Genomic DNA, 57,671 nt, shown 5'->3' on the forward strand with positions numbered 1-57,671 from the left:
ATCAATATGTCAATGAACTCGTAATTTCTTTTTATCTTTACTTTGCTTCCCGTAGAAAGCGGGTGCAAATATAAAACCCTTTTTTGTTTCTAACAAAACTTTTTTAAGATTTTTTTTGAAGCTCTTTCGCAAACTTCTTGCCTCTTAAATCACAGTCTTTTATTATCAGAACTTAAACTAAATCCGTTACCGTTTTTAGCGGCTGCAAACATACAACCTTTTTTAATATCTAAATAACTTTTTTAAACTATTTTTTAAAAAGTTTTTTTGCCTAAATCTTACTTCAATATCGTATCAGAACTTACCACTAAATCTATCTGTTTTAGCGGGTGCAAATATAAAATTGATTTCTATATCCACAAGCCTTTTTACATCTTTTTTTACCCTTTATTTTTAACACAATCTTAACCAGCTTATCAAGAGTGTTTTACATCCTGAAATTTTTACTTTGACTCACCTCGACTCACTTCGACAAGCTCAGTGACCGGGATTTGGGTGTTGGTTGCTAGTTGCTAGTTGCTGGTTGTCTGAAAACTTACTGAATACTCCTATTATATATAGGTGTTCTATGTTCGGGTTAACGATGGAGCCATTGTTGGAGCTCTTTGCAGCTTTTTTTTTAAGCTGCAAAAGCGACTGGCGAGAGCGTGACCGCTATTTTCTAGCGGGAACCCCCACACTTCTCTTCGACAAGCTCAGTGAACAACTTTGATGAACTCAGTGGGCGTGCTTTGTTTTTTGTGTATTTGTTTTTATGAGAAGAAGTTCCAAACGACTCCGAAACGTATGATGAAATCGCGGTACGGATAGTTTGGTGCAGAGAAAAAGTTGTATCCCGTGAAAGACGAATTGAGGTGTTCTAGTTTGAAGTAGATTCTGGTGCGCCTTACTTTGGCGTTGATGAAGACATCAAAACGTGGAAATCCTCCAATTTTTTGTTGGTTTTGACTGTAGAATTCTCCTAGTAATGGACTGTATCCATTTCCGAAGTATTCCGTGAAGTAATTGAAGGTAACTCCTGTTTGTATGAATAGTGCTTTTTTGAACCATTTATCGGTAAAGTATAGCGTGTTTCGCGTTACAAGCTCAGGTACGTTGAAGATGTCGCCCGATTGCGTTACTTTTTGATACATTACCGTATTGTTGAGTGCAAATTTTCCGTAACGGAATTCTTTTCCAATTTTCACTTTGAGATATGTGATTGCATCTGGTGTTTGCTGCGGCGTTATTTGTGCATCTGGCGTGAGTCCAGAAAAGTATGTATAGTTGTCTAATGACGTAAAACTCACATCTGCGTCAAACCATTTTTTTGATTTTAGACTGAAGTTGATACTTTGCGTACGTTCATTTTTGAAATCGTTGCGCCAGTTGTAGCTTATGTAATCACTTTGATTGACTAATAGGTTAAAGCTTGGCGCTTTGGAATTGATTACGATAGAAGCCGCGACATCTATGTCATCGTTAAGTTTGTATTTTGCACTTCCATTGAAGTAGTTTCCCCCAAGTTCACCAGATACATTTGCCAGTAAGTCTGCTTTTAGTTGGATTCCTTCAATGGTATGTTGCCATTCACCACCAACCGAAATTACATCGCCTTCTAGTTTGTTTGGTATGACTGTTCCATCTGCCTGATAGAGTATTTTATCAAAGAAGTATTCATATTTTGTATGATTTGCTTTGAATTTTACATCGCCAAATGTTTTTGTGCGGTAGCTTAAACTTCCTTCGTTGAATAGTTTTCGTAGTTGCGATCGATCTCGCAAAGCCGTAGCAACATAACTTTCCCCAAATTGAGCGTTTTCTCTGGTTTGATCAAAGATGTAGTATTTGGTTTCGTAGTTAAATGTATGTCCGACACGCAAGTTATTGTCGCGAAGTGAATCTTTTTGTTTTACTATTTTGTAATCGTGCTCTAAGTAATAGCGTTTTCCTACGAGTATGTTTTGTGCGTCTTGATATTGTACTGACAAGCGCGATCGGTCTGTGAATTCGTCTACGCCAGTTTCAAAATCAATGACAGCTAGATCTGTAAGTCCTCCATTTTCATTGTTGAGCACATCTTGCGAATAGAAATGTCCACGAAGCGTATATCGATCATTTTTTGTTCGATAGTTTGCCGTTAGCTTGAAGTTTCCAGTACTACTGAGTATGTTTTGATATTTTCCCAACGAGCGCATTCCTTTGTATCCGATGGAGAAATTCATGCGTTTTGATGTATTCATTGTAATGAATGCATCTAACAATTGCCCTTGTTCCATTGCCGTTTTAAAGAATAGTTCGGTTGTTGGCGTTGGCACATTGAAGTAGTTGACATCTTCAACTTCATCATAGTTAAAGTGTTTTGCGCGCATTCCAATTCCTGGAAATGCAGAAGGTCTGTCAAACGAATATGCAAGACTGTTATAGGTTTGTCCTAAGTTTGAGAATGGTAATAGTTCAAATTCGTCTTTACGTAAGTAGTTGTATTTGTAATCTTTTTTGATTGTCAATGTTGTATCAAAAACCATTGTATCACGTTCGTGCGTTATGATTTTATATAGATTGATATCGTAGTCTTTTCGCTTGCCTGTTTTATCTTTTTCAGAAGAATTATTTGTGTTACTGACGGCTTGCTCACGTTCGCCTTTAGTTTTTCTGTTTTCTTGAACTGGTTGAACTTCTACCTGCGCATTTAGTGCAGGAATAGTTATACCTATAAATATAATGAAAAGGATGTACTTCACTTCTTTGATTTTTTAGCGCATTCTTTACAATTAACCATAACATTTTACGCTTACTAAGGAACAAAAGTATACTTTTTGAACGAAATAAAAAGCCTTGCATTGTTATTGAAATCATAAATTATTGTTTTTCGTGAAAAGTGTTTTGTATTTCCATTTTGATTTGGTCATGAGAAGGAATAGTTTTGTTCTTTAAGATTTTACGCATGTTAGCATTACAATTATTGGATGGATTAGAAGCTGGTACTGACGAAGCAGGTCGCGGATGCCTTGCTGGACCTGTAACCGCGGCCGCTGTTATTTTGCCCGAAGCGTTTTCAAATACGATCTTAAACGACTCTAAACAGTTGAGCGAAAAGAAACGTGAAATTCTTCGTCCTTTGATTGAATTGGAAGCTACAGCGTTTGGTGTTGCACATATTTTCCCTAAAGAAATTGATAAAATTAATATTTTGAATGCTTCTATTTTAGGAATGCACAAAGCTATTGATCTAATGGCGATTGTTCCTGCACATATTATCGTAGACGGAAATAAGTTTAAACCGTATAAAGATATTCCACATCAAACTATTGTAAAAGGTGACGGAAAGTATCTCAATATTGCTGCCGCTTCTGTGTTGGCAAAAACATATAGAGATGCGTATATGGAAAAAATTCATGAAGAGTTTCCTATGTATAATTGGAAACAGAATAAAGGATATCCTACTGTAGAACATCGTGATGCGATTCGGAAATACGGAACTACAAAATACCACCGCATGTCGTTTCGGTTATTGCCTGAACAGTATTCGTTGGATTTGTAGTTTTAATATGAGTTCGATATAAATTCAAGAAAATAAAAATTTAAGCATTTTATTTTTAGTCATTTACTTTAGCTTGTGTCATTTCTATTTTAAATTAAGGTATTCATGAATCTTCGATTTCTTTTACTTTGCTCGCACAAAGAATACTGAATCAAGTTCAGCACTGGCATCAACAAAAGAAAGTGCGCTTTTTAGTTCATGCATTTCTATTTTAAATCAAGGTATTCATGAATCTTCGATTTCCAGAGGTGTTTTTGACTGAAAAAGTCAAAACCGCATTTATTTTTCTAAATTTTAGTTCACCAAGCCCTATTTTATAAATCGGAGTTCATGAATTTACATTTCTCCAAGGCTTCAAAAATTTTTAACGAAAAATAAATACTACACTGCGGAAAAAGAACCCGCTACGCATAGCTTTTAAATTGAACTCAGGCTAGCTTTAAGTATGTAAACGGAAATTATAAATGCATTATATCAATTGATTCGAAGTAATCACTTACTGCACTAAATGACTACTTCGATTGATTTTTCTTTGCACATTTTTAACGACAATCTGCAGATGCTAATGGCTTCACAGGCAACTTACTTTGCACAGGGCATATTAATTGAGAAATAGTAATGAGTATTGTTGGTGTTGCCGATCCAACAACTCCTCCAGTTACTTCTAATTGATTTAATGAACTAATTTTTCTCTTCGTAAGCGTCAGACTTTTGATATTTTTTTTCATGATTTTAATTTTTATGTTTATATCTATATGGGTTTTTACAACAAATTCATTACCCATATTTTTTAAAAAATGTAACTTTAGTTTTTTAAACTCGTTTTTATGTGGGAAGAACAACTTAACTCACTGAAAGCACTACTTCACTCATTCTGTATTTTATAGTTCATTGCATACACCTATATTGTCGCTAATAGTAATGTACTCGCATTTATTACTATTCTTAGGCTAAAAAATGGAGTTTCTGTTTCGTCAAAACTCAACAATGGTTATTTGTTAATAAGAACTGTAATTCTATGTTGCCACAATAATTTACAATCCCGTAAGTTTTATACTTTTGTAGATAGTTATATTATAAAAGGGCAACAACATCGAAAGGTGTTATAAATAGACATTACATGAAAAGAATTCTCATTCTTCTTCTTACCATATTGAGTATTGGCTGTACAACAGAAACTCCTAAAGAATATTCCTTATTAAAGTTTGCGCCACAAGATGCTGCGCTTATTTTACAGATTCCCGATTTTGAAAGTTTTCAGAGCGAACTTAAAAACAATCAATTATTAAAATCGTTTAAGAAACCAAAGTTTAAGAAAGATTTTAATGCGTTTGTTGATTATTTAGAATACATCAAACCAAATTCAAAATCGTTATTGTGTTTTAATGAGTTGGGAAAAGATAGTTTTCAATATACCTTTATTACGAAAACACATCCAGAATTGATCGTACTCGATTCGCTTCAAAAAGCAAGCACAAAAAATATTGTTTATGAAAATGTATCTATTGTTGAAACTACACTCGGCAATCGTGTAAATTATACTTTTTATGCGGATAGTATTTTTGTAAATTCCTCGTCTAAATTGTTGATTGAAAACTGCATTCGTTCGTATAAGAAAGCAACGATTCCGGCTTCGCTCAAAAAAGTATATGCAACTATTGATGAAAGCAAATCCGCAACTTTATTGGCAACTCCGAAGCAACTTTCGCCTTTGTTAGCGTATCTTTTTCCTAATGCCGATTCAAAGTTTGTAGCAACTCTTGGTGAACAACTCGCGCTTGATGTTTCTGTTTTACAGGATGAAATTTCCTTTACAGGAATTATCACGGCAAACGATTCTTTGTCGCACGCTTTGAGTTCTTTAAAGAATACAACTCCGCGCGAACATAAGATTGCAAAAGTGATTCCACCATTTTTTGATACGTTTACCACAATTACATTTGATTCCTACGAGAAGTTTCAACCTGAAACTAAAAATTCATTGTTCGATGCATTGGAAGAAATCAGTTCGTTTTCGTTTAACGGAAGTACTTTTACAGGTTTACGTTTTATTTCATCGAGTAATGAAGCGAGCAATCAATTGCAAAATAATACGAAGTTTAGCACCGTACGAAATATTCAAATTTACGAAAATGAAGATCCTTCACTTTTTCAGAATCACTTTTCGCCATTCATCAACACTTTTGACACTAGTTTTTATGTCATTTTAGATGAATTTATCGTTTTTACCAACGGAGAAGGCTTGAGAAATTTGGCCATGTTAATTGGTTTGTACAAGGACGAACAAACACTTGCGTACCAAAAAAATTACCAAGAAACGATTGGAAATCTCAGCGATGAATCGTCATTATTGGTCTTTGTGAATACGGAAAAGTTCAAGAAAACCATCGCGGAAAGCGTACAAAAATCATATAAAAAAGAAATTACAAGTATTAATGTGGAAGATTATCCGTTTGCCGCTTTGCAGTTTACCAATGAAAAGGGAAGCAATTACGCGCACGTTCACGGAATTTTGAAGCGAAACACTGCAAAACCAACTGAAAATACCGTTTCTCAATTATTGAATGTTGTGTTGGATAATCCAGTAACTTCTGATCCGCAGTTTGTAAAAAATCATATTACCAAACGAAAAGAAATTGTTGTGCAAGATGCGCAAAACATCTTGTATTTGATTTCAACTCAAGGAAAAGTGTTATGGAAAAAACAGCTTGATGGAAAGATTTTAGGCAAAGTTTCACAAATTGATTTGTATAAAAACGGACGTTTGCAATTGGCTTTTACAACGCCGCAATCTTTTTATGTGTTTGATAGAAAAGGAAACCAAGTGAAACCCTATCCAACAAAAGCAAAAGTAGCCTATACGCAAGCAGTTGCCATTTTTGATTATGATAAATCGAAAAATTACCGTTTTGTATTTACGGAAGGAAATAAAGTCATCATGCGCGATTCTAAAGGAAAGCAAGTGACCGGATTTACCTTTTCGGGTTCGGAAAATGATTTTATAAATCCGCCGCAACATTTTAGAATTATTACAAAAGATTATATTACGTTTCAGGAAAGCAACGGGAAATTACACATTTTGTCGCGTACAGGCAAACCAAGAATTACCGTAAAAGAGAACATTCAGTTTTCGAATAATGATATTTATATTCATAATAATTTGTTTACGACTTCTGATCGTGATGGAAATTTGATTCAAATAGACAGTAAAGGGCAAATTGAGAAGACAAAACTTCCTGTAACCGAAAATCATAGTATTACCATGACAAGCAAAACCTTGGTGAGTTTCTTTGAGAATAAGTTACGTATTAAAGATAAAACCGTAGAACTTGATTTTGGTTCGTACAGCAAGCCTGAAATTTTCTTGATTCGAAATAAAATTTATGTGACGTTGACTGATAAGGATGCGCAAAAAGTGTATTTGTATGATAGTAATGCAAAAATGATTCCTGGTTTTCCAGCTTTTGGAAGTTCGGCAATTGACTTGGAGAATTTTGATAAAGATTCAAAGTTAGAGTTTGTGACCAAAGGAGAAGCAAATTCGATTGTGGTGTATAAGATGAATTAGGTTGGTTGTTGATTCCTAGTTTCTGGTTGTTGATTTACAATGAACAAGATAAAAACAGTAGCCAAAGTGCGCTAAGCGGAGTCGAAGCACTAACATACCCAAGAAGTCTAAGATCGTCCAACGAATCAATTTCCTATTTGATCAATTTCATTTTGTACCGCAAATTCTTCACGGTGTTTTGCAATGTGTTTTTTAAGGATGAACATTTCTAGGAAGCTGAGAACTGCATATAAAACAATTAAAAAAGTAAATACTACTGAAAGAAAATATAATGGAGAGTTACTCAGTTCAGGATCCATTTGCAAACCAAGAACAGCAAACAGTCCAAATATTAAAAAGTAAACATTTGATAAAATGGCACAAACCCAGAAAATTACAGAACTGTTTTTAACTCTTTTATTTTGAAGAGATTTTCGGTAATATCGAAACGTTTGTATATGAAACAGGAAAGTTAAAGATCCTAAAACTAACCCTGTCACTGCAAAAATCAACGCTAGTTTACCTTCTAAAGTATCCATACTATTCTGTAAAGTGCCAATAGCTCCAAAGACTAAAGTCAATATTAAAAATAATAAGATACTGATCAAAATTATTTTAAATGCGCGCATGAATGTTGTTGTTTAGATAGATGAATTTCCTATGGATTTTATCTCGTCTGTTCTGTTGGCTTCTATTCGCAATTCCTTGATTCGTTTTCGCAATAAGAAAAATTCTAAAAACCCAATACTTCCAAATATGAAAAATTGTAGTGCATACCAAAGTAAATAAGTAGTGTCAAAATCAAAATAATCATATTCTGTAAATTTCACATACGAATATAAATAAGATATTGTGGAGTAAAATAGAACACCATTAAAACACAGAACACCAAGCCAATATATTTTTGATATTTTCTTCTGAACTTGTATCGGCTTCCGCTCTCTATAATAGCAATAGCTTTTGTAATGATATATTAAATTTAAGGTAGAAAATACAAGTAATAATGCTAAATATCCATAATGATTAATGGTCGTGTTGTATAAATCTTGTTCCATAAAAAGTAGACCTATATAATAAGTCGTCATGATAAAACAAAACACACTAATTAAGATTGAAAGTATTTTCAGAAAACGCATCGTTAATTTTTTAGAGTTCCAATATCGTCAATTTCATCTTTTATAGTACGTTCCGTGTTGAATTGTTTGATACGTTTCTTTAAAAGTGAAGCTTCCAAAAAGCCAATAATTCCGAAAAGTAATAGTACAAATCCCGTAATAAATTGCTTGATATCATACGAAAAACCAAGTCTTGAAAACCGGATAATGTCATATACAGTTAGTCCAAAAAGAAATAGTAGAAAAGCGGAGAAACAAATAGGCCCTATCCATAAAAATTTGGAGAACGTTTTATGTAGTTGTTGTTGCTTTTTTCGTCTGTAAAAATAAAAACTCTTATAGTGATAATATAAATTTAAAATTGTAGCAATACAAGCCAATACAAAAAGAACATACACCAATAAAGGCGCTCCACGGCTGTTATCTTGAGTTAAAATTAAATATGAAAGGTATGAAAGTACTAAGAAAGAGAAAACTCCAAATAGGATTGTACTAATTTTGAGAAAGCGCATACAGTAAAGTTACTTAAAAAATTTCATTGCCAATATCGTTAATTTCGCCTTTTGTATCATGCTCGGTTTTAAGACGTTTGATACGCTTTTTTAAAAGAGAAACTTCTAAAAACCCTAAAAACGCTGGAAAGATTAAAAAACTTAGAAAAAATATATCTTCTCCTGAGTAATTATTTGCCCAATATTTATCAGCATTATTATACAGAGAAACTCCCACAAGAAACAATAGAAAGGCTGAAAAACAAAGTGTTCCAATCACTAACATCTTTGAAACTTTTTTATCTAGATTTCGTTTTTCTTCTCGTCTGTAAAAACGAAAAGTTTTGATATGATAGAAAATATTGATGATAGACAATATAATCATTAGCACAATACAAATTCTTGCAATCATTGGAATTGTCAGTAGTGTTTCCACCGAAAACTCTTCCCAAGCCGCATACGATATTCCCAATAAAACTAAAGAGGGAAAAAATGATTAAAAGTATTTTAAGAAAACGCATACGCTAGAATTATTTATAAAGTTGAACTGTCGCCAATATCTTCAATTCCTTCTTGACGCGCGCGACGTTCTTTGTATGAAACTATAAATTTGTTTAAAAAATACACATCTAATAACGTCCACAAACCTATGATGAATAAGAAAATTGATATGACTAATATGAATAATTCCGAAACACTATTAAGCCAAAGAATAATCATGAGTGTTCCTAAAATCAAAAGAATCAATCCGAAAGCAATGTGTAATGCCCAATATTTCTTGGAGAGTTCATGTAATGGTTCGTCAAACTCAGAAAACGGATAAAGTTCCTCTGTTTTCGCATGAAAATACACACTAAAAATACCTGCACAGCCCAATAAAAATACAGCTACAATTGACTTGTTGTTTTCTGTTGGCATAAAATAAGTGATGGCTCCACCGACTAATAGCACACCTGACAATAGACCAGTAAACATCGTTAAGAGAAGTTTGAGCACTCTCATTTTATACGTGTAATGCTAATTCTGCTTCAAAAAGTAGTTGAAAGTGATGCAATAGTTTTTCTTTTACTTCAGCTTCATCAACGCGCATTTTGCCTAATTCTACGTTTAAAGAAGTCACAGCTTTTCCACGAATTCCACACGGAATGATATTATCAAAATAACCCAAATCAGCATTTACATTCAATGCAAAACCGTGCATGGTTACCCAACGACTCGCACGAACGCCCATGGCGCAAATTTTACGTGCAAATGGAGTGCCAACATCAAGCCAAACGCCTGTTTCACCTTTGCTTCTATCGGCTTTCAAACCGTATTCTGCCAACGTTAAAATGATCATTTCTTCGAGCAATCGTAAATATTTATGAATATCTGTAAAGAAGTTTTCCAAATCTAAAATAGGATACCCTACAATTTGTCCAGGTCCGTGATAGGTAATATCGCCACCACGATTTATCTTATAAAAAGTAGCACCTTTTGCCGCAAGTTGTGTTTCATCTAACAATAAGTTAGAAACATCGCCGCTTTTCCCTAAAGTATATACATGTGGATGTTCTACAAACAAAAAATGATTCGACGTTTCCAAATTTGCATCTTCACGTCTATTCTTAATTTTTGTATCTATGATTTTCTTGAATAATTCTTCCTGAAAATCCCACGTTTCCTTATAATCTTTCGTGCCTAAATCCTGTACTTCTATTGTTTTGTTCAAAGTAGTGTCTTTTACAAGTACAAAAATACGACATTATCAAAAAAGGAGATTCGTTTTGCACAAAGTATTTATTCCTGTGTAAGCTAGCGTGTTTTTCCTGTCATAATTCTAGTGGAATTGCTGTTTCACACTTTTTCATTTATAAAGTTCTTTGTACCGAAACAAAAAATAATAGAATCATGAAGAAAAAATCACTTAAATCGTTATCACTAAAAAAAAGTAATGTTGCTAATATTTCTGGTGGATTGCAAGATGGCGCTGCGAATCAGGCGCAAAATGCATTAAGTGTAGGATGTCCTCTGACGTTTGCTACAGTAACAATTCATACCATTGATCCATGGCGCTGTCCGACAATGTCTTGCAATAGTATTTGTAATTGGTGCGATTTGCTCGACTAATGAAACTAAAAAAGAGGAATTACATCAACGTAATTCCTCTTTTTTTATGCTTATAAAGCAACATTTTAGTTATCCTTTTGGGTTATTCAAAATAATTAAAGCGGCAATTGTTCCCGGAACCCATCCACAAAGCCACAAAATAAATACAATTACGATAGAACCGCAACCTTTATCTAACACAGATAATGGCGGAAAAATAATTGCTAATAATACTCTCCATATACTCATGATATTTTTTAATTTGATGATTGATGATGCATATAGGACTCAAAATCGTTGTAAATGTTACATAAACGCTGTATTCACACAATTATGAACGATTCTTGCAGCTTCAAATATTTCCAAATCAATACATTGGTATACTAATGAAATGTAATTATCTTTGCGAACTTAAATTTACATATAATACTATGCAATTATCAGAACAAGAAATCGTTCGCAGAGAAAAACTTTCAAAGTTGCGCGAACTTGGTATCAATCCGTATCCAGCAAATTTGTATCCCGTAAATCATACTTCGAAACAGATAAAGGAAACTTATGCAGAAGGAAAACAGGTTGTAATTGCAGGTAGATTGATGTCGCGTCGTATTCAAGGTCCAGCTTCATTTGCTGAATTACAAGATTCCGACGGAAAAATTCAAGTATATTTTAATAGAGATGAAATTTGCACAGGAGAAGATAAATCACATTACAATGATGTGTATAAAAAATTACTAGATATTGGTGATTTTATTGGAATTGAAGGCGAATTGTTCACCACGAAAGTAGGTGAAAAAACCGTAATGGTGAAAAACTTCATCCTCTTAAGCAAAGCATTGAAACCATTGCCACAACCACGTGTAGATAGTGAAGGAAAAGTACATGATGCTTTTACCGATCCGGAGCAACGTTACAGACAGCGTTATGCTGATTTAGTAGTAAATCCACAAGTAAAAGAAATATTCGTAAAGCGTACAAAATTATTTAACGCTATGCGAAACTTCTTTAATGAAGCTGGTTATTTTGAAGTGGAAACTCCAATATTACAACCAATTCCTGGTGGTGCAGCGGCACGTCCGTTTAGCACACATCACAATTCATTAAATATTCCATTATACATGCGAATTGCCAATGAATTATATTTAAAAAGATTGATTGTCGGTGGATTTGATGGTGTATACGAATTTTCTAAAAACTTCCGTAACGAAGGAATGGATCGTACGCACAATCCTGAATTTACGGCGATGGAAATATATGTAGCGTATAAAGACTACAATTGGATGATGGAATTCACGGAAACGTTGTTAGAACATTGTGCAATTGCCGTAAACGGAAAAACCACCGCTACGTTTGGTGAACATCAAATAGATTTTAAAGCACCGTACAAGCGTGTGACGATGACACAGTCTATTATTGACTTTACAGGATTTGACATTACTGGAAAATCTGAAGAAGAACTATTTGAAGCTGCCAAAGGCATGGGGATTTCTGTTGATAAAACGATGGGGAAAGGAAAGTTGATTGATGAAATTTTCGGTGAAAAATGTGAAGGAAATTATATTGAACCAACATTCATTACAGATTATCCGAAAGAAATGAGTCCGTTGTGTAAAGAGCATCGCGAAAATCCTGAATTGACGGAGCGTTTTGAATTAATGGTTTGCGGAAAAGAAATCGCGAATGCGTATTCAGAATTAAATGATCCAATTGATCAGCGCGAACGTTTTGAACACCAATTAAAATTAGCTCAAAAAGGCGACGATGAAGCAACCGAATTTATAGATCATGATTTTTTACGTGCATTAGAATACGGAATGCCACCAACGTCTGGTTTAGGAATTGGAATGGATCGTTTGGTTATGTTTTTAACAAACAATCAATCTATACAAGAAGTATTGTTCTTCCCGCAAATGCGCCCAGAACGTAAACAAATAGCATTAACTGACGAAGCAAAAGCGGTGTTAGAAATTTTAAAGAAAGCTGAAAAGTTAACTTTAAACGATTTAAAAACACAAGCTGGATTATCAAATAAAAAGTGGGATAAATCTATTAAAGAATTGACAAAAAACAATTTGGCTAAAGTTGAAAAAACGGATGACGGATTGTTTGTAGAACTCGTATAATACAGAATTCACATATCGTACTATAAAAAAGGAACTACAAATCGTAGTTCCTTTTTTGCACTTATAATTTATAAATCACGACTACAAGTCTTAGTACAAACACTATATTCTATGTAACTTTATTCCTAGTTAGTAAAATTATAGTGATGACGGTGGTGGTAACGATGATCCAATCATTTAAGAAAACAAACCACCCAAACCTATTTTACAAATGTAATAGCCAACCTGAGAAGTCCTTTTCTCAGGTTTTTATTTGCGACATATATAAGTAGCTAAAATTCTATTTTCATATCTTTATAAAAACGCAAAAAAGGAGGAATTAATAGTTTCAATTCCTCCTTTTGTCGTTTATATTCCGTGAATTGCGACTACAACTCTTTTGTTTCACAATATATGTTTGGTACTTTTAATTCATTATTAATCCAAAAATTTATTAATTATGAAAAAAAAGAGTTTAAACAGTTTAACATTGAACAAAAAGTCAATTTCAAGCCTAAGCGAAACAGTAGCACTTATTAAAGGTGCTGGAGATAAAGCATCAGTTATTATACATTGCCCTATTGGTCCAACAACTGATACCTTAGATCGTAATTGTACACAAAATTGGTGTTAATCAGTATCATCTAAATTTATTCAGCCCAAGAAAATATATTCTTGGGCTTTTTTTTTGCGATGTATCTACATTAAATAGAATTCTAAAGAGGCTGTCTGAAAAGAAAGTTTTAACAGGCATCATTCTGAAGTTGATTCAGAATCTCATTACACTGATTTTCAATAATGATGAGAAACCGAATCAAGTTCATTAGTGTCCGATAAAATTTTTGACATTCTTTTCAAAACGTTACTATCAATGAGTTTTTAAGACATTGTTGATGAACCACCATACTTTTAGTAAATCTTGATTAGTAATGAAATTATTTTGGCAAGCATAAAAAATATATAATTATAAGCTTTGTTTTTCAATTAGTTACTACACTAGTCTTTATTCTATAATCTAACAGCGCAGCGGTCTTTAATCTTTTGTCCGACAATAGTGAATCAAGTTCGGTTTGACGAAATTTTGACTTTCTATAAAGTCTCTTTTTTTTTTGTGTGTCTGGAATTTATAAATCACGACTACAACTCTTAGTTTAAACACTTAATTCGGTGTAATTTCATTCCTTATTAACCAAAATTATAGATCATGTTAAAAAAGATTTTAATTATTACTGGAACCAAAACATTAAGTAAAGCTGAACAAACAGAAATTCTTGGAGGAGGATTAAGTTCTGATCCAATTTCTGGCGGTGGTGGTGGATCTGGCGGCGGCGGAACTAATGACCCAATGCCTTGTTTTTGTATTATATTTGGACAAGCCAATCTAGTACCTTGCAATAGCACGTGTCCAGATGGCACACAACCATTTTGTCCATAATTTAAAAAAACATCTAACCTATTTTACAAATTTAATAGCTAACCTGAGAAGTTCTTTTCTCAGGTTTTTATTTGCAATATATATAAAGTAGCTAAAATTCTATTTTCATATCTTTATATAAACGCAAACAAAGCATCTGTGAAACGTTCTCGACATTCTAAATATGATAAGAAACGAACTCGTTCGAAAAAAGATTCGAAACGAACGTCTACGTATAGCAAAAAAGTGTTAGCTAAACCAAAAGATTCTATCGATCGTTTGCAGGATTTTGAGATTACTGAAAATCAAGAGAAAAAGTATAAACGGAGACAAATTCGACCCAAAAAAACTACTTTTTTTTCGCGACTAAAATGGCCAATTATAATTGTTGTTATTTTCTTAGTCGTAAAACTTTTATTGAATGTGAATAGTTGTGAATAATATTCGACAACACAAACTATTTCTGACAGATCTGATCCATTTTTTGAAAATCGCGTGCTCGCAAAACCTAACACGCTAAACATATAAAAAACTATAAACTACAATCCTTTTTATGCTTACAATTCATAAATACCGACAATCATTCTTTTATTTAGTGCATCATTTGTTTTAGTTTGGATGTATTAATTAACAAACTAAAACTATATATCATGAGAAAAAAGAATTTAAAATCATTGATGCTTAACAAGAAATCAATTTCCAACATGGAAGTTAGTGGAGGAAGACCAGTAAGTGGTGCATCTGTGTTTGACCAAAATGGATGTATGTCTGAAGGAGGTTGCACAACTGGACCAGATCAAACAATGACGTGTCCACATTATTCATGTGCATGTGACCAAAAATAATTATTTAGTAAGCGAGCTTCGGCTCGCTTCTTTTTTACAATTTAATATCTTACACGTCTTTAATTAATTCCAATGTGGTTTTATATAAAGGCGTTTTATTCATTTTGGCTTTTAACCAAGCGTAAAAACTCATCACAAAGATATCTTCTTGCACAGATGATTTCCATTCAAAAGATGCTTCTACCGTATTTTTAAATGCTATGGAAGTTACTTCTTCTGGCGCATTGTAATATTGTTTAACGAATTTTAAAAACATAATTACACGCTGTTCGCCTGCTTTTTTTAAAAACGGATAATATTTTCGTTGGAAACTGACAAAACGCGAATCAACATAGGAAATGTTCCCCAATTCAATGTGCAATAACAATTCAATGAGGTTTTTCTTAATCACCCATTCTACGCCCGCTTTTTCTTCGTACCATTTGTCCGTGTGATAGAATTTTGAGAAAACTTGTTGCGCTTTTTTATATTCACTTTGTTGAAAGTAACACACAATTAAGCTTAAATGCACATCTAACATTATTTCCAAATCGTACTTTTTAACATTCGCAACAGCTTCTAACATTGAAATTGCGATTTCAGAATTTCCAGAATAGTTGTGATTTAGCGCCACTAAACATTGATGCGTCAGCAATGAACTTTTGTAATAGCGCTGTTTTTGTTGCTGCATTGCTTCATGCATTAAATCCAAATAGTGTAAGCTTTCCGCGAACTCTTTCTTTCTAAAAAATATATTTGCAATAAGATATAATACTTTGATATGATAGAATAAATGCTTGTCGCTTTGTTTCAATCGGTTGGAAATGTCTTTGTAATTATCCAATACAAATGATGTTACATTAGAATAATCTTTGTTTACCGAAGCAACGGCGTTGATAATTTGCGCCAATTGATAGAGCGATTTGTACGACAATCCGATTTCTTCTGAAATATCAAATCGTTCGTAGGTTTCTTGAATCAACTCTTGAAACGAGATAATTTCACCTTTATATACTACTTTTTGAAGATTTTCTTTGATGACAGCGTACGCCATATTCAACTTTTCTTCTTGTAAAAAATCTTTTTGATTTACAGTAAATTTTTCAATCAACGTTTCTAGCGGCGGCGCAAATGTTGTGGTATGTGCATATTGTATTTGTGTATGATAGACTTCATTTAGCAATGAAAAATGCAATGATTCTTGCGCTTTCTTTTCTGCTTTGTTCAATACTTTAAACGCCGTTTTGAATTGTTTTTGTTGCAATAAGTTTCGAGCAACTAAGATCCGCTTGGTAATATCGAGTTCTACTGAAACTTCATGTGTGAGACTTTGTGTTGCCATAAAATCGAGCAGCGAACTCCACAGACGCTTTCGCAATCCGTGATACGCCGTTTTGTTATCCTTTCCATATAGTTTTTGGGGAATTTCCTTTGCAGAATAATTCGCCATCAACAATTTAAACAATTGAATGTTTTTAGTATCGTGTCTTTTGTTCTTATAGCTAAGATATTTTATGAATTCCTGTTGTTCTTCCGTAGAAAATTGAGAAATTATTGTATCAATTGCAATCATTATATCGTCTGTTTTAAAATATTTAATAAACTAATAATCAATACTATAAATATTTTAATTTACTATAAATATAGTCCTTTTTTATTAAAAATTGAATTTCACAGCCGAAAATGCAATCGCATATTTGTCCTGTAATCAAAAACAAAAATCAAGTAACATTTAAAATTATAGTATTATGGAAAATCAAACAGTTGCAAGTTCAGAAGAAAAAACAAAGAAACCTTTAAAAACAGTTAAAGAAGACAGAAATCCTTTTAAACCAACACCTGCTTTTATTTCAGCATCTTGGGCAGCTTTATTCATTGGAATGGTTGCGTATTGCATCGGATTGTGGAATGCAGGTATGGAATTGAATGAGAAAGGATATTACTTTACAATATTATTATTCGGATTATTCTCTGTGATTTCGGTTCAAAAAGCCGTGAGAGACAAAATGGAAGGAATTCCAGTAACTGATATTTATTATGGAATCAGTTGGTTTACTACAATTGCTGCGATCTTATTATTAGTTGTCGGATTGTGGAATGCAGAATTAGAATTGAGCGAAAAAGGATTTTATGGAATGTCATTTGCCTTAAGTTTATTTGCTTCGGTAGCCGTACAAAAAAACACGAGAGATGTACACGCAATAAAAAATCAAGAAGCATAAATGTTGGTTGATTACCAGAAACCTCGTAACACGTAATTGTAAGTTGTTGCGAGGTTTTATTTTAGTGAAACTCGATTTTGAGAAGCTTGTGCTGAACTTGATTCAGTATCTAAAGTGAACTCAAATTTGCAAGTTGAACTAATCCTGTTGAAAAGCAGGATCCAAGACTTATCATCTTTTTTATTTATGAATAATTAATTAGTACATTTAATAAATTTCCTTAAAACATAGGATTATGAGTTCAAAAATTATAAGTGCACTTCCCGAATTAATTGAGAAAGAAATTATTACGGAAGAAATTGCACAAAAAATCGCCGCGTATTACGGGACTTCGGAAGACACAAATTCAAACAGATTGTTTGTACTTTTTGGAATTTTAGGCGCAACCTTAGTCGGATTGGGATTAATTCTCATCATGGCGCACAATTGGGATAACTTCCCGAAAATTGTCAAACTGATCTTGGCATTTTTTCCAATGATCGTTGGACAAGCCATTTTAGGTTTTAGTATTTTTAAAGATAAAAGTGTCGCTTGGAGAGAATCTGCAACTGTTTTTCTGTTTTTCTCTGTTGGTTTGTGCATCGCTTTGGTGAGTCAAATCTATCATGTTTCAGGCGATTTGGAATCATATTTATTGGCTTGGATCATTTTATGCCTTCCGTTATTGTATGTGACAAAATCAACCTCAGCAATTATTTTACAGCTTATTTTTATTACGTATTATGCGTTTGAAGCTGGTTTTGGATATCGTTTTGAAGGAAACTCAACCATTCCACAAGTCTACTTTTTATTATTATTATTCCCGCTTGGTCGTTATATACAATTGATTAAATCGAATGAAAAAACGCATGTGATTTCAATATTGAATTGGCTTTTTCCTATAAGCTTACTTTTTGCATTGCCTGTATGCATTGACGATAGTGAAGGAATTGGGTATTTAATGTATGCCTTAGTATTTGGCGTTTTCTATAATATTGGACAACTTCCCTATTTTCAAAACAAATCATTAATACAAAACGGATATCGATTTTTAGGTTCCGTTGGAACGATTATCATATTACTTACGCTAAGTTTTCGCATTGTATGGGAATATCAATTTAAAGATGTACGTTTTGACTCGCAGGAATTCTTTTGCGCTGCCGTTTTATTTGTAATCGCAAGTGTATTGCTCTATTTTCATATCAGAAGAAGAGCACAACAAAGCATCAAACTCTTTCAAGTTGTCTTTCTACTATTTACATTGATTTTTGTCATTGGACTTGTAGATTATATTACAGCAACTGTACTTATAAACATCTTATTATTAGCATTGGGAATTATGGCGATTAAAGAAGGCGCAGACACTTTTAACTTCTTAAAATTGAATTACGGCATGTTAATCATTACCGTATTAATTGCGTGTCGATTTTTTGATACAGATATGACTTTCGCTTTACGCGGATTTATATTCATACTGATTGGAGCTGGTTTTTTCACTGCGAATTACCTCATGCTAAAAAAACAAAAATCTAAAAATTAAAAAATCATGAAAAAATCTTATATATACATCCTTTTTGGCTTGATGGTGATTGCACAAATTGCCGCTTCTGCTCAAATTGTATACAAATACGAAAAAACGATTGCTTCCGACAGTGTATTCAAATTTAGAACAGCACCTATAGATCCGAGTGATCCATTTCGTGGAAAATCAATCATACTCAATTTTGATATTGACCGTTATGAAACTTCGGATGATAGTTGGGAAGATTCTAAAACAAGGTATGCCTATTTTTCAAAAGATGAATACGGATACGCAGTTTTAGAAACTGTATCCAAAGAGCTTTTAGCCGATAGTAATTTTGAATATGTCGAAGTAGAAATCTATAATTATTATGGTGATGCGGTTCATTTCAATTTACCATTTGACACGTATTATATGGAAGAATCCAAAGCATACGATGCAGAAGTATTATATCGAGAAAATAACAGAAACGAAAAACAACAAGATGTGTACGCCGTTGTTCACATTAAAGATGGCACTTATGTACTCACAGATGTTATTATAGACGGTGTCTCTATAAAAGATGCTGTGGCGAAGTAATTTTTTAAAATAATAAACCAAAAAAACACCATCTAAACTATTTTCAAGATGGTGTTTTTTTATGCAAAATTTCCAAGTTTTCAAATCAACTTGATTTCTTCATTTCACACGTCAGACTAAAATTTTAACATAATTTTTAGTTAAAATTCAACGCTTACACAAAAAAGTCTGCGCTTATACAATATTTCACAGATTACGTAAAATATTATATACATTGAATAAGAATTAACCACTTACCCACCCAAAATTCAACCCTTTTAATAGTTCAAAATATTAAAACGCATCTCGCATGCAAAAAACTGTAGTGTAACAATTAATTATTATTTTATGAAAGAACAAAATTCACAAACCCTCTTTCGTTTTACCAGTCTAAGAAGTCCAGACTTAAGCGAAGAAAAAAACAAAGAATTACGATTTATTTTCCCATCAGAAGCTGCAAAGTCCGATGATTTTTACGACGCTATGTCTGAACGAGAACCTGGTGTTTCCAAATGGCAAACATTGCAAACCGTTGCCGCAGACTATCGAAGCTTAACAAAGTCAGAAGTAAAAGCGATAGACTCCAAACTATTTGAATTCTCTGAATGGTTAGCTAAAAACAGAACGACAGCTACAATTGAGGAAATTGAAGCAATGACTATTAGTGTAAGTGCCTTAACAGAAGATGGAACGCTTTGGAACAACTTATTTTATCAATTTGTAACAGAAGAAGACTTCTATACAAAAGAAGCCGTGATTCACATGCTCAAAGCAAATCATGTGATTGCTAATTTCCCTACAGGAGAAGAATTAGACGCAGATGAAAAGAAAGGCATTGTAAACAGTATTGTATACGCAAAAGTAATTTTACCAAGCGAATTGTTTGATCATTCTGAAGATGTTTTAGCAGATGAAAACAATTCTGAAAATACAACAAGCACGTATAAAACGGTTCCATTAAGCCAAAACTTATTAGCAAGTATTGCGAATTTAGAATTGCAAAATTTAGAAAAAGTAACAGAAGAAGTTGAAGAATTACATGCTACTTACGAAGAAGAATATCGTACAGCATATGCAACTGCAAAGGCGAATCATGACAAAGATGTAAAAGTATTGTTAGATGCGTATGAAGTAGCTGTGCAAGCCGCTAAGGACACTTGGTGTGACCTAAGAGGTGATATCGTGTATGATGCTTCAAATGTAAATCCTTGCGATCAGCCAGTTCCTGTAAAATATCCAAGTTTGCCTGTATTTTCTTTTTCGTTTGATGATGAAATTGATTCGGCAGAAGCCATCAACTTATTTTCACCACTAGCGTATGAAACTTTATCTTTTTTAAAGCCAATTGACAAGATAAAAACCTTCGCGCAAGCTAAAAAATTATTAGCAAAAGAAACAGCACAGTTTACGGCTACTTTATACGAAAACACTTCTTTTTATAAAAAATCAGTAAGTATAAATGGAACAATTCTTCCGATCTCAAAAACAATTACAGATGATTTAGGAAGTGCTTATCAAGCAGCTTTTTGTTCAAAAGTAATCATTGATCCAAAAACAGGAAATTCGTCTTGGAAATTTTTTGCAGACATCGCTAGCAATGCAGACAGTATTTCTCCAGTGATTAGTACTACTACTAGAGTATTGAGTATGGATGGTGTAGAATTGACCCAATCAGACAGTTTTGCAATTATTGCTTCTGGTTCAGATTCTGTAAAAATAAACTTTCTAGTGTTGGCAGGACCTGTTTCATCGAGCACTTTACATCTAAAAAGTGCAGTTACATTCTTAGATGGAACATCCGTTTCTTTTGATGGAATATTACGTCCAAACACGTGTGGTTTAGGAACAAGTGGCGGTTCAACTACAAATCCGACAACAGGTGAAGAAAAATTTGTGCCTTCCGGATATGGAATGCGTCAATTAGGAATTGCAGATTATCGAAAAGTAGAGCAAAGCGTACATTGTTATACCGAAGGAGAAGTATCGCATATTGAAAATGTGATGGCGCGCGAATACAAGGAAAAATCTACCCGTAGATTGCGTAGTTCAGAAAATACAACGTCTACAAGTTCAGAAACTGAAAAAGAACGTTTGTCTGACACAACTACTACGGATCGTTTTGAAATGCAAAATGAAGTTTCACAAGTAATTTCAGAATCACAAGATTTCTCTTCTTATGCAAATTCAAATGCTAGTTGGAAAACTGGTGGTATAGGTGTTAACTTCAATATAGGTGCTGGCGTTAATTTTGCAACACATACATCAAATGAAGACAGCGTCAATCAAGCGATGACAGAAGCACAAGAAATTACATCAAGAGCGATGGATCGTGTAGTACAACGTGTAAAAGAGGAACGTATTTCAAAGATTGTGGAAGAATATGAAGAGAACAATTCACATGGTTTTGACAACAGAAAAGGAGACAAACATATTGTGGGCGTTTACAGATGGATTGATAAAATATACAAAAATCAAATCTTCAATTACGGACGACGTTTGATGTATGAGTTTGCCATTCCGCAACCTTCAAAGTTACATCGTATCGCCATGACATCAATGCAAGAAGATACTTCGAGTGATACAATGATTTTAGCAGAACCAATAGATCCGAGAACGGTAACTATTAGCAGTCACAAAATCAGTGATGCATCTAAAATTGACGAAGAAAATTATAAAATATTAGCAGCTATTTACAATGCAGAAGTTAGTCAGCCACCAGTTGAAGAAATGTTTATTGGAAAAGCATTTTCGTATAAAGCTACGGAGGTAAAAGACAATGAGCATGAACGTTATGGAGAACATGTAGAATTGGATATTCCTGAAGGGTATTATACTTTAAACGCAAAAGCAGAATGGATAGACAGTGAAGATAGTGGCTACGGTCGAACACATATCATTGTTGGAGGTGTAAAAATGCCTCAAGATGACACAAGGTCTTTATCAAAATTTGTTTCAACTATTCCTGTTTCATTTTCATCGTTAACACATCTTTCTGGAAATTCTAACGTAAGTATTAAACTTAGAAGATTAGATGAAACTTTTGAAAGATGGCAATTGGAAACGTTCAATGCAATTATTACAGCATATGAAGATAAATTGGCTGAATATCTTGCACAAAAAGGCGAAGAAGAAGTAAAAGTTGCGGCTTTAAAAGAATCGAATCCACTATTCTATCGTCAAATTGAACAAACCGTATTACGTAAAAACTGTTTATCTTATTTAATGGATCAATCTCCGTTAGCCGAACGAACTTTTGGTAAAAAAATGTATTCAGGTGATGAATTAGACAATCATAATGTAACCGTAACACAATCACTAGACGATTATGCTTCGTTTGCAAAGTTTATGGAACAAGCATTTGAATGGGAAATTATGTCGTATAACTTCTATCCTTTCTATTGGGGTAATCGCAAAGAATGGAATGAACTGTACAATTTCGAAAACAACGATCCATTATTCAGAAGCTTTATGCAAGCTGGATTGGCAAGAGTTGTCTTAACTGTTCGCCCAGGATTTGAAGAAGCTGTTATGCATTACATGAGTACAGGAAGCATTTGGAATGGTGGCGAGTTGCCTTTATTGGACGATCCATTATACATGTCAATTGTTGATGAATTGAAAAAACCATTAGGTATAAAAGAAGGAAAAGCTTGGAAAACGCGCGTTCCTACTTCATTGACCATTTTACAAGCTGATAGTTTAGGCTTAAAAGTGGAAAAAGCGTTGCCTTGTGAATGTGATGATATTGATGACTTCATTGAGTCTGATCAATCAGAATGCAGCAGTAATATTGTGAATGACCCAACTGTTTTTAATGATTTACAAGTTGGTGATGCTGCGGTTTCTAAAAAGGAAATTCAGCTCACATTTCATAACAATTCAGGAGCGAAACTTCAAACAGTAGCTGATTTTGACGATTCAGAAGCATTTCCATTGACTTATAAATGTATGGATCAGGAAATTGTAATTCAGCGTGATGCGAATTGGGATTTACTAGATAGTGCGGGTATTATTTATCAAGTATTAGCGAAGAAAATATCTTTAATTTCTGGTGTAGAAGCGCAACAAGTATTTGACAATGAAGCAAATCCATTGGGACTTCAATTTAAGATTGATTACGGAAAAATTTCAACATTCTCGTATGAAAAACCTAATGTAGAAGGTCCTGTAAATGATCAAGCGCATGATGTATTGAAAGTTGAAATGAATTCAGAAGGTATCGTTGTAAGTTCACCTACAAAATACACCAATCGTATTCAGGATAAATACGCAACATCACTTACCGATGCAGAAATTGACGTACTACTTCCATTGAATAGATTTCAATAATGAGTAGTGTACAATTAGAAATGATATGGCAACACGACAACGTGTTGCCATACATTCTCAATGAACTGAAACAGTACGTAGAACGAATTACGCCTGTCCATCAAATCTATTTATATGGAAGCAGAGCGAAAACTCCGATTGCTGATTGGACACAATTAGCAGGGAAAGATTGGGACATTATGATGGTGTGCAGTTTCCCTATTATCAACACATATATTTGGACGACTGACAGAAACTATCATATTGATTTGAGTGTCATTGGCAAAAGTCAGGCAACTGAATTGCAAAAATATCGAAAGGATTTGGTGGAGTTGTTTCCGAATTATGAACTAAACATAAACATGAATGATTTAAAAACTAATTGATATGGTTTTAAAAAAACAGAATTTCATAGATACACAACCAGAAAAACCTTTTGAAGACGTTTTAAATAAAAGTTTCTTTCCTTTAATGCAGAAGCTTGATTTTGAAGAAATCCCTTCTGAAAAAAACAGTGTTTTTTATGAAAATCGTTGTGGAGAATTCTCAGAAAATTTTAATATAGGCAAAACAGATTTCGACCAATTAGCAACAGATTTAAAAAATAACTTAAATGATCCAAAATTTATATTTAATTGGTCAAAATATACTTCTCAACGATTTACACAAAGTCGTTACAGAGTAAGTGTTAAAGATATTTACTTAGACAGGGATGTAAAGGGGTTACCTAAGTATGTAAAAACACGACATGACATACCTTTTAAATATAATTTAGATGGGGAAGAAAAATCTGGATATTTTGAAGAAGCAAGGTTCAATAAAAGAATTTGTTCTTTAAATCCTGAGCCTCAGTATTCAATTAATATAAATATCAAAAAATTAGAAGCCAGTTTTAAAATCTTCCTATTTTACAAAAATGATAGAGAAAAAGGTTTCAATCTTAGTAACTATGATCCTGATAATGATAAAACTTTTGATGTGCCATCAAAATATATTGCAATTAGACTTACCTCCAAAAAAGCAACAGATTTTTTAGCTTTTTGGGAATTAATTAAAGGCACACCATTATCAAAGTCAACATTAAAGGCTGAGTTTAAAGAGTTGTATAGTAAAAATACAACCGATGAACAACTCGATTGGCTGTATTCTATAACTCCTATATCTCTTATTAAAGAAAAAAGTTTACAAGAATTATGGAAAGATACTATTAGGCTGCTTAAATATGATACAGATCGTTATTTTACAGACAATAGTAGCAATCAAATAAAAGTATTGGAAGCCATAGCTGATAAGAAAGGTGATAAGATAAGTGGGATGCAGTTTCTTTACAATAAATTTGAAGACAACCCTAAAATAATAAAGGACATTTATACCGCTTTGGATGGTATAGGAACTTCTCAATATACGTTAGGGTTTACAGTTCCCAATAAAACCATTTTCGCTTCACTTTTACGTGCATTATGTAACTACAAAGGGCAAGGATTTCATCGGTATAAAAAATTCATTACATTCAAGAATACAAAAGGCTATCAAGTCAATTCTGCCAATGAGTTAACACGTAAGGACATATCTAATGTTATAAATGATATATATGATGCAATATTTGATACAAACGATGAAACCAGTTATGTTAATGAAGAAAGAATTGCACTTGTACAAGAAGAAGAAGAATATGTAGAGAATTCTGGATCATTTGAACCTCTCCCTTCAAGTTATGTTCATTATTTACATCCTTTAGACTTTGTGAATTTTGTTATAGAAGATACTGATGGAAAAGAAACTACTTTTCAAGTTCCTGCAATTTTTTTAAAAGATCAGGCTTTTCAACGTAATTTAAAAGACCTCATAAAAGTTATCCGTGTTGGACTAGATATACTTGTAGTAGTAGTTTCAGCACATACACTAGCACAAGGTACAACTCCTTTATTAACCGCTATAAGTATTATTGATTTAGGACTAGCTACTGGCGATATAGCTATTCAAGCTTTCGAAGAACAAATACGAAAAATTGAAGGCCCTAATGGAGAGCCATGGGGCGCAGACTTTTTAGATACTTGGGAACATATATATATCATTGGCGGCTTTGTAACCGGAGTTCCTTTATTAGTTCCATTAATGGGAAACATGTTAATAAGTGGAGGGAAATTACTTTTAAAAATTACTGGAAAAGCTAGGGATCAATTAATTAAAATACTTAAGTACGGTATTGAAAGACTTAAAAACTTCCCAAAATTTATTGGAGGAAAATTCACAATTATTACTGATTTTGCAAAAAAATTTGGAAATTCAAAATTTACCTATCAATTAAAAGAATTATATAACGAAGGAGCTATCTTAACCAAAGGTATCATAGAAGGAGAAACTATAAGCAAATATTATTTACTATTCAGAGAAGAAATTATTAGCTTTGGTAATATTAAAGAAATAATAAAAGATGTTACTGCAATAGGCAAAATAAAAGGTGCTAAATTACTAGATAAATTATTAGAGTATGTATCTTTTTTAAGAAAACGAAGAACTCTAGTAAATACAGCCGCTAAAATTGGAGAAGAAGCAACAGAAGAATCTATAAAATGGGGGACTGTAAAAATGAAATTACATCCTAGATATGAACAAATTTTATCCTTCCTGAAAGAGAACAAAATACGGATTATAGAGCTAGATACTGATACATTCTTGAAAGTAGGGGCAGGGTATCGAGTTAGATATGTTTTTGGTCCAAAAGGTAAAAAGTTTTTACGTATTGAAAAAGAAATAGAATGGCATCCTGAAATGCGTTTTTTAGATTTAGAGCATGAAATTGATCATGTTTTACAATTTGAGAAGAATTTAAACAATAAGTCTGTTACAGTAGTTTCAAAAGAAGTTAATGGAAAAACCATCGATATTTCACTTAATAAACAAATTCTATTAGGTAGACTAAGTGATCGTAAAATGATATTTCTTGAAGCTGAGGTAAGGATTAGAGAAGTAGAACGATTAAAAACAAGCAATGTTCCACAAAATATTCTCAAAGAACATGAGGACGCTCTAAATAATTTCTGGCTCCCGAAAACAAAAAAGGCTATCGTAGACAATAAAAAATTGTTAATATGGGTTAAAGAAAAATTTCCAGATTTTGATTTAAACATTATAACCAAGTAATAAATTATGTTAAGAAGATACATTTACGGTCAACTATCAGGTAAAATTAGTGGGGATTTCTCTAAATATTGGACTGACCAAAAACAATTGGGTTCTAAAAAAAGTGTTTTTGGGATATACCGATATATTTATACAGAAAACCAAGCAGGAACTACAAACCTTCTCTTTCTAAATATAAATAACGATTACATTTTAATGAGACATTTAGGTATTGGAAGAAATTGGACTATAGAAGAAAAAGGGGAATATACATTAGAGAGTAAAACTATTGAGTTTTATTGCAAAAGCAGAAAAAACAGCTTTTTCAAAACTGCAATGGATCATAATTTAGTAAAACTTGAAGAAAACATGTTAATAGCAACTACTTCTGATAGTAATAATCATTTTCAGAAAATAGAATATCCTAAAATACTAAAATGTAATACTACCATATATAAAGAATACAATTACAATCATAACTTAAAGTCTGATAATTTATATGTTATAGATTCTGAAGAAAATAACTCTTTTATAATTCTTAATGATACTGGTAAACTTAAAAGTTATCCTAAAGAGCTTTTTGAAACTCCATAAGAATCCTGAGAAATTCATAAAAAAGATATTAACTCAAAAAACAAGAATTCTGTTACGTGTTGGATAAGTGAAAACTTACCCGATAGCGCGGACTTGCAGTCCGTGCATACACAAGTAGTACAAAAACGTAATAAATGTTAACAAAAGACAAAGCTACAGAGTAAGGTGCTACTTACTTTATTTCCGATAGCGCGGACTTGTAGTCCGTGCAGACAAAAAAGTAGTACAACAACGTAATAAATGTCAACAAAATACAAAGCCACAGAGCAAGATGCTGCTTACTTTATTACCATAACAACAGTAGGTTGGGTAGATATTTTCACAAGGTTAAGACAAAAGTATAGCATCATAAATGCTTTGCAATATTGCCAAAAACATAAAGGTTTAGAGATTTATGCCTATTGTATTATGTCTAGCCATATACATTTGCTATGTAAAGTACAAGGCGATAGTTTACTGTCTAATGTCATAAGAGATTTTAAAACCTATACATCAAAAAAAATTATTGAAATTATTAAAGAATATCCTGAAAGCAGACGAGAGTGGCTGTTAGATTATTTTAAAAAAGCATGCTCACATTTAAAGAGAAAACAAATGTATAAGGTTTGGCAAAATGGCTATCATGCAGAAAAAGTATATTCTAACAAATTCATAAAGCAAAAAATTAACTATATACATAACAATCCTGTAATGGAAAAAATAGTAGCTAATCCCGAGGATTATGTATTTAGTTCTGCACGAAATTATGCAGAATTGGATAATGAATTAGAAGTTATACCTGTATTCATATTTTGACCTTGATTATTGCACGGACTGCAAGTCCGCGCTATCGGGTGGCTAGATTTTTAAAATTAGAAGATTTCACATATACAAATTCTAGATATATAGAATTGCAGAATATAATACTTAATTAAAATTAAATAATGATGTTAACAGACAAAGAGATGAGAACTATTGCAGAGAAATATATTGATTTTCTTAGTAGAGAATATGATACTGAGTATATGCTTTTTCCAGAGTATATCGAAAAAAAAGCGTATGGAAACATTTATGCTTTTGATGGAAAAAAATATTTTGAAACACAAGATGTAGAAGATCATTTAATAGGCACACCTCCTTTTTTGGTCGAAAAAGAATCGGGTAAAGTGGTCCTGTTTGGAACAGCTTATCCTTTAGAAAAGTATTTAGATTTTTATGAGAATAATGCATTAGCTCCAAGTTTGGATCTTTATTGGTATCCAGATACAGAAAAGTTTAGTCACAAATAATAAAATATGCTAACAGATAAAGACATGCTAGAAATAGCAAAAAAATATTTAAAGAAAATGGAGGAAGAAAAAGCCCAAGAATTAGGGGAAGAAAACAGTCATGAATTAATGATCAATAGAACAATTAAAAAACCACTTGGCAATATTTATCATTTTGGTATTAAACTTTTTTCCGAAACATTGGATCGTAAATATACAATAAATGCCACACCTTTTTTAGTAGAAAAAGAACGCCGTAGGGTTTTACGTTTTGGAACCCATTATCATTATGAACAACAATATGAAGATTATAAAAACGGGGATTACGTAACATCATTACATTCTTTTTGGTATCCTGACGAAGACCGATATAGCCATGAATAAATAGTTGTAAAAATGCTAACAGATAAAGACATGCTAGAGATAGCAGAGAAGTATTTAAAAAAAATAGAGAAGGAACCCGATAGCGCGGACTTGTAGTCCGTGCAGACAAAAAAGTAGTACAACAACGTAATAAATGTCAACAAAATACAAAGCCACAGAGCAAGTTATTTTCTCATGGTTCACAAGCATTTTTCTTTTTCTATTTTGATGAAGGCACTGAAGATCCAAAAGTTTGGAAAGTCCAGTTTTATGAAATTGGAAATCATGAACTAAGTCAAATAGAAGATAGGAGTAATTTTAGTGAATTCATAAATGATGTTGTGGATTATTCCATAGAAGATTATAGGCAAATGTATGGCTAAATAGTCATGAAAATATAAAAACCAGTTCCCCCGCTACCGCACGATTCCATCGTGTGGTAATGCCAAATAAACTATAAAAGCATGAGCCGTAATTAAAAATTCCATAATCCCTTGCCAGCGGCTAGCAAGAAATATTCATGTCAAATTCCAATTAAAACACACCTAACCTCACAAACTCCCTTCAGAAATATATTTATAATCTTCCAAATCCGTGAGTTGTTGTACACGTTTAGAGCTTCCATTTTTGATTAAGTAAATAGCATCTGAAACTTCCGTGATTTCACGATAAAAATGATCGGTAATAAGAATGATTTTATGCTGTTTTTGTAGTTGAATTAATTCCTTAATCCGCTCAATTTGTATGGGAGCAATATGCGAAAAAGGTTCATCGAGCAAAATGATTCGCGAAGGCGTTTTTAAGGTTAAAAAGACTTCTACAATTCTTCGTTGTCCACCAGATAACTTTCCGAATTTTTGAGTTAAATCGAAATCTTCTTCAACAAAAAATGCTTTAAAATCAGTTTCGGTGACACCGTATAACTTCAAAGCTTTTCGAATGGATAAAAAATCAGGAATAAAATTATGCTGCGGCAAGTATTTGGCAATTCCGGTAGTGTACATTTTTTTGTGAAGTACGTTTCCATCAATCTTAATCAACTTATATTTTGATCGCAAAGTTCCAAAAATGATTTTCAGCAGGGTACTTTTTCCACAACCATTACTACCTAAAATTCCCGTAACCTGTCCTTCTTCAGCTTTCAAATACACGCCATAAAGGATTTGAACCGAATCGTAATATTTCTCTACATTATCAACTTCTAACATAGCTTATCGAATTAAAAATTGAAGTAGAAAAACATCCACATTAGATAAGAAAAACAATAAAAAAAGAATCGTCCGATTGCGCATTCCTAAATTATACAAAAAATATAAAGTTGTCTGATCGTTCATTTTTTTAATGATGAAAAACACAAAAGGCAACACTAGTTTAGCCGCAATTGCCATGGGCGCGAAAACAGGAATAAATACATAGCATAACGTCAGCAAGAATGACAAAAAGAGCAATTCTCTAGCGTAATAAAAAACGTAGCCAATGTATTTCATAAAACAAATAATGTATGATTCAAAGAAATGAATTTAAACAAAGCTTTCACGTTAAATTTCGTTAGAACCTTGTTAAACAATTCCCAAAATAAAATTCGCATTAAACCTTTCTATATCACATAAGTCCAAGAAGCAAATAAATATAACAACAAAAGACATGAAAAACATCATTTATGCACTCGCTATACTATTTACACTAAACATAGCAGCACAAGAAGGAACTGACAAAACAGATCGCAAAGAGCGAAAAGAAATGAAGAGGGAAAAAGGAAAAGAGTTCATGAAAGACCTTTCTCCTGAACAAGTTGCCCAATTGCAAACAAAAAAAATGACGCTTGCGCTCGACTTATCAGAAAATCAACAAAAAAGAATTTTAGCATTACATACGGAAACTGCAAAAGTTAGAAAGCAGAAAATGGAAGAACGCAAAGCTAAAAAAGAAAAAAAGGAAAAGCCAACTGATGAAGAAAAGTATGCCATGATGAATGCGCGTTTGGACGCAAAAATTGCTTTCAAAAAAAGTATGAAAGAAATTCTAACTGCTGAACAATACGAAAGGTGGGAAAAAATGCAAGCGCACAAAGGCAAGAGAAAGCAAGGTAAAAAAGGGAAACGTGACGGGAGAAAATAATAAATCAAGAAAGAGAAGCTTTTTTTAACTTCTCTTTTTTGTTATTTCTATACAATTTTAGTATTATTGAGTTATTATTCAGCTAACACCAACCAATAATTATGAAAAAATATATTACACTATTCACTTTTATATGTGTTTTGTTTTTAGGAATTCAAACAGCAACTGCACAAGATGATCCTCTTGAAACAATGGCAAAAGACAAAACAACTGCGTTAGCAAAAGCATTAGATCTTTCGCCTGCACAAGTAAAGCTAGTATTTGAAATTTACTATACTGCCTATGAAAAAAACAATGGTATTATAAGTAAAGATGTACTTAATGGTATGAGAAAAAAGATTAGTGCCGTTTTACAACCAGCACAACTTGAAGAATTCAAAATTTCTTTAAATAAAGAAAAGGAACGTCAAGATAAAATTGAAGGCGCAAATGGAGGATGATATTTCCTTTCATATCACATAAAAAAAACTCGGCTATTTGCCGAGTTTTTTATGCGTATATTTTTCTATAAAATTATATTACTATTTATAAATCTTTTGCAACTTCTTCAATAGCTTGAATCGTTTTGTCTAAATCTTCATACGATAACGCATCTGATAAAAACCAAGTTTCAAAAGCCGATGGTGCAATGTAAATTCCTCTATCTAACAATCCGTGGAAAAACTTTTTAAACGAATCATTGTTTCCTTTTGCGGCAGAAGCAAAATCAATCACAGGTTCTTCACAAAAATGTACCGAAATCATCGAACCAATTCTATTGATTTGATGTGTCACGCCAGCTTCTGTCAATACTTTTGATATGCCTTTGTGTAAATATTCCGTTTTATCATGTAAACTTTGAAAAACGTTTCCTGTATTCAACTCTTGTAACATTGCGAATCCTGCTGCCATCGCCAATGGATTTCCACTTAAAGTCCCCGCTTGATACACAGGTCCAATCGGTGCTAAATGATGCATAATTTCTTTTCGAGCTGCAAAAGCGCCAACCGGCAATCCTCCACCAATTACTTTTCCAAAACATACAATATCAGCATTCACGCCCAAAAGTTCTTGTACGCCACCTTTTGCGAGTCTAAATCCTGTCATGACTTCATCAAACACTAACAAAATATTGTGTGCATCACATAATGTGCGTAATCCTTCTAAAAATCCTGCTACTGGAGGAATACAACCCATATTTCCTGCAACAGGTTCTATAATAATACACGAAATTTCACCTTCATTCTGCGAAATAATTTCTTTTACATTTTCCAAATCATTAAAGCGAGCCAATAAGGTATCTTTTGCAGTTCCTGCAGTAACACCAGGACTGTTTGGGCTTCCAAATGTCACTGCACCACTTCCAGCTTGAATCAAAAATGAATCACTATGTCCGTGATAACAACCCGCAAACTTGATAATTTTATCTTTTCCTGTAAATCCTCGCGCCAAACGAACTGCACTCATACACGCTTCGGTTCCACTATTTACAAAACGAATCATGTCAATATTTGGCACCATAGAAACCGCTAATTCTGCAATCTTAGTTTCTATTTCGGTTGGCATTCCAAAGGAAGTTCCTTTTTTGGCTTTCTCAATTACGGCATCAATGACAGGCTTGTGTGCATGTCCCAAAATCATGGGACCCCAAGAATTAATATATTCTATATACTGTTTATCATCTTCATCAATAATGTAAGCGCCTTTTGCTTCTTTGACAAAAATTGGTGTTCCGCCTACGGCTTTGAACGCACGAACAGGTGAGTTTACGCCACCAGGAATCACTTTTTGTGCTTCCGTAAATAACGCGCTGCTACGTTTATATTCCATCTATATACTATGTTTTTTAATGACTAAAAATCTTTTGGAAGTGGTTTTACAAACAGTACTTGTCCAACAAAAATTTCATTGTTTTCAAGTCCATTTAAAGATTTTAATTTCGCAACCGTTACTTTATGTTTTTTCGCAATACTATACAAAGTATCGCCTTTAGAAACCGTATAACGATCGTTATGTGTGGTTACTTTTTGTGCATCTTCAGGTTTTTTACCCAAAACTTCTGCATCATATTTGTATAATTCGTAACGCTCTATAAGTGAAATTAATTTTTTAGGATATTTTCGATCGGTAGCATATCCTGCTTTTTTCAAGCCTTTTGCCCAACCTTTATAATCGTCTTTTGGCAATTTAAACAAAGAAGCGTACCGCGATCTCCCTGTTAAGAATAAAGAATGATCTGAAAATGAATAGATTGGATTTGCATACTTGCGAAAACACTCTTGATCTTCATCATCATCGTGATATACGCGTTGTCCTTTCCAACCGCTATGACATTTAATTCCAAAGTGATTGTTGGAGCGAACGGTCAATTTTCCTTTTCCTGAACCCGATTCTAAAATTCCTTGTGCTAGCGTGATACTTGCCGGAACTCCGTGACGTTCCATTTCTTGTTTCGCAACAGCACTATACTTTTCTATGTACAATTCGGTAGCAGTTTTTGTAGAATTCTTTGGTGTTTTTACCTCAACATCTTTAGGTGTTGTCGCAACTACAACAGGTTCTTTTGTTGGAGTTGTCTTTACAACTCGTGTTGTTTTCTTAGGCTTCTTTGTTGTTTTAGAAACGCGGTTTTGCGTTCCGCAACTCGCCAATAAAAATAATCCTAAAAGTGTATAAATAATAGGTGTTTTCATGTGTTTATACAATCGTTGTTTGTCCTTTTCTTTGTAGTTTCTGGTTCATTCCTGCAATTCCTTGCAAACCACCAGAATGAATTGCTAAAATACGGTTTTGTTTGGCAAAATGCCCTTTTTTGATTAAATCTATAATACCAAACAGCATTTTTCCTGTGTAAATTGGGTCTAACGGAATTCCTGTTTGTTGTTTAAACCTGTTTATAAACTGAATCAATTCGTCCGTGACTTTTCCGTAACCGCCAAAATGATACGTTGTAATTAATTCCCAATTATCTTTCGATACAAATTGCTCAATTTCTTTCTGTAAAAAATCACCTTTCAAGGCTGGAAATCCTAGTATATGTTGATGTGAAAATGCTCCGTGACAAATTCCAGCAATGGTTCCGCCAGTTCCAACCGCACAACAAATAGTATCAAAATCTTGTGCACTTTCCGCAATGATTTCGGCGCAGCCTTTTACTGCCAAATCGTTTGTACCGCCTTCTGGTATGCTGTAGAAACGTCCAAACTCTTGTGTTAATTGTGCAAAAAAATCGGAAGTTGTTTTTTCTCTATACTTTTCTCTTGTTACAAACTTGAATTTCATGCCATTTTCTTTCGCAAAACGCAAAGTTGGATTGCTGTCTACTTTGTCCACCAATTCTTCACCTCTGATAATTCCGATCGTTTTAAAACCATGCAATTTTCCTGCGGCAGCAACTGCAGCAATATGATTGGAAAATGCGCCGCCAAATGTCAACAAAGTGTGTTGTTTTTCTTTTTTGGCTTCCGCCAGATTGTAGGTGAGTTTCCTGAATTTATTACCAGAAACAAATGGATGAATTAAATCTTCTCGCTTTATAAACAAACGAATCGATGTATCAAAATCAAGCTTGATTTCCTGAATAGGTATGTTTTCAGTTTGGAATTCCATAGAAGCTTCAAAAATACCGAAATCTACACACACATGATGTATCTAGACATAGAAAATAGTAAAAATTCGCTAGCTGATTTTGATTTTGAGTAAGATTATTCTAGCTTTAACAGGAACTAATTCTAAAAAATAAGTTTACTTACAATAGAAATAAAAGGAATTCTAGTTATAAACACATTGATAGTAATTTGAACGAAAAAAAGAAATTGTATGAAATCCTCAATTATTATTTTAATCACAATTATATGCACCTTAACAAGCTGTAAATCAAATGACATGAAAGAATCTAAAATTGTTTCGATTAGTATTGATATAAATGCTAATTCATCTGAAGTTTGGAATCTTATTACAAGCAAAGATTATGCGAAAGAACTCGGGAGCGTATTTGATAAGAATGCCTTTGTAGAATCCGATTGGAAACTTGGGTCTGAAGTTCATTTCAAATATGAACCCAACAAAATTGTATCTACTGGAATAATAACCAAACTAATCGAAAATGAACTTATTCAAGTCGAATATGATTTCAGTGGTTTTAAGTACGAAGAAAGGTATACGATTGAAGAAAGTAATACTGTTTCTAAACTTGCCATTTACGCGGGACCGTACATTTCAGATTTTGAAGCACAGAAAATTGTTTGGAAAAGTTGGTTATTAAAAGTGAAAGAATTGAGTGAAAAGTAACTTCTGATTTCTATTCCGAAACAGAAAACTGCTCTCAAAAACATATATAAAACCGTTATCTACAATTAAAAAGAAATGAATTTTAACTTACAAAAATCGATAGAAATACTTGAACGAACTCCCGAAATTTATTATGCGCTTTTCAATAATTCTATGCATGATTGGGATACAATTAATGAAGGAGAAAATACCTGGAGTGGCTACAATATCATAGGTCATTTAATTCATGGTGAAAAAACTGATTGGATTCCGAGAGCAGAAATAATTTTAGGAGATGCTAAAAATAAAACTTTTGAACCTTATGACCGATTTGCCCAAGAGAAATTGTACTCATCACAAACAACCGATGAATTATTGAATGAATTTAAAACGCTTAGAGCTGAAAATATTAAGAAATTAAAATCATGGAATTTAACTGAAGTCGATTTAAACAAAGAAGGAATTCATCCAGATTTAAAAACGGTAACGCTTAAAGAATTAATTTCAACCTGGTCAATTCATGATATGATACATTTGAATCAAATATCGCGTGTATTTGTTAAACATTATGCTGAAGACATTGGACCTTGGAAAAACTATGTTCGATTATTAAATGAATAAAAAAGACCTAGAAAATAGTATACATATGTTAGGTGTAATCTTGACACAAACTTGAAGTATAAAATATGACCTATTACCAACATACATCTAATGATTTTTTAAAACAGTACATCCGATGTTTTTGGTGGTTAGACAACGATTCATCAAAAAATCTTAATTACACCATTTTGCCTGACGGTTTTTTTGATATTATCGTTCGCTTTGATAATTATAAATACCAAAGTACCGTACTCACAGGACTATATACAAAAGAGGTTGAAGTGGTAATTTCTCCAAATCATCAACTTTTTGGAATACAATTCAAATTACCCGCTGTTGAGTATGTATTCTACGAAAGTATTGCTCCGTTGTTAAACTCCCAAAAAAAGTTGTCCGATGCTTTTTGGAACCTAAATTCATTCAACTTTTCCGAAAACGTAGCTACAATTGATAGCTTAAGTTCAATAATAAGCCAAGAAGTTGATAAAGAAAATAATCTAGACCATCGAAAACTTCATCTATTCAAGTTATTGAGCCAAACGAAAGGCAATGAAAGCGTGAGTTATTTTGCCGATAAACTATTTTGGTCTAGTAGGCAAATCAACAGATATTTTAATAAAATGTTTGGGCTTTCACTAAAAAGTTATTGTAATATATTACGCTGTTCGGCATCATACAAAGACATCAAAAAAGGAGATTTATTCTCAAATCAAAACTATTACGACAGATCTCATTTTAATAAAGAAATAAAAAAGTATACCAATCACACTCCAAAAAAGCTATCTGATAACGAAAACGACCGATTTTTACAAATTTCTGTAATCCCTAATGAGTAGCTTTGTGATCGTACGAATCATAATAAACTAGGAATGGACAAAGAAGTGGTTGCTTGGAAGAACAAAGGTCAAACAATAAATATAAACGGTCATCAAGTATTTTACATCAAGGAAGGTAGCGGTCCTAACCTTTTAATACTTCACGGATATCCTTTCAATACCTTCGAATGGAAATCTGTTTGGAAAAATCTAGTAAAAGAGTACACCGTTTTTACATTTGATTATTTGGGAATGGGATTTTCAGATAAACCCAAAGATCATGTCTATAGTTTTCATGAACATTGTGAAATCGTCAATTTTCTAATCGAGTTTTGGGGCATTAAACAAACCCATATCTTATCGCATGATCTAGGAGTTAGTATTGTGCAAGAATTATTAGCTAGGGACGTAACTTCACAGAACTGCTTTAAAATACAATCGGTAGTATTTATGAACGGTGGTTTGTTTATGGATAGTTACAAACCTAGAATGATACAACGATTGCTTTCACAATCTCCAAAGCCTATTGGAAAGTTGTTGAGCAAGCTTCTCACTAAAAAGAAATTGGAAAAATCGATACAATCAGTTTTTGGTCTCAACACCCAACCTACGAACCGACTCATAAATCAATTTTGGGATATTTTAAATTATAACGACGGGAAATCAATCGCATATTTGATAGGGAGACTGGTTTTTGACAAATTAAACCATCAAGAAAGATGGATCGCTGCAATGCAAAATACGAAGATCCCGATGTGCTTTATAAATGGTCCATTCGACCCCAATTCTGGTATTCACATGGCGAATCGATATAAAGAACTAATTCCCAATCCTAATGTAAAATTATTGGGCAAAGACATTGGACATTGGCCACAAATAGAGGACCCAAGCGGTGTTTTGTTATATTATAAAGAATTTAGAAACGAAATTCAAAAAAATACTTAATAACAACGCTCTTGATTAAAAAGGTTTTGTCAAACTTGAGAATGTTTAAAGTGAAATACACTATATAACATTAGTGCTTGTTGCGCAGCGTATAAAATTAATTTCCTGACTCTAGACTACTTCCAAAAATCTTCGCGAATTTTCTATTCAGTTTTTATTTGCTAAATTAGTACTTAACCAACGCAACTAATCATACACGCAAACTGTTGTATGTAATTTGAGAAAAACCAAATAAATATGATAAAAGGACTCTTTGAAACGCATTTATTTGTTGAAAATCTTGAACGCTCCATTGAATTTTACAAGAATACGCTCGAATTAAAACAATGTCGTTTCGACGATAGTCGTAGAATTGCCTTTTTCTGGATTGGAGAAGACAAAAAATTTATGTTAGGCTTATGGGAAAAACCTAAGGAAGAAATTGATATTCGACATTTTGCGTTTGAGTGTGATCCAGATTGGATTCAAAACGAATCTCTGAATTATTTAAAATCTCGAAATATTAACTCTTGGAATTTTTTGAATGATGGAACTCAAGGACCCATGGTTTTTGTTTGGATGCCCGCAATTGCAATCTATTTTAGTGATCCAGACGGACATGAACTTGAATTTATTGGTGTTTTAGATGGAGAAACGAAATCTAATACTGAAAAAAGAGTGGTGAGTTATGAAGAATGGCTACACATAAAAGATGAATAAAAACGCCATGCTATAACGTGTATAAAAAATTGCTAAGTTAGTACTTAACAAAAGATAGTTGCAATTTTCCATACACAAGCAAGCTGCTTCATTAGCGCCAAATTAATACATTAAACAAAGAGCATGCAGTCTTCACAGTTTTTAATTTTACCGTAGTATGTTTCACGGTATTTTTGTAGTGTCTTGATCGGCATTCCCAAAAAGTATCTTTTAATATACGTAACTTCCGTAGTGAGTTCGCCCATCTTGATATTGTAACGTTTTTCTGTTTTTGTTTTTCTTTTGATATATAATAGTTTCATGTAAAATGTTTTGTGTTCAGTAACCTAACCTATTCGTGCCCTTAAACAAGGAAAAGATGTTAAGTCTTTGTTATTATCTATAAATAGAGACCTATCTGAGTAAAATTTGCTCTTATTTGGTCGTTTAACAGTTTTACGAGCGAAGAATTTCAAACCAGCGCTACTTGAATAACGAAATCAGAAGCAATGACTCTGATTCATTACTTCTGATTTTTCTATCAACATATTCGGTTCAAAATTGTGAAAAGCGCAGATGTTTACTTCTCAAAAAACAAACTTCCAACTTCAAGTTCGCCACCTTTCTCTTCCAATCGAACAATAGCGACTTCTTTTTTCTCTTGTTCAGTTCCGTAATTTGTATACAAGGTAACTTTCAAAATAGCTGGGCCTGATATTTTTTGAACATTATCACTGTAATGATTCACCATGACTTTGTATTCTCCGTTGATTGCATTTTTCAACATAAATTCTTCCGGACCATATCCTCGCGTCAAATCTTTGGACATTCTTCCGCCAATTTTTGTCTTTTTATTTGCATACGATGCTTTTTCACCTTTCGGATCAAACACCCAAAGATCAATATCCGTATCATTATGATTCCAATCAATCACAATGCGCACATCTACAGGAATTGGTTTAAAGAGACTTCGCTCCTCTTCTGTGATTTCAAGTGTTGTGTTGTATTTTGAAACCAATCTGGTTAATTCTACAAAGGCAATTTGTTCAATTCCTCTATAACGTCCGATGGAATCTTTTTCAAGCAATTGACCATCGTATAATTTATACAGTAAGTCATAACTTTCTTGAAACTTTCCTGCTAGCTCATACGCCAACGCCAAATCTCTATATGATTGCGGTTCTTCTGGGCGCAATTCTAATACTTTTTTGTATGCGATTACTGCCATATCATATCGCTGAAAGTACTCAGATTTATACGCCATTGCTTTCAATAATTCGTGATTGTGCAACTCAACTTCCATCAAATTCGTCAATACCGTGATCGCAATATCTGTCGCTTTCTTATCATGAAAAAAATCAGCAACATCCAAATAAAATGTTGGTGCATTGTTATAGGTTTCTCTTATCTCCAAGTACTTTTGATACGCCATTGGTACCGAAACTTCTTTTTGTAAAACTTCTATATAAGGCATATCGGAATTCCAAGGTTTCATAGTAATTTTCTCTGAAACTTCCTCATTAAATGCGGCAATTGCTTCTTTGTTTTCTGTAACTCCATTTTTCGTCGTAATTACAATAATGCCGCCTGCACCTCTATTTCCATAGATTGCCGTAGCCGCTGTATTTTTTAACACAGAAACCTCTTGAATATCTTCTTCGGTAAGCTTACGAAAACTTTCCTGATCTACAGGAACGCCATCAATAACGTATAATGGTTCAATGTTTCCATTTAATGAGGCGCGACCTCTTATGGTAATTGTATCACTTTGTCCAGGCTGTCCAGAACCAGTTGATACGCTAACACCTGCAGCAGTACCTTGAAGCACTTGGTTTAAAGGAGCCTGTTCTACATCTTCCGAAGTAATTGTTGATACTGCAGATGCTACTCTAGCATTATTTACGGCGCCATCATACGCAACTACGGTTACAGCTTCTAACGCTTCACCTTGCTCTAATTGCACATTGGCCATATCACTTGAAACCCGAATTTCTTTAGACTTAAAACCTACATAGCTAACCACTAATGTTTGTCCATTATTTGCATCAATGCTGTAATTCCCATCAAAATCAGTAGTTCTGCCTGTCGTTGTTCCTTTAATGATTACGGTAGCTCCTGGCAATGGCATTCCTTCACTATCGGTAATTGTACCAGATACCGATCCGGTATTTGTACCAGGTCGTCTGATTGTTGCAATCTTTTTTACTGGCTTTTTTGGTTTATAATCTTTTCCATACCAAGACAATACATTTTCATAATCCTTCAACAGGTATTGTTTTTTGTCAAGCACCGCTTGTTTCTGTAGCGCTCTATCATTTTGTGCAGTTTCCAACCGTCGTTTGTACTCAGCCATCAATTCTTGTGGTGGCTCAATACGATAGCGTACATAATCTTCAATTCTATCTAAAATAAGCATCGATGTATAATCCGTAATCAAATCATATTGTTTAGCTAAGGAGATAATTTGTTGTTTATTTTTTTCTTTATCACTGTTTAAATAGTTCAACTTTTGCTTTGCCCACAAACGCTTCACTTCTCTTGTTCCTCTGGATGTTTTTATCGTTACAGGAATTTTCTCAGTGACGTTTCCGCCATAGCCAAAAAGTAATTCAAGTGTTGTTTCTTGTGTAAATTGTCCCGTAATAGCAAAATCTTGATATACATTCATGCGTTGTTTCGGATAGATTTCGCGGACAGCATCCGTATGGTTGACTCCTAAAAATTGATAGGTTTCTTCTTTTAAAAGTCGTGTTGCTTCGACAGTATCAAAACGTGTCAGATTGATATAGCTTCCGCCAGATTGTGTAGCAGTATTAATCAACTGTTGATGATTCGCAGACACTAACGAGTTAATGCTATATACGGGCATTTTAGCAGCCATTGAAAACTCACCTAAATTCCCCAAACCATCTGAAAACAATAAAACCTCATCTGCCTTAATTTTCAGATCGTGAAACAAATTCAACTTTGTACCACCATCGTATTGCACGCTATTTATGCGTTGTCGTAACAAATCGATATTGCCGTTTTTAATCGTAAATAATTGTTCCGTTTTTACCGCATTATTAAAAGCGATAAACGTAACTTTTACATCTTGCAGATATTCTAAATAGCCTTGTAAAACTTTTAATTCATTGGCAACATTTCTATGACGCATAGAATACGAAGCATCCCAAAGTATGGTGATCTTTTTAGGCTTCGATTTTAATCGTGATGTTGGCGCCAATACTTTGTAATAATGAAAATATCCATTGTATGTAGATACGGTTTCTTGATCTAAACTATTTGGAATCTGAATCACAATGGGTTTCTTTGGCTTGTATGCTTTTTTAGAAACGGTTGCTAAATACGCGTCGTCCTTTTTTTGAAAAAAGAAATCTTTGTACGGTGATTTGCTCACAATAGGTTGCTGCTCGTTAAACACCCTAATGTCAACAGAAAATGTATCTAACTTTTCAGAAATACCTAATGGCAACTCGTAGGTTTGTTTGCTGTTGAATGTTTTCAATTCTTGTTCAAACTTAATGACAATGTGTTTGTAATTTTTAGGAAGTATCGGATATACACGCGCTTTGTAATTATTACCTGCTGTTTTTTCTAACAACCCCGGATCTATTCTTTGGCGCACTGTACTTTCAAAAGCAACTCTTGCCAATTCTTTTTCAACAATCACAGCATCGCGTAGCTTTCCATTGACGTCCATGGCAAATCCTGAAACAGTTTGTCCTTCTCCCAAAGGAAAAACCAATTCGCCTTCTAAAGTTCTGTTCAATCCATTGTAAAATTTCATATCGTACGTAGTAACGGCTAAGTTTCCGATGATAGCAACGCTGACTTTCAAATCGGTTAATTTTAAATCTTTGGCATCTTTTACAGTGACTGAAGGTATATTCTGAGCAAATAAACTTGTACATAAAAGGAAAAAGAAAAGATATAGATACTGTTTCATGATGGTATTGTTTTTAATTACAACACAAAACTGAGTATTTATAATAGCATACGAAAGGTAGAATGAGTCAGCTCCTCTTTTGAATGAGTTAATGGTATTTTCCTTTACTAAAAAATGAAATGTCATATTTGTAGAAAATATGATAAAGAAGCTGTCTAAAAAGCATCATTCTTAGACAGCCGTTTTTATTTAATAACATTGATTACTTCTCCCAAGCAATAGGAATTTGAAGCCATTCTTGGTTCCATCCTTTTAACCACAACTCTGGTGTTCCTTCTTTTCCATCGTATTGAAATTCTATCTGATTAGATTGTTCTTCTTCGCGCATTAAAGAGAAGTAATTATGCTCATAAAATACAGGTAGTACGCGCTCCCCGATTCCTCCTGATGTTGTAGGTTTTCTTACTTGCACTCTGTTCCAGAAAGAAAGTTGATCTGAATTATTTTTAAAGCTTGTTTGCAGTACATAATTACCATTTGCGTCTTTACTTCCTTTAGCACTTGTGGTTAATGATGGTACTTTGTAAGTTCCTATTTCTTCGTAGTTTCCAGTTTTACTCAACCAATACATATTTCTAGAAAGCGTTTTGCCTTCTTGTTCCAATTCTAATACCACAAAATATACTTCAGAAGTTAATTCGGATAGAATTTGAGTCAAATCTAAATCGCCAATTTTAGTGGTCGAAGATCCTAGATTCTTAGTCTCGGCTGGTATTTTCCCAGTACCAATACTACCTTTCAAACCATACGCATTCCAATTCAGTTCCAAGTTTCCTAATTCTTGTAAAGTATGATTGACCACGTTTACTTCATACGAAGTTCCTTTAGGATAATTGATCAGATTCAACTGTACATGAATAGCTTCGCAAGCATCTTTAACGCCCCAATGTCCACCGTTTTGTTCTAAAAACCAATCGTAGAGTTTTGCTCTTACGCCTGTCCAAGAACCTTGGGATTTCCAAATAATTAAACCTGTATACCAGTCCCACATGTTCGTTAAATATCCTTCCCATAATCCTTTGTACTGCATGTAATTGGTCAGCTGTGCCTGATCGCAAAAGGCATCAATATCTTTAGGCACTCCGTAGGTATATAACTGATCGTCAAAATCTTTGGTCTGACCACCTACATTATAATCAACAAAATATTGACTGTACTTTAATTGTTGCCAGCTTTCATTTACGACAGGTAAATCTATGTGAGCAGCAGTAAATTGAGCAAACTTTTTTGGAGGCTTGGCTAAACTAGCTCCTCGTATCATGCGTCGAATACTTTCAACAGGCGAAATTCCTAAAGATCCAATTTCAGGGTTCAAAGGATTCGTCCAACCACCTGGCATCTTCTGAAAATAGTTGTTTAACTTTAAAATTCCATAAGGTCCATCTGTCCCAACAGAATCTCCATGAACCATCAATGAGTTTTTAACTAGTAAACGATCATCCAACGCTTTGTCTCCTTCTCCAATATATCCTTGCAACTCTTTCAATAAAGTTGGAGGAGGAATAGATTCATTTGCTGCACACCAAAACAACAAACTGCTGTAATTCCGAAGCATTTTTATAGTATCGGTAGCACATTTGGTAAATAGTTTTTTATAGTACGCTGGCAATGGTATTTGCAAACCTCCACTATTGGGATTTGGGTAGCCGGGTTCACTAAAGATAAATTCACCTGAAAACCAAAATTCCTGCATCACCATAATACCCATCTCATCACACGCCTCGTAAAATTCGGGACGTTCAATCAATCCGCCACCCCAAACACGTATCATATTCAAGTTCATTTCTTTGTGCATCCGCACTTCATTTCTGTATCGAGTGGCATCACCTCTAAATAAAGTATCCATGCCCATCCAATTTCCTCCTCTGATGAATACGGGAACTCCGTTTACAGAAAACTGACGCTTTTCAGGATTATCTGACGGTATCATCGCATGTGTAAACTCTCTCATTCCAACGCGAAGCGTATGTTGATCAGATAGCGAATCTGTATTTATATCTGCTGCCATTGATGCGTACAAATTCAAGGTATACAACTCAGGAGCTTTCTTTGGATCAATAGGATCTGTTCCATTTGGCCACCACAAACGTGCATTTTCAATTTCGAATGCATCAAATTGTATTGGAATTGTTTTACCAGCTTCAATTGTTATGGATTGTTGATGTGTGTTCCCTTCTAATTCATAACTAACAAAACCAGTTTGTGTGACAGCTGTTGAATTATGCACCTGCATTTGAATAGTAACAGTAGCAGTTGTTCCTTTTACTTTCGTGGTAACATTTGGGTCTTTTAGCTGCAATGCTTTCGTGGTAGACACCGAAACCTGATCCCATAATCCTGTACTTCTATCGGGAATAGAAATAGTCCAATCCCAACCTACAGTATGTCTCATGGTAATCAATTGACCGATGTTTGGTGCGTTTAATACGCCTCCATTGTTAGCTAGAGTTGGTATTCCTGGAGAATCTGGTGGTACAATCCGAATTGCAAGTCGGTAGATTCCGTCTTTGCTTGGATGCTCGGTAATATCAAAAGAATGACGCAAAAACATTCCTTGTAATTGTGCTGCTTTGTTTAATTGAACTCCATTTATAAAAACATCTGCGGTATAATTAATTCCTCGTAGGTTTAACCAAAAACGCTGATTTTTGGCTAACGTAGCTAAGGTAAACTCCGTATAATACCAATACGTATACAACGCAACGCCTCCGTCAATAGAAGCATCTGGTATAAATTTTTGGTTGGTATCAAAAAACGGATCGAAGAAATCAGTGTCGAGACTTTTTCCTTGTTCTTTTAATGTGTATGTTTTACCATCTTCGTCTGTATAGGCTGTTTTTATATTTGATTTCAACCAATTTTTATCTCGTAACAAGGTATTTAAGATGGTTCCAGGAACAACCGCAGGAATGGTACTTTCTGTTCCAAGGCCTTGCGTAGAATAGGCAATTCCTTGTTTTATAATTGCAGGTAAATCTTGATCTCCTGATGGCGTTTTGGCAATTGTATCTTTCACCACGACCCAATTGTTATTGGTTGAGTTTAAAAGATGTGGTTTGGCAATCTTTGGACATATTGATTCCGTTGGTGTTGGCATGTGTTAGCGGTTTATAGGATGATTAATAGGTATGGTTAATTGCACTAATATAGGATGAATAATTAAATAAGAATTTCATTTTAGTAAAAGATTAATATATCAACAGTTGTGAATTCCATAGCAGCTTCAAAAATATTAAAATCAACATACACATTGCTCACGCTGACATGCAAAGTCTTAAAAATCTTACTAATAATTTTGATTTTGAGTAAGATTCCTATAGCTTTAACAATAACTTATGCGATCACCTAAATTAGGGTACGTTATAAGAGAAATAACAGGGAATTCCTGTGATGTCTATGTTAGTAAAAATTACCATAAAACTAATTAAAGATTACAAAACGTTACCAAACCAAGAAACTATGAAAAGAAGCATCCTTATTTTTACAATCTTCCTGACTTTTGTGTGTACGTCCTTCGGGCAAACAAATCCTGTTTTAAATTTAACTTGGGATCATACTTACGTATACCCTCCAGGGAACAACTATTTTGACCTTTCATGGGATGAACCTGCATTACCTCACGATGCGTTAATTGGATATAATGTATATCGAGGAACTGAATTATATAGATTTCAAACTGAAAACTCGCTTTATAATTTAATACAAGGTGCAAATTGTGGAGAAGACTTCTTATTTTACAACCCAGCACCTTTTTTTGTACACGTAACTGCTGTTTACAGTCCAAATAACACGGAGTCAACATTCACAGAAACCGTTCAAGTTGATGGCCCATTATTGAGCAATCCTGAATTTAAAAAAATGGATGCCATTCTCTATCCAAATCCAACAAGCGGAATACTGCATATCGGAAACACAAATTTGACGAAGATTTTAGTATATGACATTTCAGGGAAAATTATACGTGAACTTAAACCGCAAGCTACCGTTGACTTATCAAACATGCCAAAAGGTTTTTATTTCATAAAATTGATGTCTGAAAAAGGAGAAACAACAGATAAGATTATTGTTTACTAACGCTTTTATGACTTAAAATTTTCAGGTGCTTTCTTGTAAAATCTTGTAGAAACATCACATATACCGCAAAACCTGAAACATCTTTATCCATCCATAAATAATCATTCTCATATCTGACAAAGTTTTGATTTTCAATAGGATTCCTATAACTTTATCAATCACTAATATTGGCATGTAAATTAAGTTTAAGTATAAAGATATGTATAGAAAATAATAGACTCATATTTTGTTCTTGTGTAGACGAAGAAGAAAACCCTGAAAAGGATAAACTTGTAGATTATTACACTTGGTATTTGACAAAATATCTTGGTTCTAGAGAATCTTCAATAAGAGGGAAAATTATGATGCCTAAAAAAGATTTAGGAAATGGAATCAATTTAAAGAATATACTTCATCAATTAAACTCAGAGATAAATTGTTTTGATTTTGAGTATGCTCCATCAGAAGGAGATTGTTTACAAGTAGAAATTCCACATGCAATCGAAAGATTTAGATATTTTAAAGTACTATTTATTAACAACAAATGGAAACAAGGTTCAAATCCTGTCTTTGCTTCAGTCACCGAAGAAATAGCGAGTGGAAGAATAAAAAGGTCAATAAGTAAAGACCTGAATCCTTCTCAGACAACTGTTTGGGTTACATCTGCCAAAAATTCTATTGAAACGCTTTTTGATAAACTTTTTACGGATTCTTCCGAAGAAACACATTGGAACTATATTACAGAATTAGTACAGCGAGAACCCCAAATATGCCTTCATAAAGCGGCTTCTTTAGTTTCATCAAATGTGTTGAAGGAAAAAATAATCGGCATAAAGCTTTTTATTAAACTTTATTATTCAAAATATGATACTGAAAGAATACTTAAAATCTTATTTCATCTCTTAAAATCTGAACAAGAAAACGAAATAATAAGTCTCCTAATAAGCGTAATGGATATTGATAATAAGAATTTGACTGATAACCAAATTGACTTGCTTTGTACTTTTAAAAACCATAATGCTAATATAAAGTTTAGCTTAATGAATGCTTTTTCTGAGCTCGCTACTGAAAAAACAATTGATGTATATATCGAATTATCAAATGATAAAAATATCGGAATAAAACAAACAGCTATCTATAACTTAGCAGAGGTCATAGAAACAGATACTGATGAAATTAGAAAAGCACTCTGGGACAAAGTGTTAGATACAGATCAAAAAACCAGATCCTATGCTATCTTAGGCTTGGCAAAACGCAAAGATGAAAAAATAAAAGACTTTTTAATACACAAACTTGAAAGTATCGATCATAGTGGAACACTAATTTTAGAAGCAATTGAAACACTAAATGATAAAAGTCTAATTCCCTTTATTGAAAACCAAATAGAAAAACATAAAGTCTATGCCTCACATCTTCATAAATGGCTTTTAGAAACCTTGGACACTTTGAAATCAGTAAAATAAAAGCATAATTTCTTGCAAAACTTTGTAAAAATGATATGTACTAAAAGTGCACTTTTTTTGTTTCGCAATTGGACATTGAGCAGAGTCGAAATGTCACATATACCGAAAAACCTGAAACCACTTCCGTTTCTTTAAATACTCAAAATTTGCTTCGTTTTCATAGGCTTCGCGTTCAAAACTTAGGTTTCTATACGCTTTATTTCGATTTCGGTAATAGCAGAGTTTTACAAACCACTCCAACACATATATAATATAAAAAGGCAGCACTAATAACTCCATTTGTTGTCGCAGGTGAATGCGTTCATGATGTACCAAAACAGCATTGCTTTTATCTTTCGCTTCCCGCAAAAAAATAAAAGGATACAAGGTAATTCCTCGAAAATCTCTCGGAACTAGATATTTTGACACAAAAACCATATCAATAGCTATTAACCTGAATTATATATTAGAAAATCTATTACATCTCTGAACCACTGCAAATACTAACGCTACGCTGCATTTTTTAATTTAACCATAGCGGTGCTATACTGAAATTAAGAAAAAACTAGTATTTGCGGTAGTTCAAACCTTCATCACGAAGTTCTAATACATAATTCCGGTTCAAAATTTAAGCCAATTTAAGTACCTTTGTAGAAATGAAGAAATTAATTCCTATTGAAGAAGGCGATTTTTACCTTTCACCAGAAGGTTACAAGGTATTCACAGCACAGTTTCACCTAAAAAGAGGCTATTGTTGTGAAAGCGGTTGCCGTCATTGTCCGTATGGATTCAACAAAAAAAGAACATAAAAACTATGGATCTTATCTTTATGAAGTATAAAAGAGCTACTGCACAGTTGAATCGTGTAGACATTCGCTATCCCTAGTACATTTTAAACCAAACACGTTTTAAAATGATGCCTAACGATACAATCCAACTATAAAATGACAGTACAAGAACATATTTTACAAGGAATTCCGAACGAGTTACCAAACTTAAAACCGTACGATCCAAACATCAATCACGCGCCAAAGCGAAAAGAAATACTATCAGCAGTAGAAAAGAAACTAGCATTGCGAAATGCATTGCGCTATTTTGATAAGAAACACCACGAAGTTTTATTGCCCGAATTTAAAAACGAACTCGAAACCTATGGACGTATCTATATGCATCGTTTTCGTCCCGATTACAAAATATATGCACGTCCAATAGACGAATATCCTGGAAAAACAAATCAGGCGAAAGCGATCATGTTGATGATTCAGAACAATCTGGATTACGCAGTAGCGCAACATCCGCACGAACTGATTACCTATGGTGGAAATGGTGGCGTGTTCCAAAACTGGGCACAATATCTTCTAATCATGAAGTATTTGGCAGAAATGAACGAAGAGCAAACCTTAGTTGTATATTCTGGACATCCGCTCGGATTATTTCCTTCGCACAAAGATGCACCAAGAGTTGTCGTAACGAATGGAATGATGATTCCCAACTATTCAAAACCTGATGATTGGGAAAAATTCAACGCACTTGGCGTGACGCAATACGGGCAAATGACCGCAGGAAGTTATATGTACATTGGTCCGCAAGGAATTGTACACGGAACCACGATTACCGTATTGAATGGTGGACGAAAGATTTCTAAAAATGGCGAAGGCTTGGCTGGAAAGTTATTCCTAACGGCTGGATTGGGTGGTATGAGTGGCGCACAACCGAAAGCTGGAAACATTGCTGGTTGTATCACGGTGTGTGCAGAAGTAAATCCGAAAGCAACAGAAACGCGTCATTCGCAAGGTTGGATTGACGAAGTTATACACGATTTAGACGAATTGGTCACCAGAGTCAATTTCGCGAAAGCGAACAAAGAAATCGTTTCCATCGCATACCAAGGAAACATTGTAGACGTTTGGGAAAAGTTTGATGAAGCAAATGTGTATGTAGATTTAGGAAGCGATCAAACCTCGTTACACAATCCGTGGGCTGGCGGCTATTATCCAACAGGATTATCGTACGAGGAATCGAACGAAATGATGGCAAGCAATCCTGAACTCTTTAAAGAAAAAATACAAGAAACCTTGCGCAGACATGCCGCAGCCGTGAATAAACATACTGAAAAAGGAACGTACTTTTTTGATTACGGAAACGCCTTTTTATTAGAAGCTTCACGTGCTGGCGCTGATGTGATGGCGGAAAACGGCATCGATTTTAAATATCCGAGTTATGTACAAGACATTATGGGACCGATGTGTTTCGATTATGGTTTTGGACCTTTCCGTTGGGTATGCGCTTCGGGAAAACCAGAAGATTTAGCCAAAACAGATACAATTGCCTGTAAAGTGTTGGAAGAAATCATGAAAGTTTCTCCACCAGAAATTCAACAGCAAATGGCGGATAATATTCAATGGATTAAAGGTGCGCAAGAAAATAAACTCGTGGTAGGTTCGCAAGCGCGAATTCTATATGCAGACTCCGAAGGTCGTATGAAAATTGCGCAAGCATTCAACGAAGCTATTGAACGTGGCGAGATTGGCCCTGTGATTTTAGGACGCGATCATCACGATGTTTCTGGAACCGATTCTCCTTATAGAGAAACCTCCAATATCTATGATGGTTCACAGTTTACAGCAGATATGGCGATCCATAATGTCATTGGTGATAGTTTTAGAGGCGCAACTTGGGTTTCCATTCACAACGGCGGTGGCGTTGGTTGGGGCGAGGTAATTAATGGCGGCTTCGGCATGGTTCTTGATGGTTCTAAGGAAGCATCAAGACGCTTACATTCTATGTTATTTTGGGATGTAAATAATGGAATAGCGAGACGAAGTTGGGCACGAAATGAAGAAGCTATTTTTGCCATAAAACGCGCTATGGAAGTAGAACCAAATTTAAAAGTGACACTACCAAATATAGTAGATGATGCATTGTTAGACCAAGAATAGTATATTAACCCAAAAAAAGCAATGATATGAAAAAAATTAAATTACTTATCCCTGTAGTCGCGCTACTACTACTCGTTTCTTCTTGTATTTCGGTCAGAGTGGTTTCTGATTATGATAAAGAAGCTGACTTTAAATCGTATAAAACTTTTGCGTTTTACAAAACTGGAATTGACCAAGTAGAGATTTCAGATTTAGATAAGAAAAGAATTCTTCGTTCAATTGAAAAAGAGATGATGGCAAAAGGTTTTGTGAAGTCTGAAAACCCAGATCTTTTAGTAAATATCATGACCAAAGCAAATAAGCGTGTTGACATTAACAACAATGCCTATTTTGGTTGGGGATGGGGATTTCAGCCATGGTTTTGGGGTGGAGGCGTTCCATTGAACACGGTGACGACACGTACAGAAGGTGTATTATACATTGATTTAATAGATACAAAACAAAAAGAATTGGTATGGCAAGGAAGAGGTTCAGGAAACCTAAGTGGCAGCCGTAGCATGGAAAAAAAAGAAGCACGAATTCAAGAGTTTGTTGCTGAAATTATGAAAGAATATCCACCAGTGGCAGAAGCCAACTAACAAGAATATATTCTATATAAAAAAACCTCGAAATGGTCTCATTTCGAGGTTTTTTTTATACGCTTATGTCGTTTTTGCTCCGCTGCGTAGATGCTCTACTCAAGAGCTTAGAATCTGTGCACTTGAGTAGAGATTCTGTGCTCTTGTGTACAGTGGCACCACTACAAAAGCTAAAATTCTCCGCTGCAAATACCCAAAAGCACAGGTGAAAAAGGTCAAAACCTCCGCTGCTTTTTACTTTTTCCTCCTTTGCTTTTGGGCAAAAGCAAAGGTGCTTTTTCAAATAGACTTTTTATGGTAGCTATTTCTTTACTTTAGGTGAAATTTTCCACAAACCACCCTCGCTAATTTTCGATATTTATTATATAAATCAACCATAACATAGCCTATTTTCTAAAACTATTTTCTGAAAAGTTGTTGCTACATCATGCGTTTTATGTTTTTATTACGGGTTCATTTTATCACAATTTCATATATTTACTTGTTTAAAAACTGATTTGAAATGACTAGAAAAATCCTTTTCTCTTTAACGATATGCTTTCTGTTCACCTGCTTTTCATTCGCGCAAAGCGATTTTCACATTAAGCTCGACAAAAAGAATCGGGTACAAGAGATTGGTGCAAAGCTAAATGGTGAGAAGGAAGGCTTATTTTTCCGCTTTAAGCGAAACGGAAAACACAAATCGTTCTTTTATGAAAATGGTAAAAAGAAAAAAGTAGCGCCATCAAAAGTAATCGTTGAAAAGAAACAAGATCCATTTTCGGAAGGTCAAATCTTAGAAGAAAGTTTTGGTATTAGTAAAGGTGGAATTCGCGAAGGCTTGTGGTATACGTTTGATGAAGAAAAACAATTTAAAGAAGTTTCTCAATATAAAAATGGTGTTTTGCACGGTATGAAATATCGTTTTCATCAAGATGGTGAAGTACTTGCAATTGAAAGGTACATTAACGGAAAAAAGCACGGTATTTCAAAAGAGTTTCATAGTGGTGGCGCATTGCATTACAGTACCGAATATAAGAACGGTAAAATTGTAGATGGTAAAAATGTATACTACTATCCTAACGGAAATAAAAAGCTTGTTGACCACTACAAAAACGGATTAAAGTTTGGAAAAAGTACTACGTATTACGAATCTGGAGCTATTGAAATTGAAGGTATATATCGCGATAAAGGACTGCCAGAAGGTCCTTGGATAGAATATTATGAAAGTGGCACTATTAAAGAAAAATACATCTATAAACACGGAATTTTTCATGGAGAATATACCATCTACGATGAAGAAGGTACGATCTTAAAACAATACATTTACAAAAACGATAAGCTCATTAAAACGATTATTGAGTAGGTTTTTAGATGCGGCTGCGCCTTTTGGATCGCTTTGCTTTTAGATCGCTTTGCTCTTGGACTGCTTTGCTGTTAGACGCTATACATGTCGGATGTCTTCCTGCGGAGGCAGGAATCTATTATAAAAAACCCTCATCTTATATATAACAAAAAACCAGCGAAGTAAACTCCGCTGGCTTGATTTACTTTATATAAAACAATCATCCTATTTTAGGACGACTTATTTGAAAAGTTATTGCTTAATAATCTTGATTGTATCTGTAGCACCATCAACAGTAACTTGTACAAAGTACGTTCCTGTTGTTAGTTTAGAGGTATCAATATCTTTCGTTAAGCTATTTGGAGCTGTCGTTAGTACTTGTGCTCCTAGAATATTGTAAATCGTTACATTTTCGATTTGCTTTCCTGCTACTAATGTCAATTTATTAGCAACCGGATTTGGAAAGTAAGTGAAGGCACGTCCATTTCCAAAAGAAATTGTAGATAGTGTATTACAGTTTACGATAGCTTCCCATCCATCTAGTTGTACATCTCCGTCAGAAGTAAATACAAATGTTAAACATCCTGAAGCATCGGTAGAAGTAATCGTTTGTCCTAGTAAGTCACCTGTACCTTCAGCAGCATCATTATCATAACACCAAATGGTTCCACCTCCTGGAGGATCAACCGTTGTTGCTGTTGCATCTGCACCGTTATGTATTGTTAATCCATCAAAACAAGTAGCAGCACCATCATTCTCTGTTGAGAATGCCGTGAATTCAACTTCTACGACATCTCCAGCCAAGTCTGGACATATTGTATAGGTAATGTTTTCACTAAATCCATAATCTCCATTTATACCTCCTGAATCTAAGAATATTCCGTTGGTACAATCTGGTGGGACCGCTACATATTGTGATGAAAATCTAAATGGTCCAACCCACATAGATGTTCCATCTACGCCACAATCTGCCTGTACAAAAAATCGGTATGCGTTGTCAGCAACTAAACCAGTTTGATTGTATGGAATTGTTGTAACACCAGAAGCAGTTGGTGTTCCTGTAAAAGTTCCACCTGCGGTAACATCTACTAATTCGATGTTCCATGAAGTAGTGGCTCCATTTTCTGTCCAGCCAAAATCAGCCGTTGTTTCAGTGATACTTGTTGCTGTTAACCCTGATGGATCTAGACATGGTAACTCATTTATAGTAACATCATCAATAGCAAAATCATCATAAAAGTCTGTACCATTATTTTCATCTACAATAAAACGAGCTTTTACATCACCTGTAATCGTGTATGCCGATAAGTTAATAATTACTTGCATCCAGCCACCTGTGTTAGTGTTACTTGTGTATATTGCTGTATTCCATGTAGCTCCATCAAAGAAATCTACGGAGAAATCTACATTTGTATTTCCTTCATTATTACTATTAATCCAAAAAGATAAAGCAGGTACTGCTAAACCACTTACATCTACAAAAGGAGATTCTAACGTAGTTCCTGTACTTTCTGGAGAAGAGTCATTTACCCAAGCAAAATATCCAGTTCCGGAAGTATAATCTACAATAGCACCAGCGTTTCCTCCGTGTGCTGGCTCCTCTGATGTACCATCAGCAAACAACCAATTTTCAGCATTAGCTGCGCCTTGCAACCAGCAACTTGGTATTGCCCCAGCATTATCAAAATTTTCTATGTATGGTGCTGTAAACGTTGCACATAGAGTTGTAAAAGCATAAGGTCCTTCGTATACAGATGTACCTGCTGCTCCACAGCCTGCTTGTACATAAAACTCATAAGCTGTTACAGCCGTTAAGCCAGTTGCTGTAAATGGATTAGACACGCCAACATTGGTTGCTGTACCTGTTGGTGCTGAACCAGCAGTTACTACTTCTATGTTCCATAATGTAGCTGTGCCAATTTCTGTCCAACCTAAATCTGCAGTAGTTACTGTAATATTAGTTGATGTTAATCCGATAGGACTCAAACATGAAGGTTTTTCTTCAAAAGATACATCATCTATAGCAAAATCATCATAAAAGTCTGTACCGTTATTTTCATCTACAATAAAACGAGCTTTCACATCACCTGTAATCGTATATACAGATAAGTCAATAATTACTTCAAGCCAGCCACCTGTGTTGGTGCTACTTGTGTATATTGTATTCCACGCTGCTCCATCAAAGAAATCTACGGAGAAATCTACATTTGTATTTCCTTCATTATTACTATTAATCCAAAAAGATAAAGCAGGTACTGTTAAACCACTTACATCTACAAAAGGAGATTCTAACGTAGTTCCTGTATTGTCTGGAGAAGTGTCATTTACCCAAGCAAAAAAACCTGTTCCAGAAGTATGATCTACAATAGCACCGGCATTTCCTCCATTTTCTGGTTCTAACAATGTACCATCAGCAAACAACCAATCTTCAGCATTAGATGCACCTTGAGACCAACAATTTGGTAGTGCACCAGCAGTATCAAAATTTTCTGTGTATGGAGCTATAAACGTTGCACATAATGTTGTAAATGCTAAACCTCCTGCGTATGCAGATGTACCATCTACTGCTCCACAGTCTGCTTGTACATAAAACTCATAAGCTGTTTCAGCCATTAAGCCAGTTACTGTAAACGGATTAGATACACCCATATTTGTTGCTATACCTGTTGGCGTTGTACCAGCAGTGACTACCTCAACATTCCATAATGTAGCTGAAGCAGCTTCTGTCCATCCTAAATCTGCTGAAAAATCTTCAATATTCGTTGCAATTAATGCAGATGGGGTAAGACATGAAGGTGGTGGCGTCGCTGATCTAACAAAAGGTGATGTTACACAAAATCCCCATTGCCATCCATCATTATCGTCATACGTAAAACGAAATCGAAAGCCTGACAATTGTGTTGCCGTGTATGCTGAAATATCGATTATAGGAGTTGTGTATGGGCTAAGACCATTACATGTTAGAAAATTTGTAGTTGTAGTATTTCTTGCAAACGTGTGAAGCACTGACCAAGTCATTGCATCTGCATCATATATTTCGATGTTTAATACATCTCCTCCAAGTGCTCTGTATACAAAGCCACCACTAATGGTAACCCATGTTTCTCCAGCAGTACTTGCAGGAGTTAGATCGAGAGCTGGTGATGTCGCTTGTAGATCATCAAATGAACCGTTACCGGCTGTATCATCGTCAAAAGTAAAATTTAGATTTACTGTTGTTGGATCTGCGACTACTCCTCCAGCTGTAAACGTTCCTGAAAGTGTCCAATTTGGGTTAGGCCAAAATGGATTATGATTTAATGTTTGTGAGACACCTACGTAGGAGCCTAACAAGAATACAATCATGAAAATTTTAAGGGTATTTTTTTCCATCAATAGTTTGATTAGTTGTTAGTAAAAATCGCAGGTGAAAGTACACCCTTTATTCAGTTAAAGATGAACAATAATTCATTATAACTGTTGATTGCGTATATGTACCTACATCGCTATTTCTATTTCTTACGAATGTGTAATCTTTACTTGGAAAGTCTGTTTTTTTGTGGTGGATTTTACTACTCTATTTGGACACGGCTGCGCCTCTTGGATCGCTTCGCTCTTGGATTGTTGGAATCGCTTTGCTTTTAGATGCAGCTGCGCCTTTTGGAGTATTAGATGTCATTCCTGCGAAGGCAGGAATCTATTATAAAACATCTTATCACATAAAAAGGCATCTCGACTGCGCTCGATGTGACAAATTGAACATGTTGACAAATACAATACCTCGTCATTCTAAATTTTTACACTTGATTTTACACATAAAAAAACCAGCGAAGTAAACTCCGCTGGCTTGATTTACTTTATATAAAACAATCATCCTATTTTAGGACGACTTATTTAAAAATTATTGCTTAATGATCTTGATTGTATCTGTAGCGCCATCAACAGTAACTTGTACAAAGTACGTTCCTGCTGTTAGTTTAGAAGTATCAACATCTTTCGTTAAGCTATTAGGAGAAAGTGTTGCTACTTGTGCTCCTAAAATATTGTAAATCGTTACATTTTCGATTTTCTTTCCTGCTACTAATGTCAATTTATTAGCAACTGGATTTGGAAAGTAAGTGAATGCACGTCCGTTTCCAAAAGAAATCGTAGATAGTGTAGCACAGTTTACGATTGCTTCCCATCCATCTAGTTGTACATCTCCGTCAGAAGTAAATACAAATGTTAAACATCCTGAAGCATCCGTAGAAGTAATCGTTTGTCCTAGTAAGTCACCTGTACCTTCAGCAGCGTCATTATCATAACACCAAATAGTTCCACCTCCTGGAGGATCAACCGTTGTTGCTGTTGCATCTGCACCGTTATGTATTGTTAATCCATCAAAACAAGTAGCAGCATCATCATTCTCTGTTGAGAATGCCGTGAATTCAACTTCTACGACATCTCCAGCCAAGTCTGGACATATTGTATAGGTAATGTTTTCACTAAATCCATAATCTCCATTTATACCTCCTGAATCTAAGAATATTCCGTTGGTACAATCTGGTGGGACCGCTACATATTGTGATGAAAATCTAAATGGTCCAGCCCACATTGATGTTCCATCTACGCCACAATCTGCCTGTACAAAAAATCGGTATGCGTTGTCAGCAACTAAACCAGTTTGATTGTATGGAATTGTTGTAACACCAGAAGCAGTTGGTGTTCCTGTAAAAGTTCCTCCTGCGGTAACATCTACTAATTCGATGTTCCATGAAGTAGCCGTTCCGTTTTCTGTCCAGTTAAAATCAGCTGTTGTTTCCATAATATTACCCACAGTTAAAGCTGATGGTATAGGACATGTTTCTAATGTTGTGAACGCAAATGGTCCAACCCAACCTGACGTTCCGTTTATGCCACAGTCTGCCAGCACATAAAACTCATAGTTATTATTTTCTGCTAATCCTGTAGCCATATATGGATTTGCAACTCCAGAAGCCGTAG

50 protein-coding genes (1 of these 50 running past the window's edge) are annotated in these 57,671 nt (G+C 34.2%); 30 read left to right on the forward strand and 20 right to left on the reverse strand.

Going from position 1 to position 57,671, the window contains the following annotated elements; genetic code table 11:
• Positions 1–752: 752 nt before the first annotated feature.
• The gene (locus H2O64_RS18395) at positions 753–2,723 is read right to left on the reverse strand and encodes a putative porin (RefSeq protein ID WP_187563691.1); all 1,971 of its coding nucleotides are present in this window, start codon (positions 2,721–2,723) and stop codon (positions 753–755) included.
• A 203-nt stretch (positions 2,724–2,926) separates the two neighbouring features.
• Between H2O64_RS18395 and H2O64_RS18400 the strand changes: the two genes are divergently transcribed.
• A complete protein-coding gene (locus H2O64_RS18400; RefSeq protein WP_187563692.1) occupies positions 2,927–3,523 on the forward strand; it encodes a ribonuclease HII in 597 nt (198 codons plus the stop codon).
• Between the two features lie 542 nt (positions 3,524–4,065).
• Here H2O64_RS18400 and H2O64_RS18405 read toward each other — a convergent pair.
• Positions 4,066–4,251: a hypothetical protein gene (locus H2O64_RS18405; protein ID WP_187563693.1), complete on the reverse strand. Its 186-nt coding sequence runs from the start codon at positions 4,249–4,251 to the stop codon at positions 4,066–4,068.
• Positions 4,252–4,643: 392 nt separating this feature from the next.
• Here H2O64_RS18405 and H2O64_RS18410 point away from each other — a divergent pair, with 392 nt between their 5' ends.
• The gene (locus H2O64_RS18410) at positions 4,644–7,091 is read left to right on the forward strand and encodes a hypothetical protein (RefSeq protein WP_187563694.1); all 2,448 of its coding nucleotides are present in this window, start codon (positions 4,644–4,646) and stop codon (positions 7,089–7,091) included.
• Between the two features lie 125 nt (positions 7,092–7,216).
• Here the strand turns inward: H2O64_RS18410 and H2O64_RS18415 are convergent, their stop codons facing one another.
• The 6 genes from H2O64_RS18415 to lipB all read right to left on the reverse strand — a co-directional run bounded on the left by H2O64_RS18415 (position 7,217) and on the right by lipB (position 10,387).
• Positions 7,217–7,699: a hypothetical protein gene (locus H2O64_RS18415; protein ID WP_187563695.1), complete on the reverse strand. Its 483-nt coding sequence runs from the start codon at positions 7,697–7,699 to the stop codon at positions 7,217–7,219.
• A gap of 12 nt (positions 7,700–7,711) precedes the next feature.
• On the reverse strand, positions 7,712–8,125 hold the full coding sequence (locus H2O64_RS18420; protein ID WP_187563696.1) for a hypothetical protein: 414 nt from the start codon (positions 8,123–8,125) through the stop codon (positions 7,712–7,714).
• Positions 8,126–8,208: 83 nt separating this feature from the next.
• On the reverse strand, positions 8,209–8,697 hold the full coding sequence (locus tag H2O64_RS18425) for a hypothetical protein (protein ID WP_187563697.1): 489 nt from the start codon (positions 8,695–8,697) through the stop codon (positions 8,209–8,211).
• Between the two features lie 13 nt (positions 8,698–8,710).
• The gene (locus tag H2O64_RS18430) at positions 8,711–9,088 is read right to left on the reverse strand and encodes a hypothetical protein (protein WP_187563698.1); all 378 of its coding nucleotides are present in this window, start codon (positions 9,086–9,088) and stop codon (positions 8,711–8,713) included.
• A gap of 122 nt (positions 9,089–9,210) precedes the next feature.
• Entirely contained in the window at positions 9,211–9,678 is a 468-nt protein-coding gene (locus tag H2O64_RS18435) for a hypothetical protein (RefSeq protein WP_187563699.1), read from the reverse strand.
• A gap of 1 nt (position 9,679) precedes the next feature.
• Positions 9,680–10,387 (reverse strand): lipoyl(octanoyl) transferase LipB, encoded by a 708-nt coding sequence (gene lipB, locus H2O64_RS18440; protein ID WP_187563700.1) that lies wholly within the window; start codon positions 10,385–10,387, stop codon positions 9,680–9,682.
• Between the two features lie 179 nt (positions 10,388–10,566).
• On the opposite strand from lipB, the gene H2O64_RS18445 reads away from it, so the two are divergent.
• A complete protein-coding gene (locus H2O64_RS18445; RefSeq protein ID WP_187563701.1) occupies positions 10,567–10,785 on the forward strand; it encodes a hypothetical protein in 219 nt (72 codons plus the stop codon).
• Positions 10,786–10,854: 69 nt separating this feature from the next.
• Here the strand turns inward: H2O64_RS18445 and H2O64_RS18450 are convergent, their stop codons facing one another.
• The gene (locus H2O64_RS18450; RefSeq protein WP_187563702.1) at positions 10,855–11,013 is read right to left on the reverse strand and encodes a YqaE/Pmp3 family membrane protein; all 159 of its coding nucleotides are present in this window, start codon (positions 11,011–11,013) and stop codon (positions 10,855–10,857) included.
• A gap of 182 nt (positions 11,014–11,195) precedes the next feature.
• On the opposite strand from H2O64_RS18450, the gene lysS reads away from it, so the two are divergent.
• From lysS to H2O64_RS18470, 4 genes are all read left to right on the forward strand, one after another.
• Positions 11,196–12,887, forward strand: a complete 1,692-nt coding sequence (gene lysS / locus H2O64_RS18455) for a lysine--tRNA ligase (protein ID WP_187563703.1) — start codon at positions 11,196–11,198, stop codon at positions 12,885–12,887.
• A gap of 439 nt (positions 12,888–13,326) precedes the next feature.
• A complete protein-coding gene (locus H2O64_RS18460) occupies positions 13,327–13,500 on the forward strand; it encodes a hypothetical protein (protein ID WP_187563704.1) in 174 nt (57 codons plus the stop codon).
• Between the two features lie 570 nt (positions 13,501–14,070).
• Positions 14,071–14,301 carry a hypothetical protein gene (locus H2O64_RS18465; RefSeq protein ID WP_187563705.1) on the forward strand — a complete coding sequence of 77 codons (231 nt, stop codon included), beginning with the start codon at positions 14,071–14,073 and terminating at the stop codon, positions 14,299–14,301.
• A gap of 629 nt (positions 14,302–14,930) precedes the next feature.
• Positions 14,931–15,125, forward strand: a complete 195-nt coding sequence (locus H2O64_RS18470) for a hypothetical protein (protein WP_187563706.1) — start codon at positions 14,931–14,933, stop codon at positions 15,123–15,125.
• 49 nt (positions 15,126–15,174) lie between these two features.
• Here the strand turns inward: H2O64_RS18470 and H2O64_RS18475 are convergent, their stop codons facing one another.
• A complete protein-coding gene (locus H2O64_RS18475; RefSeq protein WP_187563707.1) occupies positions 15,175–16,677 on the reverse strand; it encodes a hypothetical protein in 1,503 nt (500 codons plus the stop codon).
• 175 nt (positions 16,678–16,852) lie between these two features.
• On the opposite strand from H2O64_RS18475, the gene yiaA reads away from it, so the two are divergent.
• The 10 genes from yiaA to H2O64_RS18525 all read left to right on the forward strand — a co-directional run bounded on the left by yiaA (position 16,853) and on the right by H2O64_RS18525 (position 29,041).
• On the forward strand, positions 16,853–17,326 hold the full coding sequence (yiaA, locus tag H2O64_RS18480) for an inner membrane protein YiaA (RefSeq protein WP_187563708.1): 474 nt from the start codon (positions 16,853–16,855) through the stop codon (positions 17,324–17,326).
• A gap of 235 nt (positions 17,327–17,561) precedes the next feature.
• The gene (locus H2O64_RS18485; protein WP_187563709.1) at positions 17,562–18,845 is read left to right on the forward strand and encodes a DUF2157 domain-containing protein; all 1,284 of its coding nucleotides are present in this window, start codon (positions 17,562–17,564) and stop codon (positions 18,843–18,845) included.
• Between the two features lie 6 nt (positions 18,846–18,851).
• Positions 18,852–19,406, forward strand: coding sequence for a GDYXXLXY domain-containing protein (locus tag H2O64_RS18490; RefSeq protein ID WP_187563710.1), 555 nt, complete (start codon positions 18,852–18,854; stop codon positions 19,404–19,406).
• Positions 19,407–19,733: 327 nt separating this feature from the next.
• On the forward strand, positions 19,734–23,714 hold the full coding sequence (locus H2O64_RS18495; protein WP_187563711.1) for a hypothetical protein: 3,981 nt from the start codon (positions 19,734–19,736) through the stop codon (positions 23,712–23,714).
• A complete protein-coding gene (locus H2O64_RS18500) occupies positions 23,714–24,079 on the forward strand; it encodes a nucleotidyltransferase family protein (RefSeq protein WP_187563712.1) in 366 nt (121 codons plus the stop codon). The genes H2O64_RS18495 and H2O64_RS18500 overlap by 1 nt, the downstream gene beginning before the upstream one ends.
• Position 24,080: 1 nt before the next feature.
• Positions 24,081–26,837, forward strand: coding sequence for a hypothetical protein (locus tag H2O64_RS18505; RefSeq protein ID WP_187563713.1), 2,757 nt, complete (start codon positions 24,081–24,083; stop codon positions 26,835–26,837).
• Between the two features lie 6 nt (positions 26,838–26,843).
• A complete protein-coding gene (locus tag H2O64_RS18510; RefSeq protein ID WP_187563714.1) occupies positions 26,844–27,410 on the forward strand; it encodes a hypothetical protein in 567 nt (188 codons plus the stop codon).
• Positions 27,411–27,650: 240 nt separating this feature from the next.
• Positions 27,651–28,205: an REP-associated tyrosine transposase gene (locus tag H2O64_RS18515; protein WP_187563715.1), complete on the forward strand. Its 555-nt coding sequence runs from the start codon at positions 27,651–27,653 to the stop codon at positions 28,203–28,205.
• Positions 28,206–28,333: 128 nt separating this feature from the next.
• Positions 28,334–28,678, forward strand: a complete 345-nt coding sequence (locus tag H2O64_RS18520) for a hypothetical protein (protein ID WP_187563716.1) — start codon at positions 28,334–28,336, stop codon at positions 28,676–28,678.
• 6 nt (positions 28,679–28,684) lie between these two features.
• Entirely contained in the window at positions 28,685–29,041 is a 357-nt protein-coding gene (locus H2O64_RS18525; protein WP_187563717.1) for a hypothetical protein, read from the forward strand.
• Between the two features lie 530 nt (positions 29,042–29,571).
• Here the strand turns inward: H2O64_RS18525 and H2O64_RS18530 are convergent.
• Positions 29,572–30,228 carry an ATP-binding cassette domain-containing protein gene (locus H2O64_RS18530; protein ID WP_187563718.1) on the reverse strand — a complete coding sequence of 219 codons (657 nt, stop codon included), beginning with the start codon at positions 30,226–30,228 and terminating at the stop codon, positions 29,572–29,574.
• A 436-nt stretch (positions 30,229–30,664) separates the two neighbouring features.
• Here H2O64_RS18530 and H2O64_RS18535 point away from each other — a divergent pair, with 436 nt between their 5' ends.
• Positions 30,665–31,138 (forward strand): hypothetical protein, encoded by a 474-nt coding sequence (locus H2O64_RS18535; protein ID WP_187563719.1) that lies wholly within the window; start codon positions 30,665–30,667, stop codon positions 31,136–31,138.
• 101 nt (positions 31,139–31,239) lie between these two features.
• Positions 31,240–31,578: a hypothetical protein gene (locus H2O64_RS18540; RefSeq protein WP_187563720.1), complete on the forward strand. Its 339-nt coding sequence runs from the start codon at positions 31,240–31,242 to the stop codon at positions 31,576–31,578.
• An 85-nt stretch (positions 31,579–31,663) separates the two neighbouring features.
• Here the strand turns inward: H2O64_RS18540 and hemL are convergent, their stop codons facing one another.
• From hemL to H2O64_RS18555, 3 genes are read right to left on the reverse strand one after another with little or no spacing between them, the layout of a single operon-like run.
• The gene (gene hemL / locus H2O64_RS18545) at positions 31,664–32,947 is read right to left on the reverse strand and encodes a glutamate-1-semialdehyde 2,1-aminomutase (RefSeq protein ID WP_187563721.1); all 1,284 of its coding nucleotides are present in this window, start codon (positions 32,945–32,947) and stop codon (positions 31,664–31,666) included.
• A 23-nt stretch (positions 32,948–32,970) separates the two neighbouring features.
• Positions 32,971–33,810 carry a glucosaminidase domain-containing protein gene (locus tag H2O64_RS18550; RefSeq protein ID WP_187563722.1) on the reverse strand — a complete coding sequence of 280 codons (840 nt, stop codon included), beginning with the start codon at positions 33,808–33,810 and terminating at the stop codon, positions 32,971–32,973.
• Between the two features lie 4 nt (positions 33,811–33,814).
• A complete protein-coding gene (locus H2O64_RS18555; RefSeq protein WP_187563723.1) occupies positions 33,815–34,726 on the reverse strand; it encodes a 1-aminocyclopropane-1-carboxylate deaminase/D-cysteine desulfhydrase in 912 nt (303 codons plus the stop codon).
• Between the two features lie 210 nt (positions 34,727–34,936).
• Here H2O64_RS18555 and H2O64_RS18560 point away from each other — a divergent pair, with 210 nt between their 5' ends.
• The 5 genes from H2O64_RS18560 (at position 34,937) to H2O64_RS18580 (ending at position 38,445) form a co-directional block, all read left to right on the forward strand.
• Positions 34,937–35,407: an SRPBCC family protein gene (locus H2O64_RS18560; RefSeq protein ID WP_187563724.1), complete on the forward strand. Its 471-nt coding sequence runs from the start codon at positions 34,937–34,939 to the stop codon at positions 35,405–35,407.
• Positions 35,408–35,482: 75 nt separating this feature from the next.
• Positions 35,483–36,007, forward strand: coding sequence for a DinB family protein (locus H2O64_RS18565; RefSeq protein ID WP_187563725.1), 525 nt, complete (start codon positions 35,483–35,485; stop codon positions 36,005–36,007).
• A gap of 65 nt (positions 36,008–36,072) precedes the next feature.
• Positions 36,073–36,822: a helix-turn-helix domain-containing protein gene (locus H2O64_RS18570; RefSeq protein WP_187563726.1), complete on the forward strand. Its 750-nt coding sequence runs from the start codon at positions 36,073–36,075 to the stop codon at positions 36,820–36,822.
• A 33-nt stretch (positions 36,823–36,855) separates the two neighbouring features.
• Positions 36,856–37,746, forward strand: coding sequence for an alpha/beta fold hydrolase (locus H2O64_RS18575; RefSeq protein WP_187563727.1), 891 nt, complete (start codon positions 36,856–36,858; stop codon positions 37,744–37,746).
• Between the two features lie 237 nt (positions 37,747–37,983).
• Positions 37,984–38,445: a VOC family protein gene (locus H2O64_RS18580; protein ID WP_187563728.1), complete on the forward strand. Its 462-nt coding sequence runs from the start codon at positions 37,984–37,986 to the stop codon at positions 38,443–38,445.
• A 110-nt stretch (positions 38,446–38,555) separates the two neighbouring features.
• On the opposite strand, the gene H2O64_RS18585 is transcribed toward H2O64_RS18580, so the two are convergent.
• From H2O64_RS18585 to H2O64_RS18595, 3 genes are all read right to left on the reverse strand, one after another.
• Positions 38,556–38,747 carry a hypothetical protein gene (locus H2O64_RS18585; protein WP_187563729.1) on the reverse strand — a complete coding sequence of 64 codons (192 nt, stop codon included), beginning with the start codon at positions 38,745–38,747 and terminating at the stop codon, positions 38,556–38,558.
• A gap of 257 nt (positions 38,748–39,004) precedes the next feature.
• Positions 39,005–42,373: a VIT domain-containing protein gene (locus H2O64_RS18590; protein ID WP_187563730.1), complete on the reverse strand. Its 3,369-nt coding sequence runs from the start codon at positions 42,371–42,373 to the stop codon at positions 39,005–39,007.
• Between the two features lie 202 nt (positions 42,374–42,575).
• Entirely contained in the window at positions 42,576–45,470 is a 2,895-nt protein-coding gene (locus H2O64_RS18595; protein WP_187563731.1) for a beta-mannosidase, read from the reverse strand.
• 362 nt (positions 45,471–45,832) lie between these two features.
• On the opposite strand from H2O64_RS18595, the gene H2O64_RS18600 reads away from it, so the two are divergent.
• Both H2O64_RS18600 and H2O64_RS18605 read left to right on the forward strand, forming a co-directional pair.
• On the forward strand, positions 45,833–46,447 hold the full coding sequence (locus H2O64_RS18600; RefSeq protein ID WP_187563732.1) for a T9SS type A sorting domain-containing protein: 615 nt from the start codon (positions 45,833–45,835) through the stop codon (positions 46,445–46,447).
• 167 nt (positions 46,448–46,614) lie between these two features.
• A complete protein-coding gene (locus H2O64_RS18605) occupies positions 46,615–47,889 on the forward strand; it encodes a hypothetical protein (RefSeq protein ID WP_187563733.1) in 1,275 nt (424 codons plus the stop codon).
• Positions 47,890–47,982: 93 nt separating this feature from the next.
• On the opposite strand, the gene H2O64_RS18610 is transcribed toward H2O64_RS18605, so the two are convergent.
• The gene (locus H2O64_RS18610) at positions 47,983–48,306 is read right to left on the reverse strand and encodes a hypothetical protein (RefSeq protein ID WP_187563734.1); all 324 of its coding nucleotides are present in this window, start codon (positions 48,304–48,306) and stop codon (positions 47,983–47,985) included.
• 218 nt (positions 48,307–48,524) lie between these two features.
• Between H2O64_RS18610 and H2O64_RS18615 the strand changes: the two genes are divergently transcribed.
• From H2O64_RS18615 to H2O64_RS18630, 4 genes are all read left to right on the forward strand, one after another.
• Positions 48,525–48,677, forward strand: coding sequence for a DUF5522 domain-containing protein (locus H2O64_RS18615; RefSeq protein WP_187563735.1), 153 nt, complete (start codon positions 48,525–48,527; stop codon positions 48,675–48,677).
• Positions 48,678–48,812: 135 nt separating this feature from the next.
• Positions 48,813–50,807 carry a urocanate hydratase gene (locus H2O64_RS18620; protein WP_187563736.1) on the forward strand — a complete coding sequence of 665 codons (1,995 nt, stop codon included), beginning with the start codon at positions 48,813–48,815 and terminating at the stop codon, positions 50,805–50,807.
• Positions 50,808–50,833: 26 nt separating this feature from the next.
• Positions 50,834–51,385, forward strand: a complete 552-nt coding sequence (locus H2O64_RS18625) for a DUF4136 domain-containing protein (RefSeq protein ID WP_187563737.1) — start codon at positions 50,834–50,836, stop codon at positions 51,383–51,385.
• A gap of 502 nt (positions 51,386–51,887) precedes the next feature.
• The gene (locus H2O64_RS18630) at positions 51,888–52,730 is read left to right on the forward strand and encodes a toxin-antitoxin system YwqK family antitoxin (RefSeq protein ID WP_187563841.1); all 843 of its coding nucleotides are present in this window, start codon (positions 51,888–51,890) and stop codon (positions 52,728–52,730) included.
• A 231-nt stretch (positions 52,731–52,961) separates the two neighbouring features.
• On the opposite strand, the gene H2O64_RS18635 is transcribed toward H2O64_RS18630, so the two are convergent.
• Together H2O64_RS18635 and H2O64_RS18640 are read right to left on the reverse strand one after the other, a co-directional pair.
• Positions 52,962–56,081 carry a T9SS type A sorting domain-containing protein gene (locus H2O64_RS18635; protein ID WP_187563738.1) on the reverse strand — a complete coding sequence of 1,040 codons (3,120 nt, stop codon included), beginning with the start codon at positions 56,079–56,081 and terminating at the stop codon, positions 52,962–52,964.
• Between the two features lie 508 nt (positions 56,082–56,589).
• Positions 56,590–57,671: the 3' end of a T9SS type A sorting domain-containing protein gene (locus H2O64_RS18640; protein WP_187563739.1), read on the reverse strand. 1,786 nt of this gene lie beyond the right edge of the window; the window shows 1,082 of its 2,868 coding nt (coding positions 1,787–2,868); its start codon lies off the right edge, out of view; the stop codon is at positions 56,590–56,592.

This window comes from Kordia aestuariivivens, assembly GCF_014397005.1.
GTDB classification, from domain to species: Bacteria; Bacteroidota; Bacteroidia; order Flavobacteriales; family Flavobacteriaceae; genus Kordia; species Kordia aestuariivivens.

Bases quoted from the DNA above. Each gene is read 5' to 3' on its own strand.
- H2O64_RS18400 (WP_187563692.1), top strand. From the start codon at position 2,927: ATGTTAGCATTACAATTATTGGATGGATTAGAAGCTGGTACTGACGAA.
- H2O64_RS18405 (WP_187563693.1), bottom strand. From the start codon at position 4,251: ATGAAAAAAAATATCAAAAGTCTGACGCTTACGAAGAGAAAAATTAGT.
- H2O64_RS18410 (WP_187563694.1), top strand. From the start codon at position 4,644: ATGAAAAGAATTCTCATTCTTCTTCTTACCATATTGAGTATTGGCTGT.
- H2O64_RS18415 (WP_187563695.1), bottom strand. From the start codon at position 7,699: ATGCGCGCATTTAAAATAATTTTGATCAGTATCTTATTATTTTTAATA.
- H2O64_RS18420 (WP_187563696.1), bottom strand. From the start codon at position 8,125: ATGGAACAAGATTTATACAACACGACCATTAATCATTATGGATATTTA.
- H2O64_RS18425 (WP_187563697.1), bottom strand. From the start codon at position 8,697: ATGCGCTTTCTCAAAATTAGTACAATCCTATTTGGAGTTTTCTCTTTC.
- H2O64_RS18430 (WP_187563698.1), bottom strand. From the start codon at position 9,088: ATGATTGCAAGAATTTGTATTGTGCTAATGATTATATTGTCTATCATC.
- H2O64_RS18435 (WP_187563699.1), bottom strand. From the start codon at position 9,678: ATGAGAGTGCTCAAACTTCTCTTAACGATGTTTACTGGTCTATTGTCA.
- H2O64_RS18445 (WP_187563701.1), top strand. From the start codon at position 10,567: ATGAAGAAAAAATCACTTAAATCGTTATCACTAAAAAAAAGTAATGTT.
- H2O64_RS18450 (WP_187563702.1), bottom strand. From the start codon at position 11,013: ATGAGTATATGGAGAGTATTATTAGCAATTATTTTTCCGCCATTATCT.
- lysS (WP_187563703.1), top strand. From the start codon at position 11,196: ATGCAATTATCAGAACAAGAAATCGTTCGCAGAGAAAAACTTTCAAAG.
- H2O64_RS18460 (WP_187563704.1), top strand. From the start codon at position 13,327: ATGAAAAAAAAGAGTTTAAACAGTTTAACATTGAACAAAAAGTCAATT.
- H2O64_RS18465 (WP_187563705.1), top strand. From the start codon at position 14,071: ATGTTAAAAAAGATTTTAATTATTACTGGAACCAAAACATTAAGTAAA.
- H2O64_RS18470 (WP_187563706.1), top strand. From the start codon at position 14,931: ATGAGAAAAAAGAATTTAAAATCATTGATGCTTAACAAGAAATCAATT.
- H2O64_RS18475 (WP_187563707.1), bottom strand. From the start codon at position 16,677: ATGATTGCAATTGATACAATAATTTCTCAATTTTCTACGGAAGAACAA.
- yiaA (WP_187563708.1), top strand. From the start codon at position 16,853: ATGGAAAATCAAACAGTTGCAAGTTCAGAAGAAAAAACAAAGAAACCT.
- H2O64_RS18485 (WP_187563709.1), top strand. From the start codon at position 17,562: ATGAGTTCAAAAATTATAAGTGCACTTCCCGAATTAATTGAGAAAGAA.
- H2O64_RS18490 (WP_187563710.1), top strand. From the start codon at position 18,852: ATGAAAAAATCTTATATATACATCCTTTTTGGCTTGATGGTGATTGCA.
- H2O64_RS18495 (WP_187563711.1), top strand. From the start codon at position 19,734: ATGAAAGAACAAAATTCACAAACCCTCTTTCGTTTTACCAGTCTAAGA.
- H2O64_RS18500 (WP_187563712.1), top strand. From the start codon at position 23,714: ATGAGTAGTGTACAATTAGAAATGATATGGCAACACGACAACGTGTTG.
- H2O64_RS18505 (WP_187563713.1), top strand. From the start codon at position 24,081: ATGGTTTTAAAAAAACAGAATTTCATAGATACACAACCAGAAAAACCT.
- H2O64_RS18510 (WP_187563714.1), top strand. From the start codon at position 26,844: ATGTTAAGAAGATACATTTACGGTCAACTATCAGGTAAAATTAGTGGG.
- H2O64_RS18515 (WP_187563715.1), top strand. From the start codon at position 27,651: ATGTCAACAAAATACAAAGCCACAGAGCAAGATGCTGCTTACTTTATT.
- H2O64_RS18520 (WP_187563716.1), top strand. From the start codon at position 28,334: ATGATGTTAACAGACAAAGAGATGAGAACTATTGCAGAGAAATATATT.
- H2O64_RS18525 (WP_187563717.1), top strand. From the start codon at position 28,685: ATGCTAACAGATAAAGACATGCTAGAAATAGCAAAAAAATATTTAAAG.
- H2O64_RS18530 (WP_187563718.1), bottom strand. From the start codon at position 30,228: ATGTTAGAAGTTGATAATGTAGAGAAATATTACGATTCGGTTCAAATC.
- H2O64_RS18535 (WP_187563719.1), top strand. From the start codon at position 30,665: ATGAAAAACATCATTTATGCACTCGCTATACTATTTACACTAAACATA.
- H2O64_RS18540 (WP_187563720.1), top strand. From the start codon at position 31,240: ATGAAAAAATATATTACACTATTCACTTTTATATGTGTTTTGTTTTTA.
- hemL (WP_187563721.1), bottom strand. From the start codon at position 32,947: ATGGAATATAAACGTAGCAGCGCGTTATTTACGGAAGCACAAAAAGTG.
- H2O64_RS18550 (WP_187563722.1), bottom strand. From the start codon at position 33,810: ATGAAAACACCTATTATTTATACACTTTTAGGATTATTTTTATTGGCG.
- H2O64_RS18555 (WP_187563723.1), bottom strand. From the start codon at position 34,726: ATGGAATTCCAAACTGAAAACATACCTATTCAGGAAATCAAGCTTGAT.
- H2O64_RS18560 (WP_187563724.1), top strand. From the start codon at position 34,937: ATGAAATCCTCAATTATTATTTTAATCACAATTATATGCACCTTAACA.
- H2O64_RS18565 (WP_187563725.1), top strand. From the start codon at position 35,483: ATGAATTTTAACTTACAAAAATCGATAGAAATACTTGAACGAACTCCC.
- H2O64_RS18570 (WP_187563726.1), top strand. From the start codon at position 36,073: ATGACCTATTACCAACATACATCTAATGATTTTTTAAAACAGTACATC.
- H2O64_RS18575 (WP_187563727.1), top strand. From the start codon at position 36,856: ATGGACAAAGAAGTGGTTGCTTGGAAGAACAAAGGTCAAACAATAAAT.
- H2O64_RS18580 (WP_187563728.1), top strand. From the start codon at position 37,984: ATGATAAAAGGACTCTTTGAAACGCATTTATTTGTTGAAAATCTTGAA.
- H2O64_RS18585 (WP_187563729.1), bottom strand. From the start codon at position 38,747: ATGAAACTATTATATATCAAAAGAAAAACAAAAACAGAAAAACGTTAC.
- H2O64_RS18590 (WP_187563730.1), bottom strand. From the start codon at position 42,373: ATGAAACAGTATCTATATCTTTTCTTTTTCCTTTTATGTACAAGTTTA.
- H2O64_RS18595 (WP_187563731.1), bottom strand. From the start codon at position 45,470: ATGCCAACACCAACGGAATCAATATGTCCAAAGATTGCCAAACCACAT.
- H2O64_RS18600 (WP_187563732.1), top strand. From the start codon at position 45,833: ATGAAAAGAAGCATCCTTATTTTTACAATCTTCCTGACTTTTGTGTGT.
- H2O64_RS18610 (WP_187563734.1), bottom strand. From the start codon at position 48,306: ATGGTTTTTGTGTCAAAATATCTAGTTCCGAGAGATTTTCGAGGAATT.
- H2O64_RS18615 (WP_187563735.1), top strand. From the start codon at position 48,525: ATGAAGAAATTAATTCCTATTGAAGAAGGCGATTTTTACCTTTCACCA.
- H2O64_RS18620 (WP_187563736.1), top strand. From the start codon at position 48,813: ATGACAGTACAAGAACATATTTTACAAGGAATTCCGAACGAGTTACCA.
- H2O64_RS18625 (WP_187563737.1), top strand. From the start codon at position 50,834: ATGAAAAAAATTAAATTACTTATCCCTGTAGTCGCGCTACTACTACTC.
- H2O64_RS18630 (WP_187563841.1), top strand. From the start codon at position 51,888: ATGACTAGAAAAATCCTTTTCTCTTTAACGATATGCTTTCTGTTCACC.
- H2O64_RS18635 (WP_187563738.1), bottom strand. From the start codon at position 56,081: ATGGAAAAAAATACCCTTAAAATTTTCATGATTGTATTCTTGTTAGGC.